This window comes from Actinophytocola sp., assembly GCF_049647105.1.
GTDB lineage: Bacteria > Actinomycetota > Actinomycetes > Mycobacteriales > Pseudonocardiaceae > Actinophytocola.
Window position 1 is genome coordinate 1 of the sequence record NZ_JBARWZ010000211.1, and the last position, 48,975, is coordinate 48,975.

The 48,975-nt window shown below is 70.7% G+C and carries 44 protein-coding genes and 2 riboswitches; of the genes, 25 read left to right on the top strand and 19 right to left on the bottom strand.

Translation table 11 applies throughout. The features are described 5' to 3' along the window. Positions 1-429: 429 nt before the first annotated feature. Positions 430-2,085 (top strand): MFS transporter, encoded by a 1,656-nt coding sequence (locus tag WBA97_RS24820; protein ID WP_424233356.1) that lies wholly within the window; start codon positions 430-432, stop codon positions 2,083-2,085. Between the two features lie 171 nt (positions 2,086-2,256). Here the strand turns inward: WBA97_RS24820 and WBA97_RS24825 are convergent, their stop codons facing one another. Further along, entirely contained in the window at positions 2,257-5,058 is a 2,802-nt protein-coding gene (locus WBA97_RS24825) for a helix-turn-helix transcriptional regulator (RefSeq protein WP_424233317.1), read from the bottom strand. A gap of 133 nt (positions 5,059-5,191) precedes the next feature. Here WBA97_RS24825 and WBA97_RS24830 point away from each other — a divergent pair, with 133 nt between their 5' ends. The 8 genes from WBA97_RS24830 (at position 5,192) to gcvP (ending at position 12,905) form a co-directional block, all read left to right on the top strand. Then, positions 5,192-5,992 carry a class I SAM-dependent methyltransferase gene (locus tag WBA97_RS24830; RefSeq protein ID WP_424233318.1) on the top strand — a complete coding sequence of 267 codons (801 nt, stop codon included), beginning with the start codon at positions 5,192-5,194 and terminating at the stop codon, positions 5,990-5,992. 38 nt (positions 5,993-6,030) lie between these two features. Next, positions 6,031-6,627, top strand: coding sequence for a CDP-alcohol phosphatidyltransferase family protein (locus tag WBA97_RS24835; protein ID WP_424233319.1), 597 nt, complete (start codon positions 6,031-6,033; stop codon positions 6,625-6,627). A gap of 36 nt (positions 6,628-6,663) precedes the next feature. Then, positions 6,664-7,044: a glycine cleavage system protein GcvH gene (gene gcvH / locus WBA97_RS24840; protein WP_424233320.1), complete on the top strand. Its 381-nt coding sequence runs from the start codon at positions 6,664-6,666 to the stop codon at positions 7,042-7,044. 84 nt (positions 7,045-7,128) lie between these two features. After that, positions 7,129-7,575, top strand: a complete 447-nt coding sequence (garA, locus tag WBA97_RS24845; RefSeq protein WP_424233321.1) for a glycogen accumulation regulator GarA — start codon at positions 7,129-7,131, stop codon at positions 7,573-7,575. 31 nt (positions 7,576-7,606) lie between these two features. Continuing rightward, positions 7,607-8,308, top strand: coding sequence for a MerR family transcriptional regulator (locus WBA97_RS24850; protein ID WP_424233322.1), 702 nt, complete (start codon positions 7,607-7,609; stop codon positions 8,306-8,308). 164 nt (positions 8,309-8,472) lie between these two features. Beyond that, a complete protein-coding gene (locus WBA97_RS24855; protein ID WP_054046144.1) occupies positions 8,473-8,946 on the top strand; it encodes a bifunctional nuclease family protein in 474 nt (157 codons plus the stop codon). Positions 8,947-9,150: 204 nt separating this feature from the next. Further along, on the top strand, positions 9,151-9,708 hold the full coding sequence (locus WBA97_RS24860) for a MerR family transcriptional regulator (RefSeq protein WP_424233323.1): 558 nt from the start codon (positions 9,151-9,153) through the stop codon (positions 9,706-9,708). 85 nt (positions 9,709-9,793) lie between these two features. After that, positions 9,794-9,884: riboswitch (glycine riboswitch) on the top strand. Next, positions 9,885-9,995: riboswitch (glycine riboswitch) on the top strand. Positions 9,996-10,034: 39 nt separating this feature from the next. Beyond that, positions 10,035-12,905: an aminomethyl-transferring glycine dehydrogenase gene (gene gcvP, locus WBA97_RS24865; protein WP_424233324.1), complete on the top strand. Its 2,871-nt coding sequence runs from the start codon at positions 10,035-10,037 to the stop codon at positions 12,903-12,905. A 41-nt stretch (positions 12,906-12,946) separates the two neighbouring features. Here gcvP and WBA97_RS24870 read toward each other — a convergent pair whose 3' ends face one another. From WBA97_RS24870 to WBA97_RS24890, 5 genes are all read right to left on the bottom strand, one after another. Then, positions 12,947-13,441 (bottom strand): SecDF P1 head subdomain-containing protein, encoded by a 495-nt coding sequence (locus WBA97_RS24870; RefSeq protein ID WP_424233325.1) that lies wholly within the window; start codon positions 13,439-13,441, stop codon positions 12,947-12,949. Between the two features lie 183 nt (positions 13,442-13,624). Further along, positions 13,625-14,674 (bottom strand): hemolysin family protein, encoded by a 1,050-nt coding sequence (locus WBA97_RS24875; protein ID WP_424233326.1) that lies wholly within the window; start codon positions 14,672-14,674, stop codon positions 13,625-13,627. After that, positions 14,671-16,023 (bottom strand): hemolysin family protein, encoded by a 1,353-nt coding sequence (locus tag WBA97_RS24880; protein WP_424233327.1) that lies wholly within the window; start codon positions 16,021-16,023, stop codon positions 14,671-14,673. The genes WBA97_RS24875 and WBA97_RS24880 overlap by 4 nt, the downstream gene beginning before the upstream one ends. A gap of 146 nt (positions 16,024-16,169) precedes the next feature. Further along, entirely contained in the window at positions 16,170-16,733 is a 564-nt protein-coding gene (locus WBA97_RS24885; RefSeq protein ID WP_424233328.1) for a TIGR03086 family metal-binding protein, read from the bottom strand. 9 nt (positions 16,734-16,742) lie between these two features. Continuing rightward, complete coding sequence (locus tag WBA97_RS24890) at positions 16,743-17,321, bottom strand: TetR/AcrR family transcriptional regulator (RefSeq protein WP_424233329.1); 579 nt, start codon at positions 17,319-17,321, stop codon at positions 16,743-16,745. A gap of 165 nt (positions 17,322-17,486) precedes the next feature. On the opposite strand from WBA97_RS24890, the gene egtA reads away from it, so the two are divergent. From egtA to egtD, 4 genes are read left to right on the top strand one after another with little or no spacing between them, the layout of a single operon-like run. Then, complete coding sequence (gene egtA, locus WBA97_RS24895; protein WP_424233330.1) at positions 17,487-18,713, top strand: ergothioneine biosynthesis glutamate--cysteine ligase EgtA; 1,227 nt, start codon at positions 17,487-17,489, stop codon at positions 18,711-18,713. Beyond that, entirely contained in the window at positions 18,710-20,035 is a 1,326-nt protein-coding gene (gene egtB / locus WBA97_RS24900) for an ergothioneine biosynthesis protein EgtB (protein WP_424233331.1), read from the top strand. The genes egtA and egtB overlap by 4 nt, the downstream gene beginning before the upstream one ends. A 3-nt stretch (positions 20,036-20,038) precedes the next feature. Further along, the gene (egtC, locus tag WBA97_RS24905; RefSeq protein ID WP_424233332.1) at positions 20,039-20,785 is read left to right on the top strand and encodes an ergothioneine biosynthesis protein EgtC; all 747 of its coding nucleotides are present in this window, start codon (positions 20,039-20,041) and stop codon (positions 20,783-20,785) included. Further along, complete coding sequence (egtD, locus tag WBA97_RS24910) at positions 20,782-21,753, top strand: L-histidine N(alpha)-methyltransferase (RefSeq protein ID WP_424233333.1); 972 nt, start codon at positions 20,782-20,784, stop codon at positions 21,751-21,753. Before egtC ends, egtD begins: the two co-directional genes overlap by 4 nt. A gap of 3 nt (positions 21,754-21,756) precedes the next feature. On the opposite strand, the gene WBA97_RS24915 is transcribed toward egtD, so the two are convergent. After that, positions 21,757-22,080 (bottom strand): hypothetical protein, encoded by a 324-nt coding sequence (locus WBA97_RS24915; RefSeq protein WP_424233334.1) that lies wholly within the window; start codon positions 22,078-22,080, stop codon positions 21,757-21,759. Positions 22,081-22,267: 187 nt separating this feature from the next. Here WBA97_RS24915 and WBA97_RS24920 point away from each other — a divergent pair, with 187 nt between their 5' ends. Next, positions 22,268-23,167 carry a DNA-3-methyladenine glycosylase family protein gene (locus WBA97_RS24920; protein ID WP_424233335.1) on the top strand — a complete coding sequence of 300 codons (900 nt, stop codon included), beginning with the start codon at positions 22,268-22,270 and terminating at the stop codon, positions 23,165-23,167. A 66-nt stretch (positions 23,168-23,233) separates the two neighbouring features. Here the strand turns inward: WBA97_RS24920 and WBA97_RS24925 are convergent, their stop codons facing one another. Then, positions 23,234-26,032 carry an aconitate hydratase gene (locus WBA97_RS24925; protein WP_424233336.1) on the bottom strand — a complete coding sequence of 933 codons (2,799 nt, stop codon included), beginning with the start codon at positions 26,030-26,032 and terminating at the stop codon, positions 23,234-23,236. Positions 26,033-26,136: 104 nt separating this feature from the next. Here WBA97_RS24925 and WBA97_RS24930 point away from each other — a divergent pair, with 104 nt between their 5' ends. Further along, positions 26,137-26,502, top strand: a complete 366-nt coding sequence (locus WBA97_RS24930; RefSeq protein ID WP_424233337.1) for a VOC family protein — start codon at positions 26,137-26,139, stop codon at positions 26,500-26,502. 58 nt (positions 26,503-26,560) lie between these two features. Here WBA97_RS24930 and WBA97_RS24935 read toward each other — a convergent pair whose 3' ends face one another. Next, positions 26,561-28,075, bottom strand: a complete 1,515-nt coding sequence (locus tag WBA97_RS24935; RefSeq protein WP_424233338.1) for a proline-rich domain-containing protein — start codon at positions 28,073-28,075, stop codon at positions 26,561-26,563. Next, positions 28,072-28,560 (bottom strand): hypothetical protein, encoded by a 489-nt coding sequence (locus WBA97_RS24940; RefSeq protein ID WP_424233339.1) that lies wholly within the window; start codon positions 28,558-28,560, stop codon positions 28,072-28,074. Before WBA97_RS24940 ends, WBA97_RS24935 begins: the two co-directional genes overlap by 4 nt. A 182-nt stretch (positions 28,561-28,742) precedes the next feature. Between WBA97_RS24940 and WBA97_RS24945 the strand changes: the two genes are divergently transcribed. Further along, the gene (locus tag WBA97_RS24945; protein ID WP_424233357.1) at positions 28,743-30,059 is read left to right on the top strand and encodes an NlpC/P60 family protein; all 1,317 of its coding nucleotides are present in this window, start codon (positions 28,743-28,745) and stop codon (positions 30,057-30,059) included. A gap of 89 nt (positions 30,060-30,148) precedes the next feature. Here the strand turns inward: WBA97_RS24945 and WBA97_RS24950 are convergent, their stop codons facing one another. Beyond that, the gene (locus tag WBA97_RS24950; RefSeq protein WP_424233340.1) at positions 30,149-30,487 is read right to left on the bottom strand and encodes a TfoX/Sxy family protein; all 339 of its coding nucleotides are present in this window, start codon (positions 30,485-30,487) and stop codon (positions 30,149-30,151) included. 118 nt (positions 30,488-30,605) lie between these two features. Between WBA97_RS24950 and WBA97_RS24955 the strand changes: the two genes are divergently transcribed. The 6 genes from WBA97_RS24955 (at position 30,606) to WBA97_RS24980 (ending at position 36,306) form a co-directional block, all read left to right on the top strand. Beyond that, entirely contained in the window at positions 30,606-31,679 is a 1,074-nt protein-coding gene (locus WBA97_RS24955; protein WP_424233341.1) for an AAA family ATPase, read from the top strand. A 53-nt stretch (positions 31,680-31,732) separates the two neighbouring features. Next, positions 31,733-32,617 carry a DUF58 domain-containing protein gene (locus WBA97_RS24960; RefSeq protein ID WP_424233358.1) on the top strand — a complete coding sequence of 295 codons (885 nt, stop codon included), beginning with the start codon at positions 31,733-31,735 and terminating at the stop codon, positions 32,615-32,617. Next, entirely contained in the window at positions 32,617-33,609 is a 993-nt protein-coding gene (locus WBA97_RS24965) for a VWA domain-containing protein (protein ID WP_424233342.1), read from the top strand. Before WBA97_RS24960 ends, WBA97_RS24965 begins: the two co-directional genes overlap by 1 nt. 71 nt (positions 33,610-33,680) lie before the next feature. Beyond that, positions 33,681-34,385, top strand: coding sequence for a 3-oxoacyl-ACP reductase FabG (fabG, locus tag WBA97_RS24970; protein ID WP_424233359.1), 705 nt, complete (start codon positions 33,681-33,683; stop codon positions 34,383-34,385). A 119-nt stretch (positions 34,386-34,504) separates the two neighbouring features. Next, entirely contained in the window at positions 34,505-35,272 is a 768-nt protein-coding gene (gene fabI, locus WBA97_RS24975; RefSeq protein ID WP_424233343.1) for an enoyl-ACP reductase FabI, read from the top strand. A gap of 2 nt (positions 35,273-35,274) precedes the next feature. Beyond that, entirely contained in the window at positions 35,275-36,306 is a 1,032-nt protein-coding gene (locus tag WBA97_RS24980) for a ferrochelatase (protein ID WP_424233344.1), read from the top strand. On the opposite strand, the gene WBA97_RS24985 is transcribed toward WBA97_RS24980, so the two are convergent. Genes WBA97_RS24985 through WBA97_RS24995 form a run of 3 tightly spaced genes read right to left on the bottom strand, consistent with a single transcriptional unit; the run spans position 36,288 to position 38,242 of the window. Next, positions 36,288-36,857 (bottom strand): hypothetical protein, encoded by a 570-nt coding sequence (locus tag WBA97_RS24985; RefSeq protein ID WP_424233345.1) that lies wholly within the window; start codon positions 36,855-36,857, stop codon positions 36,288-36,290. The two genes, WBA97_RS24980 and WBA97_RS24985, sit on opposite strands and share 19 nt — an antisense overlap. 47 nt (positions 36,858-36,904) lie before the next feature. Continuing rightward, on the bottom strand, positions 36,905-37,702 hold the full coding sequence (locus WBA97_RS24990) for a hypothetical protein (protein WP_424233346.1): 798 nt from the start codon (positions 37,700-37,702) through the stop codon (positions 36,905-36,907). 57 nt (positions 37,703-37,759) lie between these two features. Next, positions 37,760-38,242, bottom strand: coding sequence for a YcxB family protein (locus WBA97_RS24995; protein WP_424233347.1), 483 nt, complete (start codon positions 38,240-38,242; stop codon positions 37,760-37,762). A 250-nt stretch (positions 38,243-38,492) separates the two neighbouring features. Between WBA97_RS24995 and WBA97_RS25000 the strand changes: the two genes are divergently transcribed. Together WBA97_RS25000 and WBA97_RS25005 are read left to right on the top strand one after the other, a co-directional pair. Next, positions 38,493-39,908 carry a sigma 54-interacting transcriptional regulator gene (locus WBA97_RS25000; protein ID WP_424233348.1) on the top strand — a complete coding sequence of 472 codons (1,416 nt, stop codon included), beginning with the start codon at positions 38,493-38,495 and terminating at the stop codon, positions 39,906-39,908. Between the two features lie 55 nt (positions 39,909-39,963). Then, the gene (locus WBA97_RS25005; protein ID WP_424233349.1) at positions 39,964-41,898 is read left to right on the top strand and encodes a hypothetical protein; all 1,935 of its coding nucleotides are present in this window, start codon (positions 39,964-39,966) and stop codon (positions 41,896-41,898) included. 49 nt (positions 41,899-41,947) lie between these two features. Here the strand turns inward: WBA97_RS25005 and WBA97_RS25010 are convergent, their stop codons facing one another. Together WBA97_RS25010 and WBA97_RS25015 are read right to left on the bottom strand one after the other, a co-directional pair. Then, on the bottom strand, positions 41,948-42,868 hold the full coding sequence (locus WBA97_RS25010; RefSeq protein ID WP_424233350.1) for an ABC transporter permease: 921 nt from the start codon (positions 42,866-42,868) through the stop codon (positions 41,948-41,950). Next, complete coding sequence (locus WBA97_RS25015; RefSeq protein WP_424233351.1) at positions 42,865-45,789, bottom strand: alpha/beta fold hydrolase; 2,925 nt, start codon at positions 45,787-45,789, stop codon at positions 42,865-42,867. The genes WBA97_RS25010 and WBA97_RS25015 overlap by 4 nt, the downstream gene beginning before the upstream one ends. Before the next feature lie 273 nt (positions 45,790-46,062). On the opposite strand from WBA97_RS25015, the gene WBA97_RS25020 reads away from it, so the two are divergent. Then, complete coding sequence (locus WBA97_RS25020) at positions 46,063-47,136, top strand: TerC family protein (protein WP_424233352.1); 1,074 nt, start codon at positions 46,063-46,065, stop codon at positions 47,134-47,136. A 4-nt stretch (positions 47,137-47,140) separates the two neighbouring features. Here the strand turns inward: WBA97_RS25020 and WBA97_RS25025 are convergent, their stop codons facing one another. The 3 genes from WBA97_RS25025 to WBA97_RS25035 all read right to left on the bottom strand — a co-directional run bounded on the left by WBA97_RS25025 (position 47,141) and on the right by WBA97_RS25035 (position 48,726). After that, on the bottom strand, positions 47,141-47,368 hold the full coding sequence (locus tag WBA97_RS25025) for a hypothetical protein (RefSeq protein WP_424233353.1): 228 nt from the start codon (positions 47,366-47,368) through the stop codon (positions 47,141-47,143). 127 nt (positions 47,369-47,495) lie between these two features. Then, entirely contained in the window at positions 47,496-48,149 is a 654-nt protein-coding gene (locus tag WBA97_RS25030) for an RES family NAD+ phosphorylase (RefSeq protein WP_424233354.1), read from the bottom strand. A gap of 1 nt (position 48,150) precedes the next feature. Next, positions 48,151-48,726: a DNA-binding protein gene (locus tag WBA97_RS25035; protein ID WP_424233355.1), complete on the bottom strand. Its 576-nt coding sequence runs from the start codon at positions 48,724-48,726 to the stop codon at positions 48,151-48,153. Positions 48,727-48,975: the final 249 nt, after the last annotated feature.

Sequence of the window (48,975 nt, forward strand, 5' to 3'; positions counted from 1 at the left end):
GAGTCTTCGGTTCGGAACCCGCGAGTTCGCGGTTCGGAACCAGCCAGGGGGTGACGCGAACCGCCAACGGGGGGTCCTGAACCGCCAACTCGGGTCCTGAACCGCCAACTCGGGGGTCCTGAACGGACGACTCGCGGGTCCTGAACCGAAGACTCGCGGGTTCCGAACCGTGGACTCGCGGGTTTTGGGGGTCGGTTCGTGGGGGAAAGCGGCTTTTGCGACATGGTGGGCGTATTGGTGTGGGCTTTTTCTGGAATCTTGGTTGGGTGGGCATGATCTCCGCCACCAGGTCTTTAGCAAGGCGAACAATCGGGGTTAGTCTTGCGAACGAACCTGACGGAGGAGGTCTTCACCGTGTCGCGTGTGCGGTCGCTCGCCGAACTCGGCCCGCACTACAAGTGGATCGCGCTGTCCAACACCACGCTGGGCATGCTGATCGCGACGATCAACTCGTCGATCGTGCTGATCGCGTTGCCGGACGTGTTCAAGGGAATCGGGATCAACCCGCTCGATCCGGCCAACACCAGCTACCTGCTGTGGATGATCATGGGCTTCCTGGTCGTCACCGCCGTGCTGGTGGTCAGCTTCGGGCGCCTTGGCGACATGTACGGGCGTGCCCGCATGTACAACCTCGGCTTCCTGATCTTCACGATCTCGTCGATCCTGCTCGCGGTCACCTGGATGTCCGGGGACGCGGCCGCGCTCTGGCTCATCGGCTGGCGCGTAGTCCAGGGCATCGGCGGCGCGTTCCTCATGGCCAACTCGAGCGCGATCCTCACCGACGCGTTCCCCGCCAACCAGCGCGGTCTCGCGCTCGGCATCAACGGCGTGGCCGCGGTCGCGGGCTCGTTCCTCGGTCTCGTCGTCGGCGGCGTGCTGGCCCCGATCAACTGGCACCTGGTGTTCCTCGTGTCCGTCCCGTTCGGCGTGATCGGCACGATCTGGGCGTACCTGAAACTGCACGACACCTCGCCGCGGCAGAAGGCAAACCTCGACTGGGGCGGCAATATCACCTTCGCGGTGGGGCTGATCGCGGTGATGGTCGCGATCACCTACGGACTCCAGCCGTACGGCGGTCATCCGATGGGCTGGACGAACCCGTGGGTCCTGGGTTCGCTGATCGGCGGGCTGGCGGTGCTCGGCCTGTTCGCCTGGATAGAGCTGCGTACCGAGAACCCGTTGTTCGACCTGTCACTGTTCAAGATCCGGGTGTACAGCCTCGGCAACCTCGCGAACCTGATGGCCTCGCTCGGCCGTGGTGGTCTGCAGTTCATCCTGATCATCTGGCTGCAGGGCATCTGGCTGCCGCAGCACGGCTACTCCTACGAGGAGACGCCGCTGTGGGCGGGCATCTACATGCTGCCCATGACCGTCGGCTTCCTGATCGCCGCGCCGCTGTCCGGTGTGCTGTCCGACCGGCGCGGGGCCGCGTTCTTCACCACCGGCGGCATGGTGCTGACGGCACTCACGTTCTTCCTGCTCACCGAGCTGCCGGTGAACTTCCCGTACCCGCTGTTCGCCGCGCTGCTGGTGGCCAACGGGATCGGCATGGGCATGTTCACCTCGCCGAACCGCGCGGAGGTCATGTCGAGCCTGCCCGGCAACGCGCGCGGCGCGGGCGCCGGCATGACGGCCACCTTCCAGAACTCGGCGATGGTGCTGTCGATCGGCATCTTCTTCAGCCTGATCATCGCCGGGCTGTCGACGACGCTGCCTGCCGCCATGAGCACGGGCCTCACCGCGCACGGTGTGCCCGCCGACGCCGCGAACGAGTTGGCGCAACTGCCCGCGGTCGCCGTTCTGTTCGCCGCGTTCCTCGGCTACAACCCGATCGAGCACCTGCTTGGCGGTTCGCTGGGCGGGCTGCCGCCGGACCAGGCGGGGTTCCTGACCGGGCACAGCTTCTTCCCGAGCCTGGTGACGGAACCGTTCGCGGACGGCCTGCACATCGCGTTCTGGTTCGCGATCGTCGCGAGCCTCGTCGCCGCGGTCGCGTCGTGGTTCGGCCGGCCCCGCAGCGACAAGGCGGGCGTCGTGGATGAACTCGCACCACGGGGAGTCCCGGTACCGGACCCGGCCTCCTGACCATCCGAACGGTTCGCAGAAGCCTCGCGCGCGACGCAACCCCCACCCGATCCCGGGGGCGTCCCGCCATGCCAGTTTACCGGCTGGGGGTGACATGGGTGGGGGTTCGCGGGGTGGCTGTGGACAACTCACCCTGCTGTGGACAACTCGCTCCGTTGCGGGCGTCAGGCGTCAGGTCAGGTCGCGGCGTTGGGCGACCGCCGCGGCCTGGATGCGGCTCTTCAGGCCGAGTTTGCGCAGGATGTTCGACACGTGGACGCTCGCCGTCTTCGTGCTGATGAACAGTGCCGCCGCGATCTCGGCGTTGGTGCGGCCCAGGCCGACGAGTGCCAGCACCTCCACCTCCCGTGCGGTGAGCCCGTGCGGGTCCTCCGCCGCCGGGGTGGCGGCGACCGTCGGCAGCGTCAGGCGGGCTCGTTCGGCCAGCGCTCGCACGTCCTTCGCCAGCGGGATCGCGCCCAGCGACGCCGCGATCCCGGCCGCCTCCGTCAGCGCGGTCACCGCCCTCGGCCGCAGACCCCGGCCGAGCAGCAGGGCCTCCGCCTCCCGGAACCGCGCGTAGCCCAGCAGGTGCCGGTCGTGGGCGGCGATCCCGGCGACCGTCGACCACGCCGCCGGGTCCGGCGACGCGAGCCGGGTTCGTTCCGCACGTGCCAGTGCCAGCGAGCGCAGCGTCCTCGGCAGCGGCACGGCGCCGTCCTCGGTCAGCGCCGCGAGGTGGGCCTCGCCAGCGGCGAGGATCTCGTCCGCTCGCGTGAGCCCGTCGTCGTGGGCCGCGTCCGCCTCCACCCGCACGCCGATCGCGGTCAGCCGGGCCGCGCGGTGCTGGTTGTCCGCCGAGAGGGCCACCCGCAGCCCTTCGCGGACCGCCGCCCGCGCGTCCGCCCAGCGGCCCTCCTGGAGCGCCATCAACGCCTGCAGTGCCGACAGCTCGGTACCGAACTGCACGTCGTCCTGGCCGGCCAGGGTGGCCGCCGCCGGGGCCAGCAGTGCCGCCGCGGCCGCGACGTCACCGCGTTTGAGGTACACGTCCGCGCGTGTCTGGTCCACCGGCAGGCGCGTGAACGCGTCGGCGCCCTGGTCGGTCGGGTCGTCGGTGGTGTCGAGCGCCTCGTCCCAGCGGGACAGCTCGGCGAGCGCACGGACCTGGTTGCCGACGATCAGCAGCAGGTAGAAGTCGAAACCGAACTCGCTCGCCCGCGCGATGCCCTCGCGGGACAGGGCGAGCGCCTCCTCCGGCCGGTCCACCCACACCAGCGCCTCGGTGTGGTTGGCGTAGCTGACGCCGATCATCCTCGGGTCCCGCGTCTCGTTCGCGAGCGCGAGGTGGTTGCGCAGGTACCCGAGCCCGTCCTCGATCTGCCCGGTGCCGATCGAGCTGATCCCCAGCACCATCAGGCCGCGCGCGTACGACCTGGTGTCGCCGGCGGCCTGCGCCACCGGGATCAGCTCACGTGCGAACCGCAGCGCCTCGCGGTGCCGGGACTGCAGCATCGCGAGCCCCACCCGGTGCGCCATGATCGCGACCCGTTCCGGCGAGTCGGCCGGGATCAGTTCCAGGGCGCGCCGGTTGGCCGACCTGGCGAGCGGCCAGTCCGCCGACGCCCACGCCCGGTGCGCCAGCTCCGCGTACGCGACCGCGGCCCGCTCCGGCTCCCGCACGGGGTCGAGCAGGGCCAGCCGCTCCCGCGTCAGCTCGACGGCGCGTGCGTTGCGGGACGCGATGCTGGCGGCCGCCGCGGCCCGGTCCAGCAGGGTCGCCAGGTCCAGCCCGGTCAGCGCCTCCGGGTCCGACGCCCCCGGCCAGCGCCGCAGCGCGCGTTCGTAGTGCGCGTGCGCCTCAGCGGACGCGAACGCCGCGGCCGCCGACTCACCGGCACGCACGGACGCAGCCAGCGCCTCGTCCGCCTCACCGGCCGCGTCCCAGTGGTGCGCCAGTTCCGCGACCGGGGTCGGCCGGGCGGCGAGCAGCCTGGCCACCCGCGCGTGCGCGGCCCGGCGCTCACCTGGCAGCAGGTCGGCGTAGATCGCCTCGCGGATCAGCGCGTGCCGGAACGCGTAGCCGTCGTCGCCAGCGGTCACCAGCTGCCCGTGGTGGATCAGGTCCCGCACCGAGCCGCCGATGTCCACCCCCGACAGCGCGGCCAGCTCCGCGAGCAGGTCGTGGGACACCGAGCGGCCGATCACCGACGCGAGCCGGGACAGCTGCCGCGCGCCCTCGGTCAGCCGGGCCAGCCGGGTGATCACCACCTCGCGCACGGTCTGCGGCACCTCGCCGCGCGCGGGCCACGCCGCGATCAGCTCCTCGGTGAAGAACGGGTTGCCCTCGGCGCGGATCAGCAGCACCTTCACCATCTCGCCGCCGGGCTCAACGCCGAGCAGACCGCGGGCCAGCGCGGTCGTCTCCGCCGGGTCGAGCGGCGGCATCCGCAACCGCTCGGTGTGCGGCAGCCTGCCCAGCTCGGCGACCATGCCCGCCACCGGGTGGTCGCCGCCGACCTCGCCGGTGCGGTGCGTGCCGATCTGCAGCACCGGCGCGTGCCGCAGTGCTCGCTGCAGGAACACGAACAGGTCCCGTGTCGACGCGTCCGCCCAGTGCAGGTCCTCCAGCACCAGCACGACGGGCCTGCCAGCGGCCGCGATCATGTCCGCGACCCGGCGGAACTCGGTGGCCCGGTCGGTGCCGCCGCGGAACAGCCCCTGCCGGTCCGGCAGCCCGCCCAGCGCCTCCTCGAACGGTGCGTAGGGGATGTCGGCCTCGAGCTGCAGGCAGCCGCCGGACAGCACGGTCGCGCCGTCGCGGGCGGCCCGGTCGGCGAACTCCTGGACCACGCGGGTCTTGCCGACCCCCGCGTCGCCCTCGACCAGCACGAGCCTGCCGGTGCCCGCGACGGCGTCCGTGAGGGCGGCGCCGAGCACGGCCAGCTCACTCCGCCTGCCGATCAGCTCCGGCACCGACACCCGTCGTGACACGCGATCAGTATCCACGTGCGGTGTGAGGTGGAGCGCGCCATCTAAGACATCCGGGCGGCCGATCTGAGGCTATGCCCGATGTGCCGGGCGGCCGTGACCGCGAGCATTGGTCGTGACGGGCAGGGAGCGCGACATGATCGCCGGAACGATGTACGGGTATCCGTTGCAGGACAGTGAGCAGGACTGGCCGCCGCTGCCGGAGCAGGAGCTCCGGCCGCTGCACCGCGCCGTCCTGGGTGCGTTGGGTCCACTGGACGGGCAACGGTTGCTGGACGTCGGTTGCGGTGTCGGGCTGTTCCTGTGTGCCGCCGAGCAGCGGGGAGCGCTGGTCGCGGGCACGGACACCGCCGTCGAGCGGCTGGAGATCGCTCGATGGGCGCTCCCGGACGCCGACCTGCGGGTCGGTGGGCTCGTCGATCCTGGGGAGGCACTGCCGTTCGACAGCGGCACGTTCGACGTTGTGACGACGGGGGCGTCGGTGCACAACGGGACGGACCGTGCGGCGGTGCTGAACGAGCTGGTGCGGGTGGTCCGCCCCGGTGGCCGGGTCGCGGTCGGAGGCTGGGTCCGACCGTCCGGCTGCTGGGCGGAGAACTTCGCGGGCCACCTGCGCCGGCTCGACCTCCTCGCGCCATCGGCAGGTGCCGACGACGGCCTCGACGGCGCGCTGTCGGCTGCCGGGCTGACCGTCCTGCACAGCGGCGACGTCAGCTGCCTGGCCACCTATCCGAGTGCGGGCGCAGCGTGGACCGCCATGCTCGGCAGCGAGCCGATCCTGCGGGCGCTCCGCATGGTGGGGGAGGTGCCGGTGCGTGCCGCGTTCATGGCCTCGGTCGCAGGAGCCGTCCGCGCGGACGGTGTCGTCCGGCTGCCGAAGTCGTTCCGCTACGTGGTCGCCACGACGCGGATCCGCGCCGCCGTGGCCGGAGCCTGACCCGCATCGCTCGCTGACCGGCGAATACGCTGCGGGGTATGGCAGCTGTGCCCGAAGAGCTCCCGGACCGGTGGCTCACCATTCCGAACCTGCTCAGCGTGATCCGCCTCGCGCTGGTTCCCGTGTTCCTGTGGCTGCTCCTCGGCCCGGAGGCCGACGGCTGGGCACTGGCCATCCTGGTCTACAGCGGGGCCTCCGACTGGGCCGACGGCAAGCTCGCCCGCTGGCTCAACCAGGCCAGCAAGCTGGGCGCGATCCTCGACCCCGCCGCCGACCGGCTGTACACGCTGGCCACGGTCGTCGCGTTCGTGCTGCGCGACATCATCCCGCTGTGGTTCGCGCTGGTCCTGGTCGGCCGCGACCTCGTGGTCGGGCTGTGCATCTGGGTGCTGCGCCGCAACGGGTTCGGCCCGCCGGAGGTCACCTACATCGGCAAGGCCGCCACGTTCAACCTGATGTACGCGATGCCGCTGCTGCTCATCGCGCAGGGCGGCTCCGACTTCGCCGCGTTCGTCCGGCCGGTGGCCTACGCGTTCGTCGTGTGGGGCAGCGCGTTGTTCGTCTGGTCCGGAGTGCTCTACCTGGTGCAGACACGCATGGCGCTGCGCTCACCACTGAGGGCCGGGTCCATCTAAGCTTCGGCCAAACCCAAGCTGCGCGGAGGAAGTTCAGTGACGCCGGAAGAACTCAAGTACACGGAAGAGCACGAGTGGCTGTCCACCACCGGTGGCAGCACCGTGCGTGTCGGCATCACCGACTACGCCCAGGAGCAGCTCGGCGATGTCGTGTTCGTCGAACTGCCCAAGGTGGGGGAGAAGGTCGACGCAGGCTCGCCGCTCGGCGAGGTCGAGTCCACCAAGAGCGTCTCGGAGATCTTCGCGCCCATCTCCGGCGAGGTGAGGGCGGTGAACACCGCCCTGGACGAGTCCCCGGAGCTGATCAACAGCGACCCCTACGGCGATGGCTGGATCGTCGAGATCGCCGCCGATGACGTCGCCGCGCTGGACGCGCTGATGGACGCCGCCGCCTACCGGGAACTCACCGACAAGTAGGCCCAGGGGAGTCACCGGATCGTGCCCTGATCGCGCACGGTAGGTTGAGTGAGGACATCAAGCATCAGCAGGAGGAGAGCTCAGGTGAGCACCAACGACGGGCCCGGCGTGCCGCCGGAGCAGTCGCCGGAGCGGACTTCCGTCTTCCGGGCCGACTTCCTCGACGCCGAGGCAACCGAGACGCCAGCCCCGGAGCCTGCCGTCGCGGGTGTCGACGCTCTGCCGGCGGGTTCCGCTCTCCTGGTCGTCAAGCGCGGGCCGAACGCGGGTTCCCGCTTCCTGCTCGACCGCGACACCACGAGCGCGGGACGGCACCCGGACAGCGACATCTTCCTCGACGACGTCACGGTCTCCCGCAGGCACGCCGAGTTCCGGCGTGAGGGCGGCGAGTTCGTGGTGATCGACGTTGGCAGCCTGAACGGCACCTACGTCAACCGGGAGCCGGTGGACCAGGCCGTCCTCGCGGGTGGCGACGAGGTGCAGATCGGCAAGTTCCGACTCGTGTTCCTCACCGGCGCCAACGCGTCGTAGCGACGTCAGCGGACTCCAGCGGAGGTCAGGTGTGACGGCAGCCGGTCGACCGGCTGGCGACCTGCTGAGCATCGGTGCGGTGCTCGGCAGGCTGCGCGAGGAGTTCCCGGACGTCACCATCTCGAAGATCCGGTTCCTGGAGGCGGAAGGGCTGGTACAGCCTGCCCGCACCGCCGCCGGGTACCGGCAGTTCACGGCCGAGGACGTGAATCGGTTGCGTTTCGTGCTGGCCGCACAGCGTGACCACTATCTGCCGCTCAAGGTCATCAAGGAACAGCTGGACGCCGCCGACTCGGCCGAGCGGCCAGGCGTCCTGCGGGTCGTCCCGGTCGACGGCCTCCCCGCCGCGGAGGACTTCGCCGAGCGGTCGATCCGGCGGATGACCCGCGAGGAACTGATCGACACCGCGGGCATCGACGCGGCGACGCTGAGCGACCTGGAACAGTACGGGCTGGTCAGGCCGGGCGCGGCAGGCCTGTACGACAGCGAGTCCGCGCAGATCGCCGCCATCGTGCACGCGCTGGCCGATTTCGGCGTGGAACCCCGTCACCTGCGAGGTTTCCGGGCGGCGGCCGACCGCGAGGTCGGGCTCGTCGAGCAGATAGTGGCACCCTTGCACGGCCGCAAGGAGCACGGCAGAGCGGACGAAACGGTCCGTGAGTTCGCCGCGCTGTCCGTGGGACTGCACACGTTGCTCGTCAAGGCTGGTCTACGGCGCATCGCGGGGAAGTAAGGTGTCGAACGAGTCGTTGGCACGATATGACATCGGCACTCGATCGTCTCCGGATTGCACAAGCGTCGGAACCGGATGGCGGGTAGCGTCGACGCCAGCGATAAGCGATGCTCGAAGAGGTGGATGCACATCCTCGCTGAGCCAGTCGGAGGGAGGCGAACCCGATGAGCGAGATGCGAGTCGTGGGCGTGCGGGTGGAACTGCCCGCCAATCAACCGATCTTGCTACTGCGCGAAACCGAAGGTGAGCGATACCTCCCGATCTGGATCGGCTCGGTGGAGGCCACGGCCATCGCACTCGAGCAGCAGGGGGTGCGACCGGCGCGGCCGCTGACGCATGACCTGCTCAAGGACGTGATCGGCGCGTTAGGCCGGGAGCTCGAACAGGTGCGGATCACGGATCTGCGTGAGGGCACGTTCTTCGCGGAACTCGTGTTCGACGGTGATGTGCGGGTGTCCGCGCGGCCGAGCGACTCGGTGGCGCTGGCGCTGCGGGTGGGGGTGCCCATCCACGCTGAGGACTCGGTGCTTCAGGAGGCCGGGCTGATCATCCCGGACGAGCAGGAAGACGAGGTCGAGAAGTTCCGCGAGTTCCTCGACAGCGTCTCGCCGGAGGACTTCCGCGGCGCCGACACCTGAGGTGAGCGGCCCGAGGACGCTGTGGAGCCCTGATGCGGCTGTCCAGCATGACCGGGCCGGATACCCAATTGGTAACAAAGTCTCCAATTCGGGTTTAGGTTTGCGACCTGTCACCCGCGCGTCGCGTTGACCCTGTCCCCTTGCCGACCTACCGTCGTATTGACGAGCTGACGGCTCGCGCGTGGCAGGAAACTGGAGGCAGGCGTGGTCGAGGAAGGTCCCGTCACCGGAGAGCAGGGCGAGCTGTTTCCGGACCAGTCCGGTCCGGACGAGCTCGTCGGCTACCGCGGGCCCGCGGCTTGTCAGATCGCCGGCATCACGTACCGCCAGCTGGACTACTGGGCACGGACCGGGCTGGTCGCCCCGACCATCCGCAGTGCGCACGGCTCCGGCTCGGCCAGGCTCTACTCGTTCAAGGACGTCCTGGTCCTGAAGGTGGTCAAACGCCTGCTCGACACCGGCGTCTCGCTGCAGAACATCCGCGTCGCGGTCGAACACCTGCGTCGTCGCGGGGTCCGTGACCTGGCCAGGATCACCCTGTTCTCGGACGGCACGACCGTCTACGAGTGCACCTCGCCAGAGGAGATCGTCGACCTGCTGCAGGGCGGGCAGGGTGTCTTCGGCATCGCCGTGTCCGGCGCCATGCAGGAGATCAACGGGACCATCCACGAGTTCCCGGCCGAGCGGGCAGACGGCGGCATCGTCGAGACGATGACCGACGACGAGCTGACCGCCCGCCGCAAGGCCCGCAACGTCGGCTGACGTACCGACCGGTGTGCACACCACGCCGTTCTTCCCGGTAGCCGCGAGCGGATGAGCGGACGGGGTACGCTACCGGCGTAGTCGCTGATCCCACGCGGGAGAGACCGAGCTCGAATCGGCGCCGAAGGAGCAACTCCTCCCCGGAACCTCTCAGGCACCCGAACCGCGCGGGGTAGACGCCTCTGGAAAGTGGACCGGGTGACCGGACCCGCCGAAGGTGCAAGTCCATCGACTTTGGACGAAGCTCTCAGGCGCACGTCATACCGTGCGGGGACAGAGGGGGAGGGCAGCTTTCCGTATGCCCACCCACGCCCGGAGGCGCGCCGATGACCCAGGACCGGATCCCACTTGCCGCCCTTGAGGACGGCACCCAGTTCGCCGACCGGCACATCGGGCCCCGCCCGGCCGAGCTGGCGCGGATGCTCGACGTCATCGGGGTCGGGTCGCTCGAGGAGCTGGTCGAGCGGGCCGTGCCCGACTCCATCCGCGAGGAGAACCCTGACCTGGGGCTGCCCGCGCCGGCGTCCGAGGCGCAGGCACTGGCCGAGCTGCGTGGGCTCGCCGCCAGGAACACGCCGCTGACCTCGATGATCGGGCTCGGGTACTACGACACCGTCACCCCGCCCGTCATCCTCCGCAACGTGCTCGAGTCCCCGGCCTGGTACACCGCGTACACGCCCTACCAGCCCGAGATCTCCCAGGGCAGGCTCGAGGCGCTGCTGAACTTCCAGACGATGGTGGCCGACCTGACGGGGCTGCCGCTCGCCAACGCCTCCATGCTCGACGAGTCCACCGCCGCCGCGGAGGGCATGACGCTCGTGCGGCGGGCCGGGAAGGCCGCCTCGTCCCGCTTCCTCGTCGACGCCGACACGTTCCCGCAGACCATCGCCGTGATCGAGACCCGGGCGGAGCCGCTCGGGATCGAGGTCGAGGTCGTCGACCTCACCGACGGGCTGCCGGACGGGGAGTTCTTCGGCGTTCTGCTGTCCTATCCCGGCGCGGGTGGCGCGGTGCGGGACCACGCCGCGCTCGTCGACGCCGCGCACGACCGTGGCGCCCAGGTCATCGTCGCCGCGGACATCCTGGCGCTGACCCTGCTGCGGGCGCCGGGTGAGATCGGGGCCGACGTCGTTGCCGGGTCGACCCAGCGGTTCGGCGTGCCGATGGGCTTCGGCGGCCCGCACGCCGGGTACCTCGCCGTGCGGCAGGGGCTCGAGCGGCAGCTGCCCGGCCGTCTGGTCGGGGTGAGCGTCGACGCGGACGGAAACCGCGCCTACCGGCTGGCGCTGCAGACCCGTGAGCAGCACATTCGCCGCGAGAAGGCCACCAGCAACATCTGCACCGCGCAGGTCCTGCTCGCGATCGTCGCCTCCATGTACGCCGTCTACCACGGGCCGGACGGGCTGGCGAACATCGCGACCCGCGCACACCGGATGGCCGCCGTGTTCGCCGCCGGGCTGCGGGCCGGCGCGGTGACCGTCGTGCACGACCACTTCTTCGACACCGTGCTCGTCGAGGTGCCGGGACGCGCCGACGAGGTCGTCGGCAACGCACGCGACCGGGGCATCAACATCCGCCGCGTGTCGGCGGACCGGGTCGCGGTCGCCTGCGACGAGGCCACCACGCGGGACCACGTGCGCAAGCTGTGGGCCTCGTTCGGGGTGGACGGGGACATCGACCAGCTCGACATCGACACCGAGGACGCCTATCCCACCACGCTCGCCCGCACGTCCGAGTACCTCACGCACCCCGTCTTCTCGACCCACCGCTCGGAGACCGCGCTGCTGCGGTACCTGCGTGCGCTGTCGGACAAGGACGTCGCGCTCGACCGGTCCATGATCCCGCTCGGGTCGTGCACCATGAAGCTCAACGCGACCGCCGAGATGGAGCCCATCACCTGGCCCGAGTTCGCGGGCCTGCACCCGTTCGCGCCGGCGGCCGACGCCGCCGGGCTGCTGGACATCGTGGGTGACCTCGAGGACTGGCTCGCGCGGCTCACCGGGTACGACGCGGTCAGCCTGCAGCCGAACGCGGGCAGCCAGGGCGAGTTCGCCGGGCTGCTCGCGATCCGCGCCTACCACCGCGCAGGCGGCAACGGCGAACGCAACGTCTGTCTCATCCCGGCGAGCGCGCACGGCACCAACGCCGCCAGCGCGGCGATGGCCGGCATGCGCGTGGTCGTGGTTCGCTGTGACGACAACGGAAATGTCGACGTGGACCACCTCAGGTCCACTGTGGACGCGCATCGCGACGACCTCGCCGCGATCATGATCACCTACCCGTCGACGCACGGCGTGTACGAGGACACGGTGCGGACCGTGTGCGGGCTCGTGCACGACGCGGGTGGTCAGGTCTATGTGGACGGTGCGAACCTCAACGCGCTGATCGGGCTGGCACGCTTCGGGAAGTTCGGCGCCGACGTGTCGCATCTCAACCTGCACAAGACGTTCTGCATCCCGCACGGTGGCGGCGGCCCCGGCGTCGGGCCGATCGGCGTGCGCGAGCATCTCGCGCCCTACCTGCCGAACCACCCGCTGCAGCCTGCCGCCGGACCCAGGACGGGGGTCGGGCCGATCAGCGCGGCGCCATGGGGCAGCGCGTCGATCCTGCCGATCTCGTGGGCCTACGTGCGGATGATGGGTGGTGCGGGGCTGCGGCGCGCGACCATGACCGCGGTGGCCGCCGCGAACTACGTCGCGAAGCGGCTGAACGAACACTTCCCCGTGCTGTACGCGGGCGTTGGCGGGTTCGTCGCCCACGAGTGCATCCTCGACCTGCGTGGCATCACCAAGGCCACCGGCATCACCGTCGACGACGTGGCGAAGCGGCTCGCCGACTACGGGCTGCACGCGCCCACGATGTCGTTCCCGGTGGCCGGCACGCTGATGGTGGAGCCGACCGAGAGCGAGGACCTGGCGGAGCTGGATCGCTTCTGCGGCGCCATGATCGCGATCCGCCGCGAGATCGACCGGGTCGCGCAGGGCGACTGGCCGCTGGAGGACAACCCGCTGCGCGGCGCGCCGCACACGGCCGAGTCGATCGCGGGCAAGTGGGACCACGCGTACAGCCGCGAGGATGCCGTGTACCCGGACGGCGCGACCGGGCCGAAGCTGTGGCCGCCGGTGCGGCGCATCGACGGCGCCAAGGGCGACCGCAACCTGGTCTGCTCGTGCCCGCCCATCGAGGCCTATCAGTAACGTCGCATGACGGCACCCCCCTCGCGAGGGGGGTGCCGTCCCTACTTGCCGGTGATCTTGTCCAGCAGAGCCTGGGCCTCGTCCTTCGTGTACCGCCCGGTGATCTGGATCTCGCCGCCCGTGATGGCGTCCTGGATCTGCGGTGCCATGAGCACCTCGTCGTCCGCGACCATCGCCAGGCGCTCACCGACGTGGTCGCCGGTCCAGTCGCCGAAGGACTTGCCGTCGGCCTCGTCCAGGTCGAGGTTCAGCACCCAGGTGAGCACGGTCTCCTCGTACCTGATCTCCGCCTTGTCCAGGCGGTCGATCGTGAAGATCGGCTCGTCCAGCGTGAGCTGCTCACCGTCCGCCGAGGGCAGCACGAGCACCGCCGGGTCCGCCGACTCCGTCGCCAGCACCGGGCGCAGCTCGATGGGCACGGCCAGGTCCACCGGGCCCGTCGTGTCCGGTTCGCCGCCCTCCGGGACACCGCCCTCCCGCGACGTGCACCCGGCCAGCAGCAACGCGGCCAGCACACAGACCACCAACGACCTCATCCCAGCAACTCCTCGCACTGCGCGACCAGCCTCGCCCGCAGCGGAGCCGCCCGTTCGGTGAACCCGGCCCGTTCGCGCCGGTACCGGGCCCGGCCCTCCGCCGTCTCGATCCGCACCGGAGCGTAGCCGAGCGTGCCCGGTACGGCGGCGCCGGAAGTTCTCCGCCGCCGCCGCCGTACCGGGTCAGGTGTCCGGGTCGGTGTGGGTGCCGTCCCGCACGGTGCCCACGTACTCCTCGACCAGGTCCTCCAGCGCCACCACACCGAGCACCGTGCGGTCCGCCGCCACCGCCTTCGCGACGTGGCTGCGCGCACGGCGCAGCGCGGCGAGCGCCTCCTCGAGCCGCGAGTCGGCCGGGATCTCCGGCAGACCGCGCACCCGGTGGTACGGCACGGGTGTCGACGGGTCCCGGTCCGCCTGGTCAAGGACGTCCTTGACGTGCAGGTAGCCGTTCAGCCTGCCGTCGGGCATGCGCACGGGGAACCGTGAGAAACCCGTGCGGTTGACCGCTTCCTCGATGTCGCCGACGGTCGGTGGGTGGGGCACCGTCTCGACCTCGTCGAGCGGCACCAGCACGTCGGTCACCGTCCGCGCCGCCGACGACAGCGTCTGCGTCAGCCGCCGGTGCTCGGCCTGGTCGAGCAGGCCCTCCCGCCGCGAGTCCGCGATCATGTTGGCCAGTTCTTCCGGCGTGTGCGCGCTCTCGATCTCGTCCTTCGGCTCGACCTTCATCAGCCGCAGCACGCCGTTCGCGGTCACGTTGAGCAGCGAGATCAGCGGCCGGATCAACCGGATCCAGCCGACCAGCACCGGCGTCAGCCAGATCGCGGTCTGCTCCGGCGCGGCGATCGCGATGTTCTTGGTGACCATCTCGCCGAGCACGATGTGCAGGATCGACACGAACACCAGCGCGATCGCGAACGCCGCCGCGTGCAGCAGGGCGGCGGGCAGGTTCAGCGGTCCCAGCACGAACTCGAGGTAGTACGCCACGGTGGGCTCGCCGAGCGCACCGAGACCGATGGTGCACAGGGTGATGCCGAGCTGCGCGCCCGCCATCATCATCGACGTGTGCTCCGCGGCGCGCATGACGATCCGCGCCCGGTCGACGCCCCGCTCCGCCATCGCCTCCAGCCGGTCGCGCCGCGCGCTGACCAGCGCGAACTCGGCGCCGACGAAGAACGCGTTGAGCAGCAACAGGAAAACGGCCACCAGGATGGCAGCGCCCCCGGTCATCGAGCAGCCACCTCTTCCCGATTCTCCACCGGCTCGGCGTCTGGGATCCGCGCCACCCGCAGCTCCGCGACCCGGTGCCGGTCCATGGCCATCACGGTGATCCGCCAGCCGTCGATCCGCACCTCGTCGTTGACCTCTGGGATGCGGCCCAGCCGTGCCAGCACGAGGCCGGCGAGGGTCTCGTAGTCGCCTTCCGGCATGCGGAACCCGGTGGCGTCGGCCAGTTCGTCGTCCCGCAGCAACCCGGACACCATCCAGCTGTCGCGGCCAAGCGGGCGGACCGGGTTGACCTCGCCGCGGTCGTGCTCGTCGCGCACGTCGCCGACGATCTCCTCGACCAGATCCTCCAGCGTGACAAGGCCCGCGGTGCCGCCGTACTCGTCGACGACCACCGCGAGCTGCAGACCCGACTCGCGCAGCCGGTCGAGCAGCGTGTCGCCGTCGAGGCTCGCGGGCACGGTCTGCACCGGCAGCGCCAGCTTGTTGACCGCCGTCGTCCCGCGCTGGTCCACCGGCACGCTGAACGCCTGCTTGACGTGCACGACGCCGCGCACGTCGTCCAGATCTCCTTCGTGCACGGGGAAACGCGAGTAGCCGGTGCGCCGCGTCAGCTCGATCAGGTCGAGCACGGTCGCGTTCGTCGGCAGCGACTCGACCTGCACACGCGGGGTCATCAGCTCCTCGGCGGAACGGTCACCGAACCGCAGCGACCGGTCGAGCAGCGTCGCGGTGCCGGGGTCGATCGTGCCGTGCTGGGCGCTGGAGCGGACCAGCGAGCCCAGCTCCTGCGGTGACCGTGCGGATGCCAGCTCGTCGGCCGGTTCGATGCCGAGCCTGCGCACGAGCCAGTTCGCCGCGCCGTTGAGCAGGTTGATGAACCAGCGCAGCGCGGCGGAGAACCGGATCTGTGCGCCCGCGACCGCGCGGGCGGTGGCGATCGGCCTGGCGATCGCCAGGTTCTTCGGCACCAGCTCGCCGAACAGCATCGAGATCACGTTCGCGATGATCAGCGCCACCACCAGCGCGATCGGCAGCGCCGCGCCGTCGGGCACGCCGAGCACGTCCAGCAGGGGCCGGATCCAGCCCGCGATGATCGGCTCGGCGAGATAACCCATGGTCAGGGTGGTGATGGTGATGCCAACCTGCGCGCCGGAGAGCTGGAACGACAGCGACTGGTGCGCCTTGTGGACGTGCTTGGCGCGGGCGTCGCCGACCGTGCGCAGCTGGTGTTCCACCTGGCTGCGCTCCAGCGCGGTGAGGGAGAACTCGGCGGCGACGAAGATCGCCGTCCCGAAGGTGAGGGCGATGATGGCGAGAACCCCGAGGACTTGCAGCAGTAGTCCGGTCATCCGGCGCCACCGCCGAAGACCGGACTCGTATGGCAGCCGGGTTCTCCCGGCTCGGTACTGTCGCTGGGGGACTGTGCGTCGGGCACGGTTTCAGGTCACTCCTATCCGCCTACGGGATGGTGACCAGTGTAAAGGGCAGCCGCCGGCTATGGCGTTCGTCCGAGCAGCCCGATCAGCCGTGTCCCGGCGGGCGCGTCGGCCGGCACGGGCACGGGGTCGGCGAACATGCCAGTGCCCGCCAGCGCGGCCGCCTGCGGCTCGATGAACGACAGCACCGCCCGCGCCAGCTCGTCCGGGATGCCCGGATCCGCGCCGAGCGCCGTGGCCAGGTCCCAGCCGTGCACCGTGAGGTCGGTGGTCATCTGCCAGCCGTAATCGGCCGCGTCCGCGTCGCCGTAGCTGAGGTGGACGGTGCGGTCGACCGCACCGGCCTGCAGCCAGGCTGACCTGGCCACATCGCTCGCCGCCTGCCACGCCGACGGCGGGTCGTCGTCGAGCCGGTCACCGTCGAACTTGTCGCCGACCTCGGCCACCGTGCGTCCGGCCAGCACCTCGGGCACCCACAGCTGCTCCACCACGATGTGGTTCACGAGGTCCCGCACGGTCCATTCGGAGCACGGAGTGGGGGAGTCCCAGTCGGTCAGGCCGACCTTGTGCATGGCGCGGTCGAACACGTCCACCGCTTGTCCGTGTGCGTCCAGGAGATCCATCCACCCAGGCTAAGCGCTACCGCCGCCCCGCCGCCGGACGGAAGCCTCCACCAGGTCGAGCACCGGTTCGAGATCGTCGGCGGGCAGGCCCATGGCGAGGTGGGACACCAGGCCCTCCAGCACCAGCTCCAGATAGGCGGTGAGGACGTCGACGTCAACGTCGTCACGCAGGTTGCCTGCCTCCCGCTGGCGGACGAGGCGGGCGCGGGTGGCGATGGAGAGGTTGCGTGACCGCTCCGCCCAGCGCTCCCGGAACTCCGGGTCGGTGCGCAGCCGCCGCGACAGCTCCAGGCGGCTGCCCAGCCAGTCGGCGCCGTTCTTCGTGGCGAGCAGGTCGCGCATGACCTGGACGAGGCCCTCCTTCGCGACCACGTCCGCCATCCGCAGCGCGTCGTCCTCGGCCAGCGCGAGGAACAGCGACTCCTTGTCGCGGAAGTGGTGGAAGATCGCGCCGCGGGACAGGCCAGTGGCGTCCTCGAGCCGCCGCACGGTCGCGCCCTCGTAGCCGTAGCGCGCGAAGCAGACGCGGGCCCCGTCGAGGATCTGGTGGCGGCGCGCGTCGAGATGATCCTGGCTGACCCGTGGCACCTACTGATCGTGGCAGTCCGGTCACCCTGATGCAATCCGTACGTACGTCTTCTGTGGGTGTACCCGGTTTCTCCCGACTGTCCACATCGTCGCGTGCGCGGTCTTCTTCGCCGTCACGTAATTGTCGGTGGGCGCGTGTAGCGTCGATTTCAGGAGGTGATTGCTGTGACAGCAGTCCAAGATCCGCAGGTCACGGGGCCTGATCGGCGCCGCCTGCGGGATCGGGTCGAGGCGGAGGCCTATGTCGCCTCGGTCTGTTTCAAGCACGGGCCGCCGAGACTGCACGGAGTGGAGCTCGAGTGGATCGTCCATCATGAGGAAGATCCGCGGCGGCGGTTGGACGCCCGGCGTCTGGCAGCCGCGCTCGGTCCCTACGCTCCACGCACCCTGACCCCCGACAGTCCACAGAACCCACTGCCGTCCGGGTCTCCCCTCACCGTCGAACCCGGCGGCCAGGTGGAGATCTCGGCCCTTCCCCGGCCATCACTCGCCGAGCTGTTCGACGCGGTCCACGCCGACCTCGCGTTTCTCACCGAACTGCTCGCCGAAGCGGGCCTGGTCCTCGGCGACAGAGCCGTCGACCCGCACCGGTCGCCCGCGAGAGTCCTCGACACCCCGCGCTACGCAGCGATGGAGCACGTCTTCGAGCCCATCGGGCCGCACGGGATCACCATGATGTGCTGCACCGCGGGCCTGCAGGTGTGCCTGGACGCCGGTGAGGCGGACGCGGTCGCCGACCGGTGGGCGGCGGTGAGCGCGCTCGGCCCGGTGCTGGTCGCCGCGTTCGCGAACTCCCCGACACTGTCCGGCAGTCCGACCGGCTGGGCGTCGGCGCGGATGCGAGCGGTACTCGGCACCGACCCGGCCAGGTCGTTCCCGTCCGCGATCGTCTCGGACCCGGCCGCCGACTGGGCCCGCCGCGTGCTCGACACACCCGTCCTCTGCGTGCGCGGGGAGGGCACGCGCTGGCACACGCCGACCGGTCTCACGTTCGCCGACTGGGTGGCGGGCGGCTTACCGACGCCGCCGACCACCGACGATCTCGACTACCACCTTTCGACGCTCTTCCCGCCCGTGCGCCCGCACGGATACCTCGAGGTGCGTTATCTGGACGCGCAACCGGGCAGCGGCTGGGTCACGCCGACCGCGCTGCTGTCCGCGCTCATGTCGGAGCGGCGCACGGTCGACGCGGTGCTCGACGTCTGCCTGCCGGTGAGCGACCGATGGCTGCCGGCCGCGCGCGACGGGCTGGCCGACGAGGAGATCGCCAGGGCCGTGGAGGCGGTGCTGGAGCTGGGTGCCGCCGCCCTGCCCGGCATGGGGCTGCCGCCCGGCCTGACCACGGCGATCGTCGCCGACCTCGACCGACTCATCGTGAGGAGCAGGACATGACCGCGGCAGACATCGGGACCGAGGAGCTCCGCACACGGGTGGCGGAGCAGTTGCGGCGGGCGCGGGACCGCAGCGTCGCCCTGACCGACGCCGTCGACGACGACGACCTGGTGCGCCAGCACTCCACGCTGATGTCCCCGCTGGTGTGGGACCTCGCCCACATCGGCAGCCAGGAGGAGCTGTGGCTGGTCCGCGACGTGGGTGGCCGCGAACCGCTGCGCCAGGACATCGACGACCTGTACGACGCGTTCCAGCACCCGCGTGCCATCCGGCCCGCGTTGCCGCTGTTGTCGCCCGCCGAGGCCAGGGGGTACGTGCGGGAGGTGCGGGACAAGGCGTTCGAGGTGCTGGAACGCAGTCCGCTGGAAGGGCGGCGGCTGGAGGCGGGCGGGTTCGCGTTCGGCATGATCGTCCAGCACGAGCAGCAGCATGACGAGACCATGCTGGCCACCCACCAGCTGCGGTCAGGGCCGCCGGTGCTGCACGCGCCACCGCCACCGCCGGGGCGCCCGCTGTCCGCCAGGGAGGTGCTGGTGCCCGCCGGGCCGTTCGCCATGGGCACCTCGATCGACGCCTGGGCGCTGGACAACGAACGGCCCGCGCACGAGGTGCACGTCGACGCGTTCTTCATCGACACCGCGCCGGTCACCAACGAGCAGTACCTCGCGTTCATCGCGGCGGGCGGGTACGACGACCCCCGGTTCTGGTCCGACGAGGGCTGGGCGTACCGGGTGAAGGCCGACCTGACCGCGCCGCGGTTCTGGGTGCGGGACGGCTCAGGCTGGCTGCGGAACCGGTTCGGGCACGTGGAACCGATCCCGCCGGACGAGCCCGTCGTGCACGTGTGCTTCCACGAGGCGAGGGCATACGCCACGTGGGCGGGCAGGCGGCTGCCGACCGAGCCGGAGTGGGAGAAGGCGGCCCGCTTCGACCCGGCCACCGGGCGGTCCCGCCGGTTCCCGTGGGGCGACGAGGATCCCGGCCCCGAACACGCGAACCTTGGGCAGCGGCACCTGTCGCCCGCCCCGGTCGGCGCGTACCCGGCGGGGGCGTCGCCGCTGGGGGTGCACCAGCTGGTCGGTGACGTGTGGGAGTGGCTCGGCTCCGACTTCCACGGCTATCCGGGGTTCCAGGCGTTCCCGTACCGGGAGTACTCGGAGGTGTTCTTCGGCGGCGACTACAGGATGCTGCGCGGCGGTTCCTTCGGCACCGACGCGGCGGCGGGCCGCACGACGTTCCGCAACTGGGACCACCCGATCCGGCGGCAGATCTTCGCCGGGTTCCGGTGCGCGCGCGACGCGTCCCGTGAGGAGCTGGCCTGAGCCGTGTGCAGGCATCTTGCCTACGTCGGCGAGCCCGTGGGGCTCGCCGACCTGCTGCTGACGCCGGAGCACTCGCTGCTGCGGCAGTCGTGGGCGCCGTGTGACATGCGTGGCGGTGGCACCGTGAACGCGGACGGGTACGGGATCGGCTGGTACACAGGCGATTCCACGCCCGTCCGGGTGCGCCGCCCAGCGCCGATGTGGACCGACGCCGCACTGCCGGGGCTGGCCGCGTCGGTCACCTCCGGTGGGGTGCTCGCGGCCGTCCGCTCCGCCACGATCGGCATGCCGGTGGTGGAGACGGCGTGCGCACCGTTCACGACGGGGCGATGGTTGTTCAGCCACAACGGTCTCGTGCGGGGGTGGCCGTCGTCCGTGGCGCCACTCGCCGAGCGGCTTCCGGTGACCGACCTGCTGCTGATGGACGCGCCGACCGACGCCGCACTGCTCTGGCTGCTGGTGCGGGCGCGGCTGTCGGCCGGGGTGGCGCCCGAGGAGGCGGTCGCCACGGTGGTCACCGAGGTGGCCGCTGCGGCGCCCGGCTCGCGGCTGAACCTGTTGCTGACCGACGGATCGACCATCGCCGGGACCGCGTGGACGCACGCGTTGTGGGTGCGTGCGCTGCCCGGCGCGGTCGTCGTCGCGTCCGAGCCCTACGACGAGGAACCCGGCTGGCGCGAGGTGCCCGACGGGCACCTCGTGACCGCCACACCGTCCGATGTGAACATCACGAGACTGGGAGACCCATGACCGACCTGACCGTGCATCTGACGCAGAACGACGTGGTACGCGGCCTGCGCTCGGATGTGCTGACGGGCCTGACGGCGACGCGGAAGACGTTGCCGCCCAAATGGTTCTACGACGCGCGGGGGAGCGAGCTGTTCGAGGAGATCACCCGTCTCGAGGAGTACTACCCGACCCGCGCCGAACGGGAGGTGCTGGCCGACCGGGCCGACGAGATCGCCGCGCTGACCGGCGCGAGGACACTGGTGGAGCTGGGTTCCGGCTCGTCGGAGAAGACCCGGCTGCTGCTGGACGCCTTGCGGGACAAGGGAACCCTGGACGAGATCGTGGCGCTGGACGTGTCGGACGCCGCGCTGGAGTCGTCGGTGGCGATCCTGCGCGAGGCGTACGCCCCCGCCACCGTGCACGGCGTGGTGGGTGACTTCACCCAGCATCTGGCGCTGCTCCCGGGCGGCGCGCCCCGCATGGTGGTGTTCCTCGGCGGCACGATCGGCAACCTGCTGCCCGCGGAACGCGCGAAGTTCCTGTCCGCACTGCGGGACAACCTGCGAGCGGGGGAGTGGCTGCTGCTCGGCACCGACCTGGTGAAGGACCGCGACACCCTCGTGCGTGCCTACGACGACGCGCGGGGCGTGACCGCGGAGTTCAACCGCAACGTGCTGCACGTGCTCAACCGGGAGTTGGGCGCGGACTTCGACGTTGCGGCGTTCGAGCACGTCGCCGTGTGGGACGAGCAGGAGGAGCGGATCGAGATGCGCCTGCGGGCCACCCGCGCGATGCGGGTGCGCATCCCGGGGGTGGACCTCGAGGTCGACTTCGCCGATGGCGAGGAGCTGCGCACCGAGGTCTCGTCGAAGTTCCGCCCGGCCCGCGTGGCGGCGGAGCTCGGCGATGCGGGGTTCGAGCTGACCAAGTGGTGGACCGACCGGCTGAGCCGGTTCGGCGTCACGCTGGCCCAGGCCACCGGGGCGTAGACCTCAGCCGTTGCGGGCGGCGGCACGGATGCCGAGCAGGAGCGGCAACGCGCCCTGCTCGGCGATCTGCCGGGGCAGACTCGGCGCGAGCAGCAACTCGCTGCCCGCGCCGAGCCCCCCCGCGCAGCGCGCCGAGGTCCGGGCACTCGTGTCCGAAGGAGCAGCGGAGCCGGTCGAACCCTCGACCGGACGAGCAGCCGAACCTGGTGCCCCGTCCAGGCGGCTACGGCACGATTCTCTTTCGGCCCCGCCGCCCGCCGGCCGCGTTGCCGAAAGGCCCGGGTACAACCGGGTACGACGACCTTCCGGCGCCTTGCCGGCGAACACCGGGATCCACCGATAATCACCCCGATCCACCTGGACGGGGCACTAGCGCACGTGGTCACCTCTCCCGATCTCCGCGTGGTGAGTGCCCATCATCGCGTATCGCCCGGCCGTTCCGTTTCCGAGCGGATGTCCCATTCGCGCGCTCACCCGCCGGTTTCTGTCGGTGCCCCGGGGCATCGTGTCCCCCATGACAACCATCGACCAGGTGACCTGGCTTGACGTTCCTGTTCAGGGGCTGTTCGACCTCACGGCGAGCGCCCGTTTCCTCGAGGACTTCGCACCCGCCGCCCGTGCCGGCGCGGCGGCCCGTCCCGGTGAGCTCCGGCTCGCGTTCCCGGTGGCGCCGAGTTGGCGACCGGTGGGTGTGCTGGTGCGACAACCGATCCCGAACGGCCCGGTGCGCATGGCGGTCCGAGGCGAACCGTCCGATGTGGACAACGCGGTGGTGGCGGCGCGGCGGATCCTGTCACTCGACGTGGACGGCACGGACTTCGCGGCCGTCGGGGCGCGAGATCCGGTGGTGGGGGAGTTGCAGGCCCGCTATCCGGGGCTGCGGCCGGTGGCGTTCCACTCCCCGTACGAGGCGGCGTGTTTCGCCGTCATCGGGCACCGGATCCGGATGAGACAGGCGGCGACCATCAAACGCAACCTGGCTGTGGAGCTGGGTTCTGTCGTCGATGTGCACGGGGTGGAGTTGCCCGCGTTCCCTTCGCCGGCCGTTCTTCGTGCGCTGCCCCGGGTGCCGATGGTGAGCGAGGTGAAGAGTGACCGGTTGAAGGGGATCGCGGAGGCCGCGGCGGCCGGCCTGCTGGATGCGGGGGAGTTGCGGTCGGTGCCGGTGGAGGAGGCGCTGGCGCGGTTGAAGGCGTTGCCGGGGATCGGGGACTTCTCGGCGGAGCTGGTGTTGTTGCGTGGGGCCGCGCATCCGGATGGGTTTCCCGGCGCGGAGGCTCGGTTGCATGAGGAGATGAGGCGGGTTTATCCCGTCAGCACGAAGGCGGAGCTTCGGGAGGTGGCCGACGAGTGGCGTCCTTTCAGGACTTGGGTGTCGCTGTTGCACCGGGTGCGGCGGGAGGAACGGGGTTGATTCGGTGCATCGCTCGCTGGGGTGCCCGGCGACTTCTCGGGTCGCCGGGCACCGGTCAGGAGGTTCTCAGCTGTTGACCATCTTGCGCAGGACGTACTGCATGATGCCGCCGTTGCGGTAGTAGTCGGCCTCGCCCGGGGTGTCGATGCGGACCACCGCGTCGAACTCCTTGGTGGTGCCGTCCTCGTGGGTGGCGGTCACCTTGACCGTGCGCGGGGTTTCGCCGTCGTTGAGCTTGGTCACGCCCTCGAAGGTGTAGGTCTCCGTGCCGTTGAGGCCGAGGGACTCCGCCGTCTCGCCGTTCGGGAACTGCAGCGGCAGCACGCCCATGCCGATGAGGTTCGAGCGGTGGATCCGTTCGAACGACTCCGCGATCACCGCCCGCACACCGAGAAGAGAGGTGCCCTTTGCCGCCCAGTCACGGGATGAGCCCGAGCCGTACTCCTTGCCCGCCAGGACAACCAGCGGCACGCCCGCCTCCGCGTAGGCGACCGACGCGTCGTAGATGGTCGTCTGCTCGCCGCCAGCGAGGAAGTTGCGGGTGAAGCCACCCTGGACGTCGTCGAGGAGCAGGTTCCTGAGGCGGATGTTGGCGAAGGTGCCCCGGATCATCACCTCGTGGTTGCCACGGCGGGAACCGTACGAGTTGAAGTCCTTGCGCTCCACGCCGTGCTCGGTCAGGTACCTGCCCGCGGGCGAGTCCTGCTTGATGGCGCCGGCGGGGGAGATGTGGTCCGTCGTCACCGAGTCGCCCAGCAGGGCCAGGACCCGTGCGCCGTCGATGTCGGTCACCGGCGTCTGGGACAGCTCCATGCCCTCGAAGTACGGGGGCTTGCGCACGTAGGTGGACTCGCTGTCCCAGTCGAAGGTGTTGCCGGACGGGGTCGGGAGTGACTGCCAGCGCTCGTCGCCCGCGAAGACGTCCGCGTAGTCCTTCGCGAACATCTCCGACGAGATGGCCGAGGCCACCACGTCCTGGATCTCCTGCGGGCTGGGCCAGATGTCCGCCAGGTACACCGGCTCACCGTCGTTGCCGGTGCCCAGCGGCTCCGTCGTGATGTCCTTGTCCATCGAACCGGCCAGCGCGTAGGCCACCACCAGCGGCGGGGACGCGAGGTAGTTCATCTTGATGTCGGGGTTGATCCGGCCCTCGAAGTTGCGGTTGCCGGACAGCACCGACACGACCGCGAGGTCGGCGTCGTTGACCGCGGCCGAGATCTCGTCCTGCAGCGGGCCCGAGTTGCCGATGCACGTGGTGCAGCCGTAGCCGACCAGGTGGAAGCCCAGCTTCTCCAGGTACGGCAGCAGCCCCGCGCGCTCGTAGTAGTCCATGACGACCTTCGAACCCGGCGCGAGCGTGGTCTTCACCCACGGCTTGCGGGAAAGGCCCTTGTCGACCGCCTTCTTCGCGAGCAGCGCGGCGCCGAGCATCACCGACGGGTTCGACGTGTTGGTGCACGACGTGATCGCGGCGATCGCGACCGCGCCGTGGTCCAGATCGAAGTCCGCGCCGTCCAGGGTGACCTTCGTCGGGCGGCTCGGGCGGCCCTCCGCACCCTCGGCCGCGGTGAAGTGCACCGGCGTGCCGTCGCCGTTGCCGTTCTCGGTGTAGGCAGGGGAGTCGGACGCGGGGAAGGACTCCTTCGACGCCTCGTCCACGGTGGACTCGCCGTCGTCGGTGTAGTTGCGCAGCGCGGCGCGGAAGGCGGGCTTGGCGTCGGTCAGCGCGATCCGGTCCTGCGGGCGCTTCGGGCCCGCGATCGACGGGACGACCGTCGACAGGTCAAGGGACAGCGTCTCCGAGAAGGCGGGCTCGACCGACGCGTCGTGCCAGAGGCCCTGCTCCTTGGCGTACGCCTCGACGAGCGCGACCTGCTCGGCGGAGCGGCCGGTGAACTTCAGGTAGTCGGTGGTCTCGCCGTCGATCGGGAAGATCGCACAGGTGGAGCCGAACTCCGGGCTCATGTTGCCGATCGTGGCGCGGTTCGCGAGCGGCACCGCCGACACGCCAACGCCGTAGAACTCGACGAACTTGCCGACCACGCCGTGCTCACGCAGCATCTCGGTGATCGTCAGCACCAGGTCGGTCGCGGTGGCACCCGGGGGCAGCTCACCGTCGAGCTTGAAGCCGACCACGCGCGGGATGAGCATCGACACCGGCTGGCCCAGCATCGCGGCCTCCGCCTCGATGCCGCCGACACCCCAGCCCAGCACGCCGAGGCCGTTGACCATCGTGGTGTGGCTGTCGGTGCCGACCAGCGTGTCCGGGTAGGCCTGCCCGCCGCGGGTCATCACCACGCGCGCCAGGTGCTCGATGTTGACCTGGTGCACGATGCCGGTGCCCGGCGGCACGACCTTGAACTCGTCGAACGCGCTCTGGCCCCACCGCAGGAACTGGTAGCGCTCCTTGTTGCGCTCGTACTCCAGGTCGACGTTGCGCTCGAACGCGTCAGGGCGGCCGAAGATGTCCGCGATCACCGAGTGGTCGATCACCAGCTCGGCGGGCGCGAGCGGGTTCACCTTCGCCGGGTCGCCGCCCAGCGCGGTGACCGCCTCCCGCATGGTCGCGAGGTCGACGACGCACGGCACGCCGGTGAAGTCCTGCATGACCACGCGGCCCGGCGTGAACTGGATCTCCGTCGACGGCTCGGCCGCCGGGTCCCAGCCCGCGAGCGCGTTGACGTGGTCGGCGGTGATGTTCACGCCGTCCTCGGTGCGCAGCAGGTTCTCGAGCAGGATCTTCAGGCTGTAGGGGAGGCGTTCGGAGCCCTTGACGGCATCGAGCCGGAACACCTCGTGCGAGGCATCGCCGACGGTCAGCGATTGGCGGGCGCCGAAGGTGTCCTTGGTTGCTGGTGCGGTCACGTCCAACTCCATTGGGGCCTGTGGTGTGCGGTTCGGGAACGACCTCTCTCCCGCCAAACAGTACGCTTGTCCTGTATTCGACGCCAAGGGAGGGTCCGCCACCCATGCTGCACCACGTACAGATCGCCGCACCCGCGGGCAGCGAAGATCGCCTTCGCGAGTTCTACACGGGCGCGTTGGGCTGGTCCGAGCTGCCGAAACCACCACTACTCGCGGCCAGGGGCGGCTGCTGGTTCCAGGTCCCCGGCCACGGTGGCCCGGACGCGGAGCTGCACGTCGGCATCGAGGAGGACTTCCGCCCGGCACGCAAGGCGCACCCGGCCTTCGTCGTCGACGTGGACGCCACCGCGGCGGCGATCACCGCCGCCGGCCACCAGATCCGCTGGGCCGATCCAGCCGAGATCCCTGGCCGCCGCCGCTTCCACACCGATGACCCGGTCGGCAACCGGCTGGAGTTCCTGGAGGGCTGACCACGCGAAACGGCCCGGCACCCCGAGAGGAGTGCCGGGCCGTGCCAGGAAAGAACTGTCAGCCCATCGAGACGAGCGCGAGCACGTCCTCCGGGGTCAGGTCCGACAGTGCGGTCAGGCCCAGCTCGCTGTACGTGCGCAGCGGGCTGACGTACCACTTGCCGTCGAACTCGGTGGCGACCACGCCGGTGTTCTTGAGCATGCCGGACACCAGGTTGGCCATGGCCTGCTGGACGTCGGCAGGCATGTCGCTGCCGCCGAACTCCTTGGCGACGTCGTCGGCGCAGAGCCGCTGCGTCTCGCCCTCGCCCTCGGCGGTGTAGCAGTCGCCGTCCTTGACCACGCGGTAGGTCTCGCCGTCGGCCTTGACCTCGACCTCCTTCAGCATGACCCGCATGCCGCCGGTCTCCGCGTCGGTCGAGTCGGTCTCCAGCTTGGTGACCTCCACCGGCGCGGGCGACGGGCTGCCCGCCGCCTCGACCAGAACCGGGCCCGCGTCGTGCAGTGCGCCCATCTCGTCCGGCGGCAGCAGTTCGATGACCCGCTCGACGTCGGCGTTGATCGCGGCCTGCACCATCTGCTTGACCGCGTCGTCCGCGCTTTCCGCGCCGTTGTTCGCGATCGGCTCCGACGGCCACTCCTCGCCCGCTTCCAGCAGGGCGTAGTCGGCGACCGTGTAGAACAGGCTCGGGTACCACTTGTCGTCGACCTTGACGGTCGCGATGCGGATCGGCTCGCCGGTCTCCTCGACGACCTCGGCGATGTTCACCTTCTCGTCGGTCGACTCGTCGGCCATGCCGTCGGGGAACGCGGCCTCCATGAACTCGTCGGTCAGCGGCAGTTCGCTGACGTCCGCGTGGAACGACACGGTGCCGCCGACGAGCTTGGTGATGGTCAGGTGGTCGTTGACCTTCTCCGCGCCCTTCTCGTCGTACTTGAGGTCCGTCGCCTCGACCGCCGCGCCGTGCAGCTTGTTCGGGTCGGCGTCCTCCTTGTAGACCTTCAGCTCCTTGAGGCGCGTGGTGGTCTTCGCGTTGAAGTCGACCAGCAGCGCGGACTCGGCCGGCGTCAGGCTCTCCAGCACGCCGAGCACGTCACCCTGGCTGAGGCTGTTGACCAGGTTGGTCGCCGCCTGCGTCGGGTTGTCCTGACCCGCCTGGTCGCTGCTGCTGCGGTTCAGCACGAAGATCGTCGCGCCGACGCCGAGCGCGACCACGACCACCGCGGCGATCGCGCCGATGATCGGGCCCTTGCCCCGCTTCTTGGGCGGCTCGAGGCCGCCGTAGTTCGACTGCCCGTACTGGCCGCCGTACTGCGGCTGCTGGAAGCCCTCCGGGCCGGTCTGGGGGTAGCCCTGCGTCGGTTGCGGGCCGGTCTGGGGGTAGCCCTGCTGCGGGTAGCCCTGCGTCGGCTGGGGACCGGTCTGCGGGTAGCCGCCCTGGTACTGCGGGTGGCCCGGTTGCTGCTGCGGGTAGCCGGGCTGCTGGCCGTAACCCGGCTGCGGGTTGCCACCCGGGGCCTGCTGGTTCGGATCGTTCGGCTGCCACTGGCCGCCTGAACCTGGATAGGTCACGGTTCCCCTCCTGCGTGTTCGGTCGCGCGACTGCGCCGGCCAGCGAAGATGCCGACGACCCCGACCAGTGTCAGTACGGACCCGATCAACGTGGTCACGGGGCCGGTGCTCGAGATACCGAGTCGGACATTCTCGCCACCGCCTACGACGGTCGCGGACCCCGCCACGGTTCCGCTGATTATCGCCACAACGGCGGAAATCGTTGCGGCCGACCGGCGGAAACCCAGTGCGTACGCGACGACGCAGAGTGTGATCATCGGGATCAGCAGCGTCCACGCGTCGAGGATCAGGGCGAGCGGGCTCCCGTCGAGCACCTTGATCGTCCGGATGATCGCGATGGACTCGTAGCTGTCCCGCAGCACGGTTCCCGACTTCACCCACGGCAGGAACGTGCCGACCCCGATGGCCAGCAGCCCGATCGCGGTCAGCACGACGCCGGCGACGGCGACCGGCGTGTGCGGGCGGGCCCCGATTCTCGACAGCACGCGGTCATCGTGTCAGCCCTGGTCGCGGCCAGGGCACGACACCCTCGGTGACCGCCCTGGGTGTGTCTGAGGTGTCCACAGGGGTGAAAGTTGCGCAGGTTGTCTGAGTTTCTCGTGTTACGACTGGGCGAAATGTGTCCAAAGTGACACAGTGGGTTCCACTGTCCTCGCTGTTCAGGGGAGTGCGGGGCGGTGTGAGGGAGGTGGGATTCGTGAGCGGGGTGTCCGGCGCCGGGCTTCGGATCATCGCGGCGTCACTGTTGCTCGTCGTGAGCATGGGCGCGGGCACGGCGGTCGCCGTGCCGCCACCGCCGCCGAACCCGAGCGACTCCGAGCTGGGCGCCAGCTTGACCGACGCGCAGGTCAAGGCCACGAAGGTCGGGCAGCTCACCAACCAGGTCGCGCAGGCGGAGGCCCAGCTCGCGCAGCTGCAGGCCGACGTCGAGCTGACGATGGAGGACGCCAACCGCGCGCTCGTCGACCTCCAGATCGCACAGGACGAGGCCGCGCGGGCGAAGACCGACGCCGACGTGGCGGAGGCGGCCGCGGCCGTCGCGTCATCCGATGTGGACACCGCGCGCGAGCAGCTCGACGAGTTCGCCGCCGGCAGCTACAAGCAGGGCTCGACCATGGGCTCGATGTCCGCCTACATCGGCTCGAAGAGCCCGGATGACCTGCTCCAGCGCGCACAGCTGCTGGAGGCGGTCGGGGAGAGCCAGCTCGACGCACTGGACGTCATCGAGGTGGCCAGGACCGACAAGGCCAACAAGGACTCCGCCGCCCGCAAGGCGCTCGACCTCGCGAACCAGAAGCAGGCCATGGCCCAGTCGGCCAAGAAGACGGCTGATGCCGCCACCGCGGCCGCGCAGCAGGCGCGGAGCGCCCAGGCCGCGGCCACCACACAGCTCGAGACGCAGAAAGGTGCCGCCGAGGCCCAGCTCACGGCGGCGCAGGCCAGCGCGACCGGTCTCACGAACCAGCGGCAGCGCTACCTCGACTGGCTCGCCGCCAAGCAGGCGGAGGATGCCGAGCGGTCCCGCCCGTCCGGTGGCGGGGGAGCGGCGCTGCCGCCATCATCCGGCGGTGCGCGAGCGGTGATCGACCGCGCGATGTCGCAGCTCGGCGTCCAGTACGCCTGGGGAGGCGGCAACGCGCACGGCCCGACCAGGGGCATCCGGGACGGCGGCGTCGCCGACGGGTACGGCGACTACAACAAGGTCGGCTTCGACTGCTCCGGCCTGATGATCTACGCGTTCGCGGCGGCGGGGAAGCGGCTGCCCCACTACAGCGGCTACCAGGCGCAGGCGGGCAGGCGCGTGCCGCTGTCGCAGAAGGCACCCGGCGACATGCTGTTCTGGGCGACCCGCGGCCGCATCCACCACGTCGCTCTCTACCTCGGCAACGACCAGATGATCGAGGCGCCGTACTCGGGCTCCAGCGTCCGGATCGCGTCCGTCCGCTACGGCGGCATCGTCGGCTACGCGACGAGGGTCCTCTGACCCGCGATCACACCGTCGCGAGTGCGCAGCCGGATTGCCTCGCGGTTGGGCTTGCCGAACGTGTGGGCCGGGCTGCTGCTGACCGCATGTCAGCGGCCGCCCTTCGGCGGCAGCGACCGGGCGTAGGAGACCCCGCGCACCACCCACTCCTCGACCCAGGCGTCCTCGTCGGCGGTGGCGGCCACGTGCAGCCACCCGCGCCTCGGCTGCCCGGCCGACACCATCGGCTGGACCCGGTCGTCGCCGGTCAGCGCGTCGGTCTCGGCCGGGGGCACGCGGACCAGCAGGCCGCCCTGCCTGCTGGCGGCCACGGACATGTGACCGTTGATCAGGAACGCGAGACCGCCGAACATGCGCCGCTCGTCGACCCCGCGTTCGGTGGCGACCAGCTCGCGGATCCGGTCGGCGAGGTCGGTGTCATACGCCATGGGCGCAGTATGCGGCAGCGCACCGACATTCCCCGGGGTCCGGCAGTTCACAGCCGTCATACCGCTCGTCCGGTCTCCTGTAGACCGGAGAACTAATGCTTCAGTAGGAGGTTGCTCAGTGACCGAGCCGGCGGAGTCGGTGAACGGATCGGCGGGCGAGGTGCCCGCCAGCACCCCGGCGCGGGACGCTCAGCTCCTCGAACGCACCGTGTTCGAGGTCAAGCGGATCATCGTGGGTCAGGACCGGCTGGTCGAGCGGATGCTCGTCGGGCTGCTGTCCAAGGGGCACCTGCTCATCGAGGGTGTGCCGGGTGTCGCCAAGACGCTGGCGGTGGAGACCTTCGCGAAGGTCGTCGGCGGGTCGTTCACGCGTGTGCAGTTCACCCCCGACCTGGTGCCCGCCGACATCCTCGGCACCCGGATCTACCGGCAGGGCGCCGAGAAGTTCGACGTCGAGCTTGGACCGGTCGTCGCGAACTTCGTGCTCGCCGACGAGATCAACCGCGCACCGGCGAAGGTGCAGTCGGCGATGCTCGAGGTGATGGCCGAGCGGCACGTGTCGATCGGCGGCCAGACCTTCCCGATGCCCAACCCGTTCCTCGTGCTGGCCACGCAGAACCCGATCGAGAACGAGGGCGTCTACCCGCTGCCGGAGGCGCAGCGCGACCGGTTCCTCTTCAAGATCGTCGTCGACTACCCGACGGCTGAGGAGGAGCGCGAGATCGTCTACCGGATGGGTGTGACCCCGCCGGAGCCCTCGCAGGTGCTGAGCCCGGCGGAGCTGGTCCGCCTGCAGGACGTCGCGTCGCGGGTGTTCGTGCACCACGCGCTCGTCGACTACACGGTGCGGGTGGTCCTCGCGACCAGGACCCCGGCCGAGCACGGCCTGGCCGACGTGGCGGGCTGGGTGGCCTACGGTGCCTCGCCGCGTGCGAGCCTCGGCATCGTCGCCGCGTCCCGCGCGCTGGCGCTGATCCGCGGCCGCGACTACGTGCTGCCCCAGGACGTGGTGGACGTGGTGCCTGACGTGTTGCGCCACCGCCTCGTGCTGTCCTACGACGCGCTCGCCGACGGCGTGCCGATCGACCACATCGTGTCCCGTGTACTGCAGACCGTGCCGTTGCCGCAGGTCTCGGCCCGCCCTCAGTCGGGTGGGGTGCAGCCGCCTCCCGTAGGGGTGGCTGGTAGGTGAGTCGGGAAAAGGAGCGGCCGAACTGGGCGCCGCCGATCCTGCAGGGGGATCGGATGGAGCACGGACTGCGGCTGCTCGAACTGGACGTGCGCCGCAGGCTCGACGGGCTGCTCCAGGGCAACCACCTCGGTCTAGTGCCGGGGCCTGGTTCCGAGCCGGGTGAGGCGCGGGTCTACCAGCCCGGCGACGACGTGCGCCGGATGGACTGGGCGGTCACCGCGCGGACGACCGAGCCGCACATCCGCGAGACCGTCGCCGACCGCGAGCTGGAGACGTGGCTCGTGGCCGACCTGTCCGCCAGCCTCGACTTCGGCACCGCCGCGTGCGAGAAGCGGGATCTGGTGGTCGCGGCGACCGCCGCGATCGCGCACCTGACCGGCGGGGGCGGCAACCGGATCGGCGCGGTCATCGCCACCGGGGCGAAGACCACCCGCGTGCCCGCCCGCGGCGGGCTCGCGCACGCGCGCGGCCTGATCCGCAAGGTCGCCGAGACCCCCCGCGCGCCAGAGGGCACCCGGGGTGACCTGCGGGACGCGCTGGAACAGCTGCGCCGCCCGCCGCGCCGCAGAGGGCTCGCCGTGGTGATCTCCGACTTCCTCGGCGACATCGACTGGCAGCGGCCGCTGCGTGGCCTGTCCACCCGGCACGAGCTGATCGCGATCGAGGTGCTCGACCCGCGCGACGTCGACCTGCCGGAGGTGGGCACCGTCGTGCTGTCCGACCCGGAGTCGGGCCGCCAGCGCGAGGTGCACGCGTCCGCGTTGCTGCGCAGGGAGTTCGCCGCCGCGGCCGCCGAGCACCGGGCACGCGTCGCCGCCGCGATCCGCGGCGCGGGTGCCGGGCACCTGGTGCTGCGCACCGACTCGGACTGGATCGCCGACACCGTACGTTTCGTCGTCGCCCGCAAGCGACGGTGGTCAGGGGGAGGAGTGGCCTGATGTTCGGCCTCAGCTTCGGCGGTTTCGTCGCACCCTGGTGGTTCCTGCTGCTGATCCTGGTCGGCGCGATCGTCGCCGGGTACATCGTGGTCCAGCGGATGCGCCGCAAGCGCACGATGCGGTTCACGAACCTCGCGCTGCTGGAGAAGGTCGCGCCGAAACGGCAGCGCTGGATCCGGCACCTCCCGCCCGTGGTGCTGGTCATCTCGCTGATGCTGCTGACCACGGCCATGGCCGGACCGACCGACACGCAGCGGGTGCCGCGCAACCGGGCGACCGTGATGCTCGTGATCGACGTGTCGCTGTCCATGGAGGCGACGGACGTGCGGCCGACCCGCCTTCGTGCCGCGCAGGACGCCGCGAAGGACTTCGCGAACGGCCTCACCCCTGGCATCAACCTTGGCCTGATCTCGTTCGCGGGCACCGCGAGCGTGATGGTCTCGCCGACGACCGACCGCTCGAGCGTCGGCAAGGCCATCGACAACCTGAAGCTCGCCGAGTCCACCGCGACCGGTGAGGCGATCTTCGCCGCGCTGCAGTCGATCGAGGGCTTCGCGCAGATCGTCGGCGGCGCGACGGGTGCGCCACCGGCCCGCATCGTGCTGATGACCGACGGGAAGCAGACCGTCCCGACTGTCGACGGCGACGACCCACGTGGTGCGTTCACCGCCGCGCGGGCCGCCAAGGAGGCGAAGATCCCGGTCTCCACGATCTCGTTCGGCACCAGCGACGGCGAGGTCACGATCGATGGCAAGAGTCAGGACGTCCCGGTCGACGACGAGTCGATGAAGGAGATAGCCGAGCTGTCCGGCGGCGAGTTCTACAAGGCCGCGACCGCCGACCAGTTGCACCGGGTGTACGACACGCTCGGTGAGCAGATCGGGTACGAGACCAAGGACGCGGACGCCAGCAGGCCGTGGCTGATGCTCGGCACCCTCGCCGCGATGATCGCCGCGGGCAGCGCACTGTTCATCGGGCAGCGCCTGCCCTGATCGGGCGGGCCGACAACACACGGATAACCTTGCGCGAGGTTGTGGCGGCGGGTACGCGCGAGGAGTTGATGGTGGGCCGATCAGTACTGGTAACCGGCGGTAACCGGGGAATCGGCCTGGCGATCGCCAGGGCGTTCGCCGCGCGGGGGGACGATGTCGCGGTGACCTACCGCGGCAATCAGCCGCCGGAGGACCTGTTCGGCGTGCGCTGCGATGTCACCGACACCGACCAGGTGGACGCGGCGTTCAAGGAGGTCGAGGCGAAGCAGGGTGCCGTCGAGGTGCTGGTCGCCAACGCGGGCATCACCGACGACACACTGCTGATGCGGATGACCGAGGACCAGTTCACCCGGGTCCTCGACGCGAACCTGACCGGCGCGTTCCGCGTCGCGAAGCGCGCGACCCGCGCCATGCTCAAGGCCCGCTGGGGCCGGATGATCTTCATCTCGTCCGTCGTCGGCATGGCGGGCAGCCCCGGCCAGATCAACTACGCGGCCAGCAAGGCGGGCCTGATCGGCGTGGCCCGCTCGATCACCCGCGAGCTGGGCGGCCGCAACATCACCGCGAACGTGATCACGCCCGGCTTCATCGCCACCGACATGACCGAGGCGGTGACCGACGACCGCAAGGAGGCCATCCTCGCGAGCGTCCCGGCAGGCCGCTACGGGCAGGCGGACGAGGTGGCCTCCGCCGTCACGTTCCTCGCCTCCGACGCCGCCGCGTACGTCAACGGCGCGGTCCTGCCGGTCGACGGCGGGCTCGGGATGGGGCACTGAGCCCGATACTGACAGACTGACCCCGTAACGGATCTGCTCAGTCTTGATGTTCGCTCCGCAAGCTCCGCTAGCACTTGATGTTCGCTCCGCAAGCTCCGCTCAGTCAGGAGGATGGTTTCGTGCCCGGTCTGCTCGAAGGTAAGCGCCTGCTCATCACCGGTGTCATCACCGACGCGTCGATCGCGTTCCACGCGGCCAAGGTCGCCCAGGAAGAGGGCGCGACCGTCGTGCTGACGGGCTTCGGCCGGATGAGCCTGGTCGAGCGGATCGCGAAGCGGCTGCCGCGGCCCGCGCCCGTGATCGAGCTGGACGTGCAGAACACCGAGCAGCTCGACACGCTGGCCGACCGGGTGCGGGAGCACGTCGACGGCCTCGACGGCGTGCTGCACTCGATCGGGTTCGCCCCGCAGACCTGCCTCGGCGCGCCGTTCCTCGACGCACCTGCCGAGGACGTCTCGGTGGCGGTCCAGGTCTCGGCGTTCTCGTTCAAGTCGCTCGCCGTCGCGTGCCTGCCGCTGCTGGACCGGGGCTCCTCGATCGTCGGCATGGACTTCGACGCGCGCGTCGCGTGGCCCGCCTACAACTGGATGGGCGTCGCGAAGGCCGCGCTCGAGTCGGTGAACCGGTATCTGGCGCGTGACCTCGGGCCGAAAGGCATCCGGGTGAACCTGGTGGCCGCCGGGCCGGTGAAGACGATGGCCGCCAAGTCGATCCCGGGCTTCAACGAGCTGGAGGACGGCTGGGACGGTCGTGCGCCGCTGGGCTGGAACGCCGAGGACGCCACCCCGGTCGCGAAGACGATCTGCGCGGTGCTGTCGGACTGGCTGCCCGCCACGACCGGCTCGATGATCATGGTCGACGGTGGCGTGCACGCGACGGGCCAGTAGCCATGGACGCGTTGCTGTGGCTGTCGTTCGGCGGGCCGGAGAGGCCAGAGGACGTCCGCCCGTTCCTGGAGAACGTGACCAGGGGACGGGGTGTGCCACCGGAGCGGCTCGACGAGGTCGAGCAGCATTACCTCGGGTTCGGCGGCGTGTCCCCGATCAACGCGCTGAACCGCGCCGCGATCGAGGCGGTCGAGGCGGAGCTGGCGGCGGCGGGCATCGACCTGCCGGTGTACTTCGGCAACCGCAACTGGCACCCGATGGTGGAGGACACCGTCGGCCGGATGGCCAGTGACGGTGTGGCCTCGGCGCTCGTGTTCCCGACGAGCGCGTACGGCGGCTACTCGGCGTGCAGGCAGTACGACGAGGACGTCCTCCGTGCGCGTGCGGCCGTGGGGGAGGGCGCGCCGGAGCTGACGAAGCTGCGGCAGTTCTTCGACCACCCGCTGTTCGTGTCGGCGTTCGCGGACGCGGTCCGCGCGGCGGCCGAGTCGCTCGGCGGCGAGTACCGGCTCGTGTTCACGGCCCACTCGGTGCCGATCTCGGCCGACGCGGCCGCGGGCCCGCCCGCCGACGGCGGCCACCGGTACTCGAAGCAGGTGGCGGAGGCGGCCCGGCTCGTGGCGGCCGACCTGGGGATCACGGAGTACGACGTGGTGTGGCAGTCCCGGTCGGGGCCGCCGCAGGTGCCGTGGCTGGAGCCGGACATCCTCGACCACCTGGATGCCTTGCACGCCAAGGAGGTCCCCGCCGTCGTGCTGTGCCCGGTCGGTTTCGTGAGCGACCACCTCGAGGTCGTGTGGGACCTGGACACGGAGGCGAGGGACAAGGCGGCGGAGCTGGGCATGGGCTTCGCCCGTGCCGCCGCGCCGAGCGGTGACCCGCGGTTCGCGCGGCTGGTGGTCGAGCTGATCCGGGAGCACCTGGCGAACGCGCCGGTGCGGAAGCTGTCGGACTTCCCGGTGGCGGGCCGCACGCTCAACGGCGCACCGTGTGCCGTGGGTTGCTGTGAGCCGCCTCAGCGGAGCCGCAGGTAGGCCTCGCCGCGTGGGGAGAGCCGATAGCCGACCTCAAGACTCAGTGTCAGGCCCAGGTTCTTGAGCTTTCGCACGTCCACTTTGAACGGAAGCATCTCGCGACCCAGCTCCGCCGCGAGGTCTCCCGCGCGGACCGCGGGGCGGCGCTGGATGATCTCAAGCGTCTCGCCCGTCCACCGGTTCGCGCGGTCCAGGCGTGCGAGCCTGCGAGTGATCTCCGCGATGTCCTCAGTGGACAGTTCGGCGGTCGCGGCCAGCGCGGCACGGGGGTCGTCGTCCTCGGCCATGTGCAGGCGCAGCAGGAAGACCGGATCCCCCGGCGTGCCACGGAGATCAGCGACCGCGGCGGCCACGGACGGGTAGCCCGCGGCACGGGCATCCGCGCCGAGGATGCGACTCGGTGCCACCTCGGTCACTTCGTCGACGACAACGCGCCCGACTGTGGTCCGGTACGTGTTGCCCGCCACGACCTGCCGCCGTTTCCAGCGGCGGAACATCACCGTGATGGATCCGTCCCTGATGCCCGAATGCAGGCGCTGCTCAATTAACACGGCCTCGCTCCGCTCGGCGCTTCGCGGACCTTGACCGGCCGGTCCGCTCAGTGAGCATCCGAGACGTCCAACGCGCGGACCGCGTCGGCTACCGCCGCGCAGCGGGCCGTGCGGACGGCGTGGAACAGCGGGCGCAGGGCCTCGGCCCGCTTGTGTGCCGCCGACGCGGACAACGCGCCGCCCGGCTCGTCCTCCATCGCCAGCTCCAGGATCGCCGCCACCTCCGCGGCACGCTGCAGCACTCGCAGCGCGCGCTGCGGCATGCCGTCGGGCCACCGGGCGTGGGTGCGTTCGGCCACGCGCGCCTGCAACTCCTCGCGGACACCCGCACGCTGCTTGGCGACCCCCAGCTCGATGAGGATGCCCGCCGCGACGCGCATGGCGCCGGTCAGCTCGTGCTCGGCCTCGCCGATGGGGACGTTCGGGGCCGGCGTGGTGCGCTCGATCTCGTACACCGTCCAGCGGATGATGCCGGTGTCGACCTTCTTGCCGAGCCGCTCCGGCACGGCGCCGAGCCCGTTCAGCACCACCGCCTCGCCGACCCGTAACGCGTGGGCCGCGAACTGACCCGCGCCGCCGAGACCGCGCACGTCACCGGGGACCGGCATCACGAGCTCGGCGTTGACCGCGCCGGATCTGCGCAGGGCCGCGAGCAACGCGGCGGGGGACCCGCCTGCGGTGCCCCGGACGGGAATCTCGAGGGTGGTGGCTAGCCGCTCTTCCGCGGCGACCACCTCATGGAACTCGGCCCAGTCCTGCAGGGCGTCGAGCACATCGTCGGCGGCGGCCGCGCCACTCAGCCAGGCTGAGCTCCACACCGCCAATGTCGCGCTGGGGGATGACACGACGACCAGATTACGCGACGATGGTCGGCCGGGTTCCTTGGGTGATCACTGTCCGCGTCAGCGGCGCGCGGGCTCGCCGAGGTGCTCCCGCAGCAGGCCCCGGAAACCGTCGAGGTCCTCCTGCGTGCCGAACGCCCTGGCCGGCACCGGGAACAGCGCCGAATCGCCCGTGCGCAGCACGAAGTTGTTCTTGGTCTCCACCCAGCCCTCGATCGTCTGCCACCGCAGGTCCGTGTACGCGGTGCCGTCGATCGTCATCATCCGGAACGACTGGCCGTCCACCGTCGCCGTCACGGTCGACGCCGCCACCGGGTTGCGGCGGAACTGGGACCGCACCCCCATGACCGGCAGCGCCACGATGATCGCCGCGCACACCAGCCCGAACGCGCCGGGGATCGGCTGGCCCGCGAACAGCAGCACGACAGACAGTGCGGCCAGCGCCAGCGCGAACCACGGCGCCCAGCGGTGGATCGGGTAGATCGCGCGCAGCGCGTCGTGCCAGTCCGATGGCGCGGGGTCCCATTTCAGCTCAAGCGCCATCCGCGTGTGATCCTCCTGGTCGGTCGGGCAGGGCGACTTGTCAGGTTAGGGCATGTCCATGGATCTTTGTGCGAAGGTCTGTGCCTGATCAACAGTTATCTCAGGGGAACGTGACGGCACTCAGCAACCAACCACTGGACATCCGTACCGTCTGCTGGGACGCAGCCAACACTTCAAAATTCCGGGGAGGCGGACTAGCTGGAGGTACTCCACGTCGACTGAACTGCCGAACGTGCGTAGCGTCGTAACGGTGACAGGCGCCCTACCCACCCCACCAGAGAACCTCCCACGCACCGCTGGAGAGCTGCGCGCGGCCGAACACCTGCCGCGCGGCGTGAAGGCCGAGATCCGTGACAACCTGCTCGCGGCGCTGCGTGCCGGCCGGGACCCGTGGCCCGGCATCGTCGGGTTCGACAAGACCGTCGTGCCGCAGCTCGAGCGCGCGCTCCTCGCCGGCCACGACGTCGTGCTGCTCGGTGAACGCGGCCAGGGCAAGACCCGGCTGCTGCGCACGATCGTCGGACTGCTCGACGAGTGGACGCCCGTGATCGAGGGTGCCGAGCTTGGCGAGCACCCGCTCGACCCGATCTCGCCCGAGTCGCGCCGCCGGGCGGCCGAACTGGGCGACGACCTGCCGGTCGAGTGGCGTCACCGCTCCGAGCGGTACGCCGAGAAGCTCGCCACCCCGGACACGTCCGTTGGTGACCTGATCGGTGACGTCGACCCCGTCAAGGTCGCACAGGGCCGCACGCTCGGTGACCCAGAAACCATCCACTTCGGACTCGTGCCGAGGGCGCACCGCGGCATCGTCGCGATCAACGAGCTGCCCGACCTGGCGGAGCGGATCCAGGTGGCGCTGCTGAACGTGATGGAGGAGCGGGACATCCAGGTCCGCGGCTACACGCTGCGGCTGCCGCTCGACGTGCTGCTCGTCGCCACCTCCAACCCGGAGGACTACACCAACCGCGGCCGCATCATCACCCCGCTGAAGGACCGCTTCGGCGCCGAGGTGGTCACGCACTACCCGCTGTCGGTCGCCGCCGAGGTGGCGGTGATCAAGCAGGAGGCGGACCTGGTCGCCGAGGTCGGCGACGAACTGCTCGAGGTGCTGGCCCGGTTCGTGCGCAACCTGCGCGAGTCGACGGCGATCGACCAGCGCTCCGGCGTGTCCGCGCGCTTCGCCGTGGCCGCCGCGGAGACCGTCGCGGCCGCCGCGCTGCGCCGGTCCGCGCTGATCGGCGAGCACCCGGCGGTCGCCAGGCCGATCGACCTCGATTCGGTGCCTGGCGTGCTGCGCGGCAAGCTCGAGTTCGAGTCCGGCGAGGAGGGCCGCGAGACCGAGCACCTGGTGCACCTGCTGCGCCGCGCGGTCGCCGAGACCGCCAAGGACCGGTTCGCGGGCCTTGACCTGCGGCCGCTGGCGGACGCGGTGGCCGACGGGCACCTGGTCGCCACCGGCGAGCGGGTACCGGGCAGTGAGGTGCTCGCGGCGCTGCCCGAGCTGCCGGTGCTGCACGAGGTCGCGGCGCGGCTGAAGGTCTCGCCAACCGACCACCCCGGCCGGATCGCCGCGTCGATCGAGCTGGCGCTCGAGTCGCTGTACCTGCGGCGCAAGCTCGCGAAGGACTCCGACAGTAGCGACGGCACGACGGTGTACGGCCCGTGAGCGGAGCTTGCGGAGCGAACCATCGGGCACGGGCCGGAGTTTGCGAGGGGGCGTCATGACCCGTTTCACGTATGGCCAGTACTACGACGGTCCCGACCCGCTCGCGCCACCCGTGGACCTGCGGGACGCGCTCGACGCGATCGGGCGGGACGTCATGGACGGCCGGTCGCCCCGGTCCGCGCTGGAGGAGCTGCTCCGGCGCGGCACCAGGGAGAACGCGGGCCTGGACGAGCTGACCAGGAGACTGTGGGAGAAGCGGTCGCAGATCCAGCGCCGCCACAACCTCGACGGGACTCTGCGGCAGGTGCGGCAGCTGCTCGACGAGGCGGTCGCCGCGGAGAAGACCGCGTTGTTCCCGGACCCCGACGACGACGCCCGGTTCCGGGAGGCGCAGCTCGACGCGCTGCCCTCCGGCACCGCGGCCGCCGTCCGCGAGCTGTCCGAGTACGAATGGCGGTCCGACGAGGCACGCGAGAAGTACGAGCAGATCCGCAACCTGCTCGGCCAGGAGCTGCTGGAGTCGCGGTTCCAGGGCATGAAGCAGGCCCTGCGGGACATGAGCCCGGAGGACACCGAGCGGATCCGCGCGATGATGGCGGACCTGAACGACCTGCTGCTGGCACACCTGCGCGGCGACGACACGACTCGGCAGTTCCAGGACTTCATGCGCGAGCACGGCGAGTTCTTCCCGGAGAACCCGCGCAACACCGAGGAACTGGTCGACGCGCTCGCGGCCCGCGCCGCGGCGGCGCAGCGGATGATGAACTCGATGTCCGACCAGCAGCGGGCCGAGCTTTCGGACCTGATGGCGTCCGCGTTCGGCGATCCCCGCCTGCTCGAGCAGGTGTCGACGCTCGACGCGAACCTGCGTGCGCTGCGCCCCGGCGAGGACTGGACCTCCTCGGGGCGGTTCCGCGGCAACCAGCCGCTGGGCATGGGCGAGGGCGCGCAGGCGATGGCCGACCTCGCGGAGCTGGACGCGCTGGCCGAGCAGCTGTCGCAGTCCTATCCGGGTGCGCGGCTGGAGGACATCGACCTGGAGGCGCTGGAACGCCAGCTCGGTGACGACGCCCGCGTGGACGCCAGGCGGCTCGCCGAACTGGAAAAGGAGCTGCGCGACCAGGGCCTGCTGGAGCGGGCGCCGGACGGGTCGCTCCAGTTGTCGCCCAAGGCGCTGCGGCGGCTCGGGCAGACCGCGCTCAAGGATGTGCTCGCGACCGCCCGGCGCGCAGGGCAGCGCGATTCGGCACTGTCCGGGGCCGCGTCGGAGCCGACCGGCGCGACCCGGCCGTGGGAGTTCGGGGACACCGCGCCGTGGGACACGTCCAGGACCGTGCGTAACGCGGTGCTGCGGTCCGGTGGCGGGCCGGTGACGCTGGACGTCGTCGACGTCGAGGTCGTGGAGACCGAGCAGCGGACAAGGGCCGCGGTCGCGTTGTGTGTGGACACGTCGTGGTCGATGGTGCAGGACGGGCGGTGGGTGCCGATGAAGCGCACCGCACTGGCCCTGCACCAGCTGATCTCCACGCGGTTCCGCACGGATGCGTTGCAGCTCATCACGTTCGGCCGGCACGCGAAGCCGGTCGAGCTGCCGGAGCTGTTCGGGCTGGAGGGGGTGTGGGAGCAGGGGACCAACCTGCACCACGCGCTGCTCCTCGCCGCGCGGCACCTGCGCAAGCACGCGGACGCGCAGCCGGTCGTGCTGGTGGTGACCGACGGGGAGCCGACCGCGCATCTCGAGCCGGACGGCAACGCGGAGTTCTCGTGGCCGCCCGTGCCAAGGACGCTGCGCAAGACGCTGGCCGAGGTGGACGCCCTGGCGAAGCTCGGCGCGTCGGTGACGGTGTTCATGCTGGGTGACGACCCCCGGCTGGCGGAGTTCGTCGACCTGATCGCCCGCCGCAGCGGCGGCCGCGTGGTGGCCCCCGACCTCGACGGCCTGGGTGCCGCCGTGGTGGGCGACTACCTGCGGGGCCGCCGAGGTCGCTAGTGCCCCGGGGTGCCGTCCATGTCCGCGCGGTAAGCGAGCCAACCGGCGATCACGACGTGATGTCCTTCGTGCGGAAACGGCGAGCCGCGAGCAGGCCGAAGAACGCCGCGTACGCCACCGCCGAGAACGCGCCCGCCGCCATGTTCGACCAGTCCACGTCGGTCGAGATCAGGTCCGACCACGCGAACGCGTAGTGCGTCGGCAGGTAGTTCCGCAGCCCTTCGAGCGCGGTGATCTGGTCCAGGATCGACGACAGGATCGCCACCAGCACCGTGCCGCCGACCGCGCCGAGCGGCGCGTCCGTCGACACCGTGAGGAACAGCGCCATGCCGGCCACCCACAGCAGGTGCACCGCCAGGTAGAGCACGGTGAACAGCAGCGCGAGCATCGAGTCCTGGAACGAGATCGCGTCACCCGTGGGGCTGACCGCCTCGCCCGTGCCGTAGAAGATCACGCCGACGCCCAGTGCCACCGAGGGCAGCAGCGCGATCGCGAAGAACGACAGCAGCCCGGACGCGATCGCCTTCTGCCGCATCAGGCGGTGCCGGGGGACCGGGATGGCCAGCAGGTACTTCAGGCTCGACCACGACGCCTCGCTCGCGATCGTGTCGCCGAAGAACAGCGCCACGATCATCGGCAGCAGGAAGCTCGACACCGCGAACAACACGAACACCACGAAGTTCGGCGCCGACGAGGTCGCCAGGTCGACGAACCCGCCGGACCGGTTGCCGCTCGTGTCGGAGCCGAACTCGAACGCCGCCCACAGGATCCACGGCAACAGCACCAGGAACCCGAGCACCAGCTGTACCCGGCGCCGCCGCAGCTGGCGGAGCAGCTCGACCCGCAGCCGCAGCGTCCGCCCCGCGCGGTAGCCGGCGACAGAGCCGTCGGCCTGCACACCCTGTTCCTCGTGCGACGCAGCGTCCGCCAGCTGCTCGATGGCGGCCTCGTCGGTGTGAATGTCGGTCACCGGGACGTCTCCTCTCCGACCAGCTGCAGGAACGCGTCCTCGAGCCTGCGCCGAGGGCCTGCCTGTTCCACCGCGACCCCGGCGCCGACCAGCTTGGCCAGCGCCTCGGCGCGGGGCAGGCTGTCGAGGTCCGCGTGGACGCTGTTGCCGTCCACCTCCACGCTGTCCACACCCTCCACCGCACGCAGCACCTCGGCGGCGTCGTCCGGGCGGTCCACCCGGAACGTCGCCTCGCCGCTGCCACCGACGATCTCCTCGACGTTGCCCGACGCGACCAGCCTGCCCTGGTGCATGACCACCACGTGGTCACACGTCTGCTCCACCTCGGCCAGCAGGTGCGAGGAGACCACCACGGTCCGCCCGGTCGACGCGTACCGCCGCAGCACGGCACGCATCTGGTGGATCTGTGGCGGGTCCAGCCCGTTGGTCGGTTCGTCGAGCACGAGCAGGTCCGGCAGGCCGAGCATGGCCTGCGCGATCGCGAGCCGCTGCCGCATGCCCTGGCTGTAGGTCCGCACCCGCCGGTGCACGGCCTTGCCGAGGCCCGCGATCTCGAGGGCCTCCTCGATGTGCGCCCGCTCCGGCGGCCTGCCGGTCGCCGCCCAGTACAGCTCCAGGTTCGACTGCCCGGACAGGTGCGGAAGGAACCCGGCGCCCTCGACGAACGAGCCGATCCGGGACAGCACGGGCGCACCGGAGTACACCTTGTGCCCGAACACCCGGATGGTGCCGCCGCTCGGCTGGATCAGGCCCATCAGCATCCGCAGCGACGTCGTCTTGCCCGCGCCGTTCGGTCCGAGCAGGCCAAGCACCTGACCCATCTCGACGCGGAACGACAGGTCGTCCACCGCGGTCACGCCGCCCGGGTACTTCTTCGACAGCCCCTCGATCACCAGCGGCACCTCCGCCAGCGTGGGATCCAGGTCGGTGGCCCGGCGCCTGCGGAACACTCCCCACACGGCCGCCACCACGACCAGGCCGAGCACGATCGCGATGCCGATCAGGGGGGCGGCGGGCGGTCCGGTGTCCGAGCGCGTGCCGGACACGACCGGCGCCTCGACGGCCGCGCCCTCCACGACCGACACCCGGTACGCTGCCGACTGCGCCGGGGTCGCGTACGCCTGGTCGGTCGTGCTGACCACCAGCTCGATGGTCCGGTCGGTCTCGATGGGCCGGACGATGCCCGGCAGCGTCACGGTCACCTCGACCGGCGACCCGTCCTCGGGCAGTGCGGGCACCCGGAAGGGCGACACCGCCGAGCCCGGCAGGATCCGCGTGCCGTCCGGGCCGACGTCGTACAGCTTCGCGAACAGCACCGCGCCCTCGCTCGCCGGTGGCGCCGCGCCGGGGACCGCCGCCACCCGCAGCCGCACGGTGCTCGCGCCCGCGATCAGCAGCTGTGAGGTCAGCGGCTTGCTCATGAACCGCGCCGCCTGGCCGGGCAGGTCGATCGACACCCGGCCGACCAGCCGCGACGAGCTGCCGATGATCGACCCGAGGCCGGGCAGGCTGCTCACCGACGCCGGGTTGCCGCCCGGCGGGTTGATGATCGTCTGCTCCTGGCCGAAGACCGGCACGCTCCTGCGCTCGGTCGGGTCGTTGCCCGCCAGCCCGGGGTAGGCGCCGGTGCTGACGGTCCGCACCGACGGCGCGCCCTGCACCCGCAGCGCGCCCTGCACCGCGTACGACAGCCCCTCACCGGGGTCGGTGCCCTGGCCACGGAGGTGGAAGTCGAACCAGTCGGCGATCTGCCCGCGCAGCTCGGGGCCGGGGCGCCCGCCGTCGTGCCCGCCGGTGTACCAGACGACCTTCACCCTGCCGCCCGCCGCGGCGATCTCCCTGGCGTTGGCGTCGGCCTGGTCGAGACCGAACAGGGTGTCCTGCTCGCCCTGCACCAGCATCGTCGGCTGGGTGATGTTCTTGGTGACCTGCGATGGGGAGACGGATCGCAGCAGGTCCACGGTCTGCTTGCTCGCCCGCCCGGTGGTCGCCACCTCGGCGTAGGCCGCGCAGAACTCGGGACGGAACTTCCCGCACGGGTTCCCGGCCTGCGGCCCCGCGCCGGGCTGCCCGGCACCCGAGGTGGCGCCGCCGGTACCCGCGCCGGGGCCGCTGTCCGTGCTGGCCTCGGTGCCGCCGCCCGAGCCGCCGGTGTTGCCGGACGGCATGTCGATGTCGTCGTCCTCGTCGCCCTCCTCCACCGCGTCCGCGGTCGGGTTGGAGAGGCCGCCGCCGCCCGCGCCGGAGGCGAAGAAGATGCCTGCCCAGGACCGCTTGAACACACCGTCGTCCGCGAACGCGTTGGCTGCGGGAGTGCCGGGGATCGTGTCGCCGGTGGTGGCCGAGTTGGGCAGCAACGCCTGGCTGAGGTCGTTGTAGGTGATCGTCGGCGCCAGCGCGTCGACCCGCTTGTCGGTGCCCGCGAGCAGCAGCGACAGCGACCCGCCGTAGGACCCGCCGGTCACGCCGACCTTCGGGTCGCCGTCACCGTCCTGGGTGACCTCGGACCGCTCGCCCAGCCAGTCGACGACCTTCCGCGCGTCCGCGACCTCGTACGCGAGCGAGTTCAGCGCGATCTGCCCCTCGCTGCGGCCGAACCCCCGTGCGGAGTAGGCGAGCGCGACGAAGCCGCGTTGCGCCAGCTCACGGGCGTCGCCGTCCACGCTCTGCTTCGAGCCGCCGAACCCGTGCGCCACGATGACCGCCGGCGCGGGTGTCTGCTCTGGCAGGTACAGGGTGGCGTCGAGTTTCACCGCGGCCGGGTCACCGGGACCCTGGGCGCCGGTCAGCGTCAGCTCGCGGGTCGTGACCTCGGCCGGGTCGTCGCCGCTGTTCAGCCAGACCAGGCCACCGGCGGCGGCGAGGACGGCAACCAGCCCTGCGGCGACCCAGCGTGGTTGAACGTGTGGAATTCGGGGCACGCTGTGAACGTATTGGACCGATCCTGAGAGTTACTGAGGACCCCTGACCGTTTGGTCCGCATCGCCCGAATGTGATGTTTGACAACCTCACCTGACTGGTGTGTTCAGCTCGCAGCCCTGACAATGGATGAGTTGGAGGGGAGTATTCCTTCGCGGCGGCGTCGTCAGCACGGACCTGGGACTTTGGCAGGGCCCGGCGCCCCCGGCAGGTCATGTGACCCGCGGAAGAGACCTCCGGTTGTCGGTTGGAACCGTTGAACCGGAGGTTCATGGATGAGTGTTCCCGTGTGGATCTGGCTTGCCACCATCGGCGGCCTCCTCGTGCTACTTGCGATCGATCTGGTGATCGTCGACCGCAAGCCACACGAGGTCGGCGTCGGTGAGGCGGCTCGCTGGGTCACCTTCTACGTCGCCTGTGCGGTGTTGTTCGGCATCGGCATCTGGATGTTCTCGGGCGGCACCCACGCAGGCGAGTTCTTCGCCGGGTACATCACCGAGTACTCGCTGTCGGTGGACAACCTGTTCATCTTCCTGGTGGTCATGTCGGCCTTCAAAGTGCCCGCGATCCACCAGCACAAGGTCCTGCTCGTCGGCATCCTGCTGGCGCTGGTGTTCCGCGGCGTCTTCATCGCCGTCGGCGCGGCGGCCATCTCCCAGTTCAGCTGGGTCTTCTACGTGTTCGGCGCGTTCCTTGTCTACACCGCGGTCAAGCTGTCCGGCTCCGGGCTCGGCGGCGACCACGACGAGCCGTACGAGGAGAACCGGGTCACCAAATGGGCCCGCAAACTCTTCCCGGTGACCGACGATTATCACGATGGCCAGGTCTTCACGAAGATCGACGGCAAGCGCTTCGCGACGCCGATGTTCATCGTGATGATCGCCATCGGCTCGGCGGACCTGATGTTCGCGGTCGACTCGATCCCTGCGATCTTCGGCCTCACCAAGGAGCCGTTCCTCGTGTTCGCGGCCAACGCGTTCGCGTTGATGGGCCTGCGGCAGCTGTACTTCCTGCTGGGCGGCCTGCTGCGGCGCCTGGTCTACCTGTCGATCGGGCTCGCGGTCATCCTCGGCTTCATCGGCCTGAAGATGGTCCTCGAGGCGCTCCACACCAACACGCTGCCGTTCATCAACGGTGGTGAGCACCTCAACGTGCCGACCATCGGCATCCCGCTGTCCCTGTCCGTCATCATCGGCGTCCTGATCATCACCGCGGTCGCCAGCCTGATGAAGACCCGCAGGGACGACAGGAAGAACGTCGCGTCGGCCAAGGATGTCGTGACCGACGAGAGCGGCGAGGGCACGGAGACCGACCGGGCACGGATCGAGGCCGACCGACCGGGCAGGTGACCGATCACGCCATCTCGATGAGGTCGCACCGCGAGTGCAGCTCGGCCCAGGTGGCGTGGTGCCGACCGTCGGCGGTGTGGTAGCGCCCGTCGGTGCCGGGAAGCCAGGTTCGCAACCAGGTGTCCCGGACGGCGGGCAGGTCGGCTGGGTCGGGAGCGGTCCCGATTCGGCTGACCAGCCACACACGCGGGCGGTTCGGCAGGTCCGTGGGTCCGCGGGTTGGCTCGTTCATCACGACCTCCTTGTGTGTGATGTGACTCACGAGCCGGCTCGATCCTTACGATAAATTCGCGACGGCGTGGAGACACCCGGGATTGCCCCCGAATCCGCAGTGGGGCTACCCCTACCCGGACCCAGGGTCAGTTCAGGACGTAGTTGAGCGATTCGCAGATGCGGGCCAGCGGAAGGTCGAGGCCCGGGTAGTCCAGCGGCAGCAGCACTTCCGGGGCCAGTGGCAACGCGTCGCCGGAGGGCGGGTCCCACAGGCAGACGGCCGGGTCGCCGGAGTCCATCGACGAGCGGTACCACAGCCCGTCGAGCTGAGGGAAGGCGTCACGGATCGCCCGCGCCCACGCCTGCGTGATGTCCTTGGGGCCGCTGGAGATCTCCTGCGAGGCCCCGGCCCTGGTCGGCCACAGCCCGGTGAGGTCCAGCAGTCGCAGCGGGCGGACCGGCGCGAACACGGCCAGGTGCGGCCGCCGCGTCGATCGGTCCACAATGGACGATGCCTGGAACACCTCTGCGATCGAGGTCCGTACGGACAGCCCGAAGTACAGCACCCCGTGATCGGGTGCGGTGGCCACGCCGCCGTCCGGCTGCGGGGGTTGAGGGTCGAACCTGGCGTGCGTCAGCGGGCCGGTGTGGCGGAAGGTGTTCCACCGCTGGTGGTGTGCGCCCGCGGCGACGAACACCCGCACGAGCCGGGTGGAGGTCGGCAGCGCGACGACGTCCTCGTGTACGCGCAGGCGTGCGTGCAGCACGGAAGGCGAAGGGGGCAGGGGGAGTCGGGACACGTCAGGCAGGCGTCCCGAGTACCGAAACGAGCCGGGCGATCTTCTCCGGCAGGCCGCCGGCCAGCAGCCAGTCCCTCGGGGTGGCGGGCGGATCGCCGAGCGCGGCCTGCGGGGTCGTCATGAACGCGGCCACCACCAGTGCAGGCTGGTCGGCGGGCACCTCGGCGAGCACGGTCGCGAGGCCGGGCAGCACGTCGTCGTCGGTGAACTGCCACACCGGCAGCCGCCAGCCGCCGCGGTCCTTCCACCCGACCAGCCGGCCGGCCGCGAGCCGGTGCCGGATCCGGCTGGCGTCGACGCCGATCCGTTCCGCGGCACCCGCCACGGTCAGCGCGGTGTCGCGCAGGACGGCCTGGAGCGCGACCGTCCGCGCCCGCACGTCCCGCTCGCCCTGTCGCTGCGGCGCGAGGTCCAGCCCCACCGACGTGAGCGCGGTGCGCTGCTCGGCGGTGAAGTAGTCGGCCGGGCGCGGGTCGACGGGGGAGAGCCGCTTGGCGGCGTCCTCGACCATTGCGAGAAACTCGTCCGCCTCGACGCGCAGCCCGGCACGGGCCAACGCGGATCGCAGAGCAGACATACACCTCAGGCTAGCACGCCCGTGCGCCAACGTGCGCCCAACCCGTGCGCCCCAGCCCCCCGCGAGTCCAACCCACACAACCCGCGTGTCCACCCCGCACGACCCGCGTGTTGAACCCGCGAGTCCACGGTTCGGAACCCGCGAGTCTTCGGTTCGGAACCCGCGAGTCTTCGTTTCGGAACCCGCGAGTCCACGGTTCGGAACTCGCGAGTCCACGGTTCGGAACCGCGGGGCCGCAACGCGAATCGC

Bases quoted from the DNA above. Each gene is read 5' to 3' on its own strand.
- WBA97_RS24820 (WP_424233356.1), top strand. From the start codon at position 430: ATGCTGATCGCGACGATCAACTCGTCGATCGTGCTGATCGCGTTGCCG.
- WBA97_RS24830 (WP_424233318.1), top strand. From the start codon at position 5,192: ATGATCGCCGGAACGATGTACGGGTATCCGTTGCAGGACAGTGAGCAG.
- WBA97_RS24835 (WP_424233319.1), top strand. From the start codon at position 6,031: ATGGCAGCTGTGCCCGAAGAGCTCCCGGACCGGTGGCTCACCATTCCG.
- WBA97_RS24855 (WP_054046144.1), top strand. From the start codon at position 8,473: ATGAGCGAGATGCGAGTCGTGGGCGTGCGGGTGGAACTGCCCGCCAAT.
- gcvP (WP_424233324.1), top strand. From the start codon at position 10,035: ATGACCCAGGACCGGATCCCACTTGCCGCCCTTGAGGACGGCACCCAG.
- WBA97_RS24870 (WP_424233325.1), bottom strand. From the start codon at position 13,441: ATGAGGTCGTTGGTGGTCTGTGTGCTGGCCGCGTTGCTGCTGGCCGGG.
- WBA97_RS24875 (WP_424233326.1), bottom strand. From the start codon at position 14,674: ATGACCGGGGGCGCTGCCATCCTGGTGGCCGTTTTCCTGTTGCTGCTC.
- WBA97_RS24880 (WP_424233327.1), bottom strand. From the start codon at position 16,023: ATGACCGGACTACTGCTGCAAGTCCTCGGGGTTCTCGCCATCATCGCC.
- WBA97_RS24885 (WP_424233328.1), bottom strand. From the start codon at position 16,733: ATGGATCTCCTGGACGCACACGGACAAGCGGTGGACGTGTTCGACCGC.
- egtB (WP_424233331.1), top strand. From the start codon at position 18,710: ATGACCGCGGCAGACATCGGGACCGAGGAGCTCCGCACACGGGTGGCG.
- egtD (WP_424233333.1), top strand. From the start codon at position 20,782: ATGACCGACCTGACCGTGCATCTGACGCAGAACGACGTGGTACGCGGC.
- WBA97_RS24920 (WP_424233335.1), top strand. From the start codon at position 22,268: ATGACAACCATCGACCAGGTGACCTGGCTTGACGTTCCTGTTCAGGGG.
- WBA97_RS24930 (WP_424233337.1), top strand. From the start codon at position 26,137: ATGCTGCACCACGTACAGATCGCCGCACCCGCGGGCAGCGAAGATCGC.
- WBA97_RS24950 (WP_424233340.1), bottom strand. From the start codon at position 30,487: ATGGCGTATGACACCGACCTCGCCGACCGGATCCGCGAGCTGGTCGCC.
- WBA97_RS24960 (WP_424233358.1), top strand. From the start codon at position 31,733: ATGGAGCACGGACTGCGGCTGCTCGAACTGGACGTGCGCCGCAGGCTC.
- WBA97_RS24965 (WP_424233342.1), top strand. From the start codon at position 32,617: ATGTTCGGCCTCAGCTTCGGCGGTTTCGTCGCACCCTGGTGGTTCCTG.
- WBA97_RS24980 (WP_424233344.1), top strand. From the start codon at position 35,275: ATGGACGCGTTGCTGTGGCTGTCGTTCGGCGGGCCGGAGAGGCCAGAG.
- WBA97_RS24995 (WP_424233347.1), bottom strand. From the start codon at position 38,242: ATGGCGCTTGAGCTGAAATGGGACCCCGCGCCATCGGACTGGCACGAC.
- WBA97_RS25005 (WP_424233349.1), top strand. From the start codon at position 39,964: ATGACCCGTTTCACGTATGGCCAGTACTACGACGGTCCCGACCCGCTC.
- WBA97_RS25020 (WP_424233352.1), top strand. From the start codon at position 46,063: ATGAGTGTTCCCGTGTGGATCTGGCTTGCCACCATCGGCGGCCTCCTC.
- WBA97_RS25025 (WP_424233353.1), bottom strand. From the start codon at position 47,368: ATGAACGAGCCAACCCGCGGACCCACGGACCTGCCGAACCGCCCGCGT.
- WBA97_RS25035 (WP_424233355.1), bottom strand. From the start codon at position 48,726: ATGTCTGCTCTGCGATCCGCGTTGGCCCGTGCCGGGCTGCGCGTCGAG.